This is a genomic window from Streptomyces saintjeani, assembly GCF_055409605.1.
On the sequence record NZ_CP189624.1, the window covers coordinates 4688304 to 4745974 of the forward strand.

50 protein-coding genes and 2 tRNA genes (2 of these 52 cut by a window edge) are annotated in these 57671 nt (G+C 70.0%); 32 read left to right on the forward strand and 20 right to left on the reverse strand.

What is annotated here, in order from left to right; genetic code table 11:
- Positions 1–89, forward strand: the final stretch of a protein-coding gene (locus ACQCO7_RS21280) for an alanine racemase (RefSeq protein WP_338684469.1). 943 nt of this gene lie to the left of the window's left edge; the window shows 89 of its 1032 coding nt (coding positions 944–1032); its start codon lies beyond the left edge, outside the window; the stop codon is at positions 87–89.
- A gap of 97 nt (positions 90–186) precedes the next feature.
- Here the strand turns inward: ACQCO7_RS21280 and ACQCO7_RS21285 are convergent, their stop codons facing one another.
- Positions 187–1668 carry a glycosyltransferase family 87 protein gene (locus ACQCO7_RS21285; RefSeq protein WP_338684471.1) on the reverse strand — a complete coding sequence of 494 codons (1482 nt, stop codon included), beginning with the start codon at positions 1666–1668 and terminating at the stop codon, positions 187–189.
- 174 nt (positions 1669–1842) lie between these two features.
- On the reverse strand, positions 1843–4509 hold the full coding sequence (locus ACQCO7_RS21290) for a transglycosylase domain-containing protein (RefSeq protein ID WP_464073336.1): 2667 nt from the start codon (positions 4507–4509) through the stop codon (positions 1843–1845).
- Between the two features lie 363 nt (positions 4510–4872).
- On the opposite strand from ACQCO7_RS21290, the gene ACQCO7_RS21295 reads away from it, so the two are divergent.
- The 4 genes from ACQCO7_RS21295 to ACQCO7_RS21310 all read left to right on the forward strand — a co-directional run bounded on the left by ACQCO7_RS21295 (position 4873) and on the right by ACQCO7_RS21310 (position 8706).
- Positions 4873–5553 (forward strand): PadR family transcriptional regulator, encoded by a 681-nt coding sequence (locus tag ACQCO7_RS21295; RefSeq protein ID WP_338684474.1) that lies wholly within the window; start codon positions 4873–4875, stop codon positions 5551–5553.
- A gap of 43 nt (positions 5554–5596) precedes the next feature.
- Entirely contained in the window at positions 5597–6679 is a 1083-nt protein-coding gene (locus ACQCO7_RS21300; protein WP_338684476.1) for an inositol-3-phosphate synthase, read from the forward strand.
- A gap of 158 nt (positions 6680–6837) precedes the next feature.
- Positions 6838–8100, forward strand: coding sequence for an MFS transporter (locus ACQCO7_RS21305; protein WP_464073337.1), 1263 nt, complete (start codon positions 6838–6840; stop codon positions 8098–8100).
- 135 nt (positions 8101–8235) lie between these two features.
- Positions 8236–8706, forward strand: a complete 471-nt coding sequence (locus ACQCO7_RS21310) for an LppU/SCO3897 family protein (protein ID WP_464073338.1) — start codon at positions 8236–8238, stop codon at positions 8704–8706.
- Positions 8707–8815: 109 nt separating this feature from the next.
- Here the strand turns inward: ACQCO7_RS21310 and ACQCO7_RS21315 are convergent, their stop codons facing one another.
- Positions 8816–10213: a CCA tRNA nucleotidyltransferase gene (locus tag ACQCO7_RS21315; protein ID WP_464073339.1), complete on the reverse strand. Its 1398-nt coding sequence runs from the start codon at positions 10211–10213 to the stop codon at positions 8816–8818.
- A gap of 281 nt (positions 10214–10494) precedes the next feature.
- Here ACQCO7_RS21315 and ACQCO7_RS21320 point away from each other — a divergent pair, with 281 nt between their 5' ends.
- The 7 genes from ACQCO7_RS21320 (at position 10495) to trxA (ending at position 20103) form a co-directional block, all read left to right on the forward strand.
- Entirely contained in the window at positions 10495–12819 is a 2325-nt protein-coding gene (locus ACQCO7_RS21320; RefSeq protein ID WP_464073340.1) for a DUF6049 family protein, read from the forward strand.
- 44 nt (positions 12820–12863) lie between these two features.
- Positions 12864–15164 (forward strand): murein biosynthesis integral membrane protein MurJ, encoded by a 2301-nt coding sequence (gene murJ, locus ACQCO7_RS21325; RefSeq protein WP_464073341.1) that lies wholly within the window; start codon positions 12864–12866, stop codon positions 15162–15164.
- 137 nt (positions 15165–15301) lie between these two features.
- Positions 15302–17008 carry a protein kinase family protein gene (locus tag ACQCO7_RS21330; protein WP_464073342.1) on the forward strand — a complete coding sequence of 569 codons (1707 nt, stop codon included), beginning with the start codon at positions 15302–15304 and terminating at the stop codon, positions 17006–17008.
- A gap of 26 nt (positions 17009–17034) precedes the next feature.
- On the forward strand, positions 17035–17760 hold the full coding sequence (gene sigM, locus ACQCO7_RS21335) for an RNA polymerase sigma factor SigM (RefSeq protein WP_464073343.1): 726 nt from the start codon (positions 17035–17037) through the stop codon (positions 17758–17760).
- A complete protein-coding gene (locus ACQCO7_RS21340; protein WP_464073344.1) occupies positions 17757–18605 on the forward strand; it encodes an anti-sigma factor in 849 nt (282 codons plus the stop codon). The genes sigM and ACQCO7_RS21340 overlap by 4 nt, the downstream gene beginning before the upstream one ends.
- Positions 18606–18764: 159 nt before the next feature.
- Entirely contained in the window at positions 18765–19730 is a 966-nt protein-coding gene (gene trxB, locus ACQCO7_RS21345) for a thioredoxin-disulfide reductase (RefSeq protein WP_464073345.1), read from the forward strand.
- A gap of 40 nt (positions 19731–19770) precedes the next feature.
- On the forward strand, positions 19771–20103 hold the full coding sequence (gene trxA / locus ACQCO7_RS21350) for a thioredoxin (RefSeq protein ID WP_050372705.1): 333 nt from the start codon (positions 19771–19773) through the stop codon (positions 20101–20103).
- Between the two features lie 104 nt (positions 20104–20207).
- On the opposite strand, the gene ACQCO7_RS21355 is transcribed toward trxA, so the two are convergent.
- From ACQCO7_RS21355 to rpmH, 9 genes are all read right to left on the reverse strand, one after another.
- On the reverse strand, positions 20208–20825 hold the full coding sequence (locus ACQCO7_RS21355) for an N-acetyltransferase family protein (RefSeq protein ID WP_464073346.1): 618 nt from the start codon (positions 20823–20825) through the stop codon (positions 20208–20210).
- 330 nt (positions 20826–21155) lie between these two features.
- Positions 21156–22253, reverse strand: coding sequence for a ParB/RepB/Spo0J family partition protein (locus tag ACQCO7_RS21360; protein WP_464073347.1), 1098 nt, complete (start codon positions 22251–22253; stop codon positions 21156–21158).
- On the reverse strand, positions 22250–23323 hold the full coding sequence (locus tag ACQCO7_RS21365) for a ParA family protein (protein WP_464073348.1): 1074 nt from the start codon (positions 23321–23323) through the stop codon (positions 22250–22252). The genes ACQCO7_RS21360 and ACQCO7_RS21365 overlap by 4 nt, the downstream gene beginning before the upstream one ends.
- A 234-nt stretch (positions 23324–23557) precedes the next feature.
- Positions 23558–24274 carry a 16S rRNA (guanine(527)-N(7))-methyltransferase RsmG gene (gene rsmG / locus ACQCO7_RS21370; RefSeq protein ID WP_010353461.1) on the reverse strand — a complete coding sequence of 239 codons (717 nt, stop codon included), beginning with the start codon at positions 24272–24274 and terminating at the stop codon, positions 23558–23560.
- A 140-nt stretch (positions 24275–24414) separates the two neighbouring features.
- Positions 24415–24927, reverse strand: coding sequence for a Jag family protein (locus ACQCO7_RS21375; protein ID WP_409115683.1), 513 nt, complete (start codon positions 24925–24927; stop codon positions 24415–24417).
- Between the two features lie 15 nt (positions 24928–24942).
- Positions 24943–26226: a membrane protein insertase YidC gene (yidC, locus tag ACQCO7_RS21380; RefSeq protein WP_464073349.1), complete on the reverse strand. Its 1284-nt coding sequence runs from the start codon at positions 26224–26226 to the stop codon at positions 24943–24945.
- A 3-nt stretch (positions 26227–26229) separates the two neighbouring features.
- Positions 26230–26583 carry a membrane protein insertion efficiency factor YidD gene (gene yidD / locus ACQCO7_RS21385; RefSeq protein ID WP_464073350.1) on the reverse strand — a complete coding sequence of 118 codons (354 nt, stop codon included), beginning with the start codon at positions 26581–26583 and terminating at the stop codon, positions 26230–26232.
- A complete protein-coding gene (rnpA, locus tag ACQCO7_RS21390; protein ID WP_010353457.1) occupies positions 26580–26951 on the reverse strand; it encodes a ribonuclease P protein component in 372 nt (123 codons plus the stop codon). The genes yidD and rnpA overlap by 4 nt, the downstream gene beginning before the upstream one ends.
- A gap of 21 nt (positions 26952–26972) precedes the next feature.
- Positions 26973–27110, reverse strand: a complete 138-nt coding sequence (rpmH, locus tag ACQCO7_RS21395; protein ID WP_003975051.1) for a 50S ribosomal protein L34 — start codon at positions 27108–27110, stop codon at positions 26973–26975.
- Between the two features lie 376 nt (positions 27111–27486).
- On the opposite strand from rpmH, the gene dnaA reads away from it, so the two are divergent.
- The 9 genes from dnaA to ACQCO7_RS21440 all read left to right on the forward strand — a co-directional run bounded on the left by dnaA (position 27487) and on the right by ACQCO7_RS21440 (position 40438).
- Entirely contained in the window at positions 27487–29391 is a 1905-nt protein-coding gene (gene dnaA / locus ACQCO7_RS21400; RefSeq protein ID WP_464073351.1) for a chromosomal replication initiator protein DnaA, read from the forward strand.
- Positions 29392–30286: 895 nt separating this feature from the next.
- The gene (gene dnaN / locus ACQCO7_RS21405) at positions 30287–31417 is read left to right on the forward strand and encodes a DNA polymerase III subunit beta (protein WP_010353455.1); all 1131 of its coding nucleotides are present in this window, start codon (positions 30287–30289) and stop codon (positions 31415–31417) included.
- A gap of 133 nt (positions 31418–31550) precedes the next feature.
- Positions 31551–32426, forward strand: a complete 876-nt coding sequence (gene gnd / locus ACQCO7_RS21410) for a phosphogluconate dehydrogenase (NAD(+)-dependent, decarboxylating) (protein WP_464073352.1) — start codon at positions 31551–31553, stop codon at positions 32424–32426.
- 19 nt (positions 32427–32445) lie between these two features.
- Positions 32446–33567 (forward strand): DNA replication/repair protein RecF, encoded by a 1122-nt coding sequence (gene recF / locus ACQCO7_RS21415; RefSeq protein ID WP_464073353.1) that lies wholly within the window; start codon positions 32446–32448, stop codon positions 33565–33567.
- Entirely contained in the window at positions 33564–34139 is a 576-nt protein-coding gene (locus ACQCO7_RS21420) for a DciA family protein (RefSeq protein ID WP_464073354.1), read from the forward strand. The genes recF and ACQCO7_RS21420 overlap by 4 nt, the downstream gene beginning before the upstream one ends.
- A gap of 471 nt (positions 34140–34610) precedes the next feature.
- Positions 34611–36674, forward strand: a complete 2064-nt coding sequence (gyrB, locus tag ACQCO7_RS21425) for a DNA topoisomerase (ATP-hydrolyzing) subunit B (protein ID WP_464073355.1) — start codon at positions 34611–34613, stop codon at positions 36672–36674.
- 42 nt (positions 36675–36716) lie between these two features.
- Positions 36717–39290: a DNA gyrase subunit A gene (gene gyrA, locus ACQCO7_RS21430; RefSeq protein WP_464073356.1), complete on the forward strand. Its 2574-nt coding sequence runs from the start codon at positions 36717–36719 to the stop codon at positions 39288–39290.
- 19 nt (positions 39291–39309) lie between these two features.
- Positions 39310–40254: a DUF3566 domain-containing protein gene (locus tag ACQCO7_RS21435; protein WP_464073357.1), complete on the forward strand. Its 945-nt coding sequence runs from the start codon at positions 39310–39312 to the stop codon at positions 40252–40254.
- 110 nt (positions 40255–40364) lie between these two features.
- Positions 40365–40438 (forward strand) — tRNA-Ile (locus ACQCO7_RS21440).
- 187 nt (positions 40439–40625) lie between these two features.
- Here the strand turns inward: ACQCO7_RS21440 and ACQCO7_RS21445 are convergent.
- From ACQCO7_RS21445 to ACQCO7_RS21455, 3 genes are all read right to left on the reverse strand, one after another.
- A complete protein-coding gene (locus tag ACQCO7_RS21445) occupies positions 40626–40958 on the reverse strand; it encodes a winged helix-turn-helix domain-containing protein (protein WP_464073358.1) in 333 nt (110 codons plus the stop codon).
- Entirely contained in the window at positions 40955–41428 is a 474-nt protein-coding gene (locus tag ACQCO7_RS21450; protein ID WP_464073359.1) for a hypothetical protein, read from the reverse strand. The genes ACQCO7_RS21445 and ACQCO7_RS21450 overlap by 4 nt, the downstream gene beginning before the upstream one ends.
- Positions 41429–41590: 162 nt before the next feature.
- On the reverse strand, positions 41591–41935 hold the full coding sequence (locus ACQCO7_RS21455; protein WP_464073360.1) for a DUF6344 domain-containing protein: 345 nt from the start codon (positions 41933–41935) through the stop codon (positions 41591–41593).
- Between the two features lie 328 nt (positions 41936–42263).
- Between ACQCO7_RS21455 and ACQCO7_RS21460 the strand changes: the two genes are divergently transcribed.
- Complete coding sequence (locus ACQCO7_RS21460; protein WP_003999697.1) at positions 42264–42392, forward strand: DLW-39 family protein; 129 nt, start codon at positions 42264–42266, stop codon at positions 42390–42392.
- Positions 42393–42614: 222 nt separating this feature from the next.
- Positions 42615–44072 carry a hypothetical protein gene (locus tag ACQCO7_RS21465; protein ID WP_464073361.1) on the forward strand — a complete coding sequence of 486 codons (1458 nt, stop codon included), beginning with the start codon at positions 42615–42617 and terminating at the stop codon, positions 44070–44072.
- Here ACQCO7_RS21465 and ACQCO7_RS21470 read toward each other — a convergent pair.
- Both ACQCO7_RS21470 and ACQCO7_RS21475 read right to left on the reverse strand, forming a co-directional pair.
- Positions 44036–45559, reverse strand: coding sequence for a serine/threonine-protein kinase (locus ACQCO7_RS21470; protein ID WP_464073362.1), 1524 nt, complete (start codon positions 45557–45559; stop codon positions 44036–44038). The genes ACQCO7_RS21465 and ACQCO7_RS21470 overlap by 37 nt on opposite strands.
- 265 nt (positions 45560–45824) lie before the next feature.
- Positions 45825–46373, reverse strand: a complete 549-nt coding sequence (locus ACQCO7_RS21475) for a helix-turn-helix domain-containing protein (protein WP_010353434.1) — start codon at positions 46371–46373, stop codon at positions 45825–45827.
- A gap of 176 nt (positions 46374–46549) precedes the next feature.
- Between ACQCO7_RS21475 and ACQCO7_RS21480 the strand changes: the two genes are divergently transcribed.
- Positions 46550–46622, forward strand: a tRNA-Ala gene (locus tag ACQCO7_RS21480).
- A 70-nt stretch (positions 46623–46692) separates the two neighbouring features.
- Positions 46693–47382, forward strand: coding sequence for a DUF6211 family protein (locus ACQCO7_RS21485; RefSeq protein WP_464073363.1), 690 nt, complete (start codon positions 46693–46695; stop codon positions 47380–47382).
- Between the two features lie 141 nt (positions 47383–47523).
- Here ACQCO7_RS21485 and ACQCO7_RS21490 read toward each other — a convergent pair whose 3' ends face one another.
- Together ACQCO7_RS21490 and ACQCO7_RS21495 are read right to left on the reverse strand one after the other, a co-directional pair.
- Positions 47524–48093, reverse strand: a complete 570-nt coding sequence (locus tag ACQCO7_RS21490; protein ID WP_464073364.1) for a DUF4232 domain-containing protein — start codon at positions 48091–48093, stop codon at positions 47524–47526.
- A gap of 979 nt (positions 48094–49072) precedes the next feature.
- Complete coding sequence (locus ACQCO7_RS21495; RefSeq protein ID WP_464073365.1) at positions 49073–50482, reverse strand: glycosyltransferase family 39 protein; 1410 nt, start codon at positions 50480–50482, stop codon at positions 49073–49075.
- 120 nt (positions 50483–50602) lie between these two features.
- On the opposite strand from ACQCO7_RS21495, the gene ACQCO7_RS21500 reads away from it, so the two are divergent.
- The 6 genes from ACQCO7_RS21500 (at position 50603) to ACQCO7_RS21525 (ending at position 56466) form a co-directional block, all read left to right on the forward strand.
- Positions 50603–51283, forward strand: coding sequence for a response regulator transcription factor (locus ACQCO7_RS21500; protein WP_464073366.1), 681 nt, complete (start codon positions 50603–50605; stop codon positions 51281–51283).
- Entirely contained in the window at positions 51270–52781 is a 1512-nt protein-coding gene (locus ACQCO7_RS21505) for a sensor histidine kinase (protein ID WP_464073367.1), read from the forward strand. The genes ACQCO7_RS21500 and ACQCO7_RS21505 overlap by 14 nt, the downstream gene beginning before the upstream one ends.
- A gap of 54 nt (positions 52782–52835) precedes the next feature.
- Entirely contained in the window at positions 52836–53240 is a 405-nt protein-coding gene (locus tag ACQCO7_RS21510) for a hypothetical protein (RefSeq protein WP_464073368.1), read from the forward strand.
- A gap of 177 nt (positions 53241–53417) precedes the next feature.
- The gene (locus ACQCO7_RS21515; RefSeq protein WP_464073369.1) at positions 53418–54131 is read left to right on the forward strand and encodes a hypothetical protein; all 714 of its coding nucleotides are present in this window, start codon (positions 53418–53420) and stop codon (positions 54129–54131) included.
- Between the two features lie 20 nt (positions 54132–54151).
- Positions 54152–55765: a hypothetical protein gene (locus tag ACQCO7_RS21520; protein WP_464073370.1), complete on the forward strand. Its 1614-nt coding sequence runs from the start codon at positions 54152–54154 to the stop codon at positions 55763–55765.
- Positions 55766–55767: 2 nt separating this feature from the next.
- Positions 55768–56466: a TIR domain-containing protein gene (locus tag ACQCO7_RS21525; protein ID WP_464073371.1), complete on the forward strand. Its 699-nt coding sequence runs from the start codon at positions 55768–55770 to the stop codon at positions 56464–56466.
- A 92-nt stretch (positions 56467–56558) separates the two neighbouring features.
- Here ACQCO7_RS21525 and ACQCO7_RS21530 read toward each other — a convergent pair whose 3' ends face one another.
- The gene (locus ACQCO7_RS21530; RefSeq protein WP_464073372.1) at positions 56559–57473 is read right to left on the reverse strand and encodes a macro domain-containing protein; all 915 of its coding nucleotides are present in this window, start codon (positions 57471–57473) and stop codon (positions 56559–56561) included.
- A gap of 83 nt (positions 57474–57556) precedes the next feature.
- Here ACQCO7_RS21530 and ACQCO7_RS21535 point away from each other — a divergent pair, with 83 nt between their 5' ends.
- Positions 57557–57671, forward strand: the start of a protein-coding gene (locus ACQCO7_RS21535; protein WP_464073373.1) for a macro domain-containing protein. The gene runs 1292 nt beyond the window's last position; only the first 115 of its 1407 coding nucleotides appear in the window; it begins with the start codon at positions 57557–57559; the stop codon falls past the right edge of the window.

Sequence of the window (57671 nt, forward strand, 5' to 3'; positions counted from 1 at the left end):
CCGACGCCCCGGAGCCGAAGGTCGGCGACGAGCTGGTGGCCCATCTGCGGCACACCACCACGCAGTTCGACCGCCTCCTCGACCGCTGACGAGCACCCGCGCCGCACGCAGAAGGCCGTACGCGACATCCCACGTACGGCCTTCTGCGTACCCCATCAGGGCCGTTCGCCCAGAGCGAACGGCCCGTCAGGTCTCCTTGCCCCAGCTGACCTGCGGCCCGTCGAGCGGCTCGTCCCTGCGCAGCGCGGCCCCGACGGAGCTGAGGACGAAACGGTCCTCGGCGCCGTCCAGCACCCCGCCGGACGGGTCGTCGTCCCCGCTCTGGCGTACGACGTCCCGCTCGGGCATGAGGATGTCGCGGACGACCATCCCGCAGAAGTAGAGCGTGCCCAGCAGGTGGAAGAGGATGGCCCAGTCGTAGCCGTCCTGGGAGAGGCCCTTGTGGGCGTCTCCGCTGGTCGTGTACGCGAGGTACATCCAGATCCCGAGGAAGTACGCGACCTCGCACGCCTGCCAGACGAGGAAGTCGCGCCACTTGGGCCGGGCGAGCGCCGCGAGCGGCACCAGCCACAGGACGTACTGCGGCGAGTAGACCTTGTTGGTGACGATGAACGCGGCCACCACCAGGAAGGCGAGTTGCGCGAAGCGCGGGCGGCGCGGGGCGGTCAGGGTGAGGATCGCGATGCCGAGGAAGCACAGCAGCACGAGCAGCGTGGCCAGCGTGTTGACGCTGTCGGTGGTGAGCGGGTCGGAGGATTTCTGGGCCATGATCAGCCAGAAGGAGCCGAAGTCGACGCCCCGCTCCTGGCTGAACGTGTAGAACTTCGACCAGCCGTCGAAGGCGAACAGCATCACCGGCAGGTTGACCACGAGCCAGGCGACCGCGGCGCCCCCGAATGCCTTGCCGAAGTCCTTCCACTTGCCCGCCCGCCAGCACAGCAGGAACAGCGGCCCGAGCAGGAAGACGGGGTAGAGCTTGGCGGCCGTGGCGAGCCCCAGGAGGACCCCGAAGGCCAGCGAGCGGCCCCGCGCCCACATCAGCATCGCCGCGGCCGTCAGGGCGCCCGCCAGCAGGTCCCAGTTGATGGTGGCGGTCAGCACGAAGGCGGGCGCCAGGGCGACCAGCAGACCGTCCCAGGGGCGGCGGGCGTGCGTCCGGGAGACGCAGACCGCGATGACCGCGGCGCAGATCATCAGCAGCCCCGCGTTGACCATCCAGTACCACTGTTCCTGGTGCTGGATGGTGCCGCTGTGCGGGGTGAGCCAGCTCGCGACCTGCATGAACACGCCGGTCAGCACCGGGTATTCGAGGTACTGCATATCGCCGGCGAACTGGTCGAAGTACGGCACGAGCCCGTCGGCGAAGCCGCGTCCCTGGTAGAGGTGCGGGATGTCCGAGTAGCAGGCGTGCGTGTACTGCGTGGAGGCGCCGAAGAACCAGCCGCCGTCGTAGCAGGGCGCCTTCTGGATCAGCCCGAGGGCGAACATCCCGATCGCCACGAGGGCGATGACCCGGACGGGGGTCCACCAGGACGTCCCGGTCAGGGCACGCCGTCCGATGGGTCCGCCGATCAGCTCGCTGCCGGCCTCGGCGATCCGGTCTTCCTTGGTGGGCCGTACCGGGGCCGGCTCGTGCTCGGTCGCGGGCGTCGATTCTGCACTGGGCATGGCGCACATCCTGCCGTACCGGCCTGGGAAAAAACTGAGGGCCGCCGCACCTCGTCCGGTGCGACGGCCCTCAAGGGTTCGGGGGGCGCTCCCCGGTGGCCGGGGGACGCTCTTCGTTTCACGTGAAACATCGCGATGTTTCACGTGAAACGCCCGAGTCGGGCAAGTGGCCCGTTATCCGGTGGAGGTGCCTCCTGAGTTCGCTCCCCCGAAGAGGCCGCCCGAGCTGCCTCTGGACGTGTCCCCGGTGTCGTCGCTCGGCGACGGCGACGGACTCGGTCCGGTACCGCCGTTGTCGCCGCCCTCCGTGGTGCCCGCGTCCGTGCCGCCGTTCTCGCACCCGAAGCCGAAGGCGCCGCAGGTGTCGGACGGGCTCGGCGAGGGCGAGGGGCTGTTCTGGCTGGGCGACGGGCTCGGCGACGAACTCGGCTCGTCGCTCTCGGAGGCCGAGGGCGACGGGCTCGGCGACGGCTCGGGGTTGAGGACCTCACCGATCGGCTCCGGCTCCGGGAACGCCTTCACGGGCTGGCCCTTGAGGGCCTCCTCCATGTAGTCGTGCCAGATCTCCGCCGGGAACGAGGCGCCGTGGATCTTCTTCTGGCCACCCGTGCCGAACATCTTCAGGAACTCACGGTTCTTGTTGGTCTCGTCGTCGTCGTACCGGAACATCGTGATCGCGGTCGACAGCTGCGGGGTGTACCCGACGAACCAGGCGGACCGGTTGCCGTCGGTCGTGCCGGTCTTGCCCGCCACGTCACGGCCGGTGAGCTGGGCGGCCGTACCGGTGCCCTTGTCGACGACGGTCTTGAGGATGTCGGTGACGTTGTCGGCGACCTTCTTGGTGAAGGCGTCCTTGGAGACGGTCTCGTGCTTGAAGGCCACACCCTTGCCCGTGGCCTCCTTGACGGAGAACGGCTCGCGCTGCTGGCCGCTGGCCGCGAAGGTGGCGTACGAGGACGCCATGCGGATCGCGCTGGGGTCGGAGATGCCGATGGAGAACGACGGGAAGTTGGTGCCCGTCAGACTGCCCGGTTTCAGACCGGCGCTGACCGCGGCCTCCTTCACCTTGTCCAGGCCGACGTCCATGCCGAGCTGTACGAAGGCGGAGTTCACGGACTCGCGCATCGCCTCGCGCAGGTCGATCTTGAAGTCGGGCGGGTTGCCCAGGGAGACGTCGCCGTCGTTGGTCTGGAGCCACTCCCCGCCCTTGTCGTCCTTCCAGACGTTGCCGTCGTACTCCTTGATCTTGAGCTTGTTCTTGCCGCTGAACATGCTCTTGGGGGAGACGATGGTGCGCTCGTCCTGGGCCTGGGAGGTGCCGAGGTCCGGGTTGCGCACACCCCAGGTCATCGCGGCGGCGAGGACGAAGGGCTTGAAGGTCGAACCGACCTGGGCACCGGTCTGGTCGGCGTTGTTGGTGAAGTGCTGGGTGGAGTCCGTACCGCCGTAGATCGCCTCGATGGCACCCGAGTCCGGGTTGACCGAGGCGCCGCCGAACTGGACGTGTGTGTCCGTCAAGGGACGCTGCTCGGGCTTGATGTTGGCGTCCTGGACCGCCTTGACCGACTTCTCCAGCTCGTCGACCTTCTTCTTGTCGAAGGTCGTGTAGATCGAGAGGCCACCGCGCTGGAGCCGGTCCTGGCTGATCCCGGTCGTCTGCTCGTTCGTCACCAGGTAGGCGTTCGCGAGGTCGACCAGGTAGCCGGTCTGGCCCTTCAGGTTGGTGTTCGAGCGGGGGTTCTGCCACTTGGGGAGCGTCGTGTACTTCGCCCGCTCCGCCGCGTCGAGGTGGCCGTACTCGACCATCTTGTTCAGGGTGTCCTGCATCTGGCGCGTGGCCCGGATGGTGTTCTTCTCGGCCGAGGCGTTCGGGTCGACGGACGGCAGGCCCGCCGGGTCGTAGTACGTCGCGCCCTTCAGCATCGCCGCCAGGAAGGCGCACTCACCGGGGTCGAGTTCCCTGGCCTTCTTGTCGAAGTACGCGTGCGCGGCGGCCTCGATGCCGTAGGCGTTGCGCCCGTAGTAGGCCGAGTTCAGGTACCCGGCCATGATCTCGTCCTTGGAGACGTCGTTGCCGACCTTGATCGACACGAAGATCTCCTTGAGCTTGCGGGAGATCGTCTGCGACTGGTCGGCGAGCATGGCGTTCTTGACGTACTGCTGGGTGATCGTGGAACCACCCTGCGTCTGGCCGCCCCGGGCCATGTTGAAGACGGCGCGGGCGATGCCCTTGGGGTCGATGCCGCTGTCCGTGTAGAAGGACTTGTTCTCCTGCGAGATGACCGCGAACTGCATCGCCTTGGGGATCTCGGGGAGATCGACGATCTGGCGGTTCGTCTCCCCCCCGGTGGCGACCATCTGGGAGCCGTCGCCCCAGTAGTAGACGTTGTTCTGCGACGTGGCGGTCTTGTCTAGCTCCGGGATGCCCACGAAGGCGTACGCGACGCTCGCCGCGGCCATGAGGCTGCCGAAGAAGGCGAGGCACAGCCCGGTGACGAGCTTCCAGGACGGCACCCAGCGCTGCCAGCCGTACTTGTCCTGGCGCGGGTAGTCGATCAGGCGCTTGCGGCCGGAGGGCTGACGGCCCCGGCCGCGTCCGGGACCTGGATCGGGTGCCTTGCGGCGGCCCCCTGCGGAAGGTCTCTGCGCTGCGCGCCGGGCGTCGGCCCGGCCGCCGGACGGCCGTTCCTCGGCTCCCGACTGGTACAGACCGTCGGAAGGGGACCCGGTGTCGCCCCGCGGTGCCGCGCGGCGGCCGGAGGACGAGCCGGACTGGCCGCGCCGGGCCGCGGCACGTCCGCCTCCTTGCGGCTGCGACTGTTTGCGACGGTGCTCGCTCATCGAACGACTACTCCTCGGGCAGGCGCACCCGTGGGCGCCTGGAAACAACGGCGGCTTTTTTCCGGTCCCCCCGATGTACGGACGCGGCCGGTATCGCATTCATCCGTACGGCAGCGGGGGCGGTGGCGCCCTCCGGCGTCACATGGCTCCCGGTGGTCTGCATGGCGCACACACTACGCACCGCCAAAACCCGTCGAGCTCCGAAGTTCACCCCAAATCAGGCAAGTTGATTCGAACGTTTCGGTGATGTGATCCCGTTCACCGATCTCCCCCTTGTCCGCTCCGGAAGGTCGTTCTATCGTCGTGATGTATCGAGTCGATACATCGGAGCGGCATAGACATGTCGGGGACGGAGGAGGAGTGATGAGCCGGCGGTCAGGAATCCTCGAGTTCGCCGTCCTCGGACTGCTCCGCGAGTCCCCGATGCACGGCTATGAGCTGCGCAAACGACTCAACACCTCGCTGGGCGTGTTCCGGGCCTTCAGCTACGGCACGCTCTACCCCTGCCTCAAGACGCTGGTCGCGAACGGCTGGTTGATCGAAGAGGCGGGGAACACCCCCGAGGAAGCCCCGGCCGTCCCGCTCACGGGACGCCGCGCCAAGATCGTCTACAGGTTGACGGCGGAGGGCAAGGAACACTTCGAGGAACTCCTCTCACAGACCGGGCCCGACGCCTACGAGGACGAGCACTTCGCCGCTCGCTTCGCGTTCTTCGGGCAGACCTCCCGTGACGTGCGCATGCGCGTCCTGGAGGGCCGGCGCAGCCGTTTGGAGGAACGGCTGGAGAAGATGCGCGCCTCGCTCGCGCGCACCCGGGAGCGCCTCGACGACTACACGCTCGAACTCCAGCGCCACGGGATGGAGTCCGTGGAGCGCGAAGTGCGCTGGCTGAACGAGCTGATCGAGAGCGAGCGGGCGGGCCGGGATCTCAAGAGCCCCGCCCATGGAGAACCCGCTCGTGACACCACAGAGGGAGCGCCGGGCGTCCTGCCCCGGACCGGGGACACCTCCGGTCCGGATACGCCCGGCGACACCACCACGTGAGGCTCCTGCCAGGGCCTCACTCATACAACAGGGAGCAACCGGAATGGGTTCGGTTCGCGTAGCCGTCGTCGGTGTGGGTAACTGCGCCGCGTCGCTGGTGCAGGGAGTCGAGTACTACAAGGACGCCGACCCGGCGTCCAAGGCACCGGGCTTGATGCATGTGCAGTTCGGCGATTACCACGTCCGTGACATCGAGTTCGTCGCCGCCTTCGACGTGGACGCGAAGAAGGTCGGCCTCGACCTCGCGGACGCGATCGGCGCGTCGGAGAACAACACCATCAAGATCTGCGACGTCCCGCGCACCGGTGTGAAGGTCCGGCGGGGCCACACCCTCGACGGTCTCGGCAAGTACTACCGCGAGACCATCGAGGAGTCCGAGGCCGAACCGGTCGACGTCGTCAAGATCCTCAAGAAGAAGCAGGTCGACGTCCTCGTCTGCTACCTGCCCGTCGGTTCCGAGGCCGCGGCGAAGTTCTACGCCCAGTGCGCCATCGACGCCAAGGTCGCCTTCGTCAACGCCCTCCCGGTCTTCATCGCCGGGACGAAGGAGTGGGCGGACAAGTTCACCGAGGCCGGTGTCCCGATCGTCGGTGACGACATCAAGTCGCAGGTCGGCGCCACGATCACGCACCGCGTCATGGCGAAGCTGTTCGAGGACCGGGGCGTGATCCTGGACCGCACGATGCAGCTGAACGTCGGCGGCAACATGGACTTCAAGAACATGCTGGAGCGCGACCGCCTGGAGTCCAAGAAGATCTCCAAGACGCAGGCCGTCACCTCCCAGATCCGCGACCGTGAACTGGGCGCCGACAACGTCCACATCGGCCCGTCCGACTACGTCGCCTGGCTCGACGACCGCAAGTGGGCGTACGTCCGCCTGGAGGGCCGCGCGTTCGGCGACGTCCCGCTGAACCTGGAGTACAAGCTGGAGGTCTGGGACTCCCCGAACTCCGCCGGTGTCATCATCGACGCCGTGCGCGCCGCGAAGATCGCCAAGGACCGCGGCATCGGCGGCCCGATCCTCTCCGCGTCCTCGTACTTCATGAAGTCCCCGCCGGTCCAGTACTTCGACGACGAGGCCCGCGAGAACGTCGAGAAGTTCATCCGCGGCGACGTCGAGCGCTAAGCACCACCCCGGCGAGCCGTGTTTCACGTGAAACATCGCGTTCCCGTTTCACGTGAAACACAGTCAGCCACCCACCGAAATTCGCTCCTGCCAGGGCTCATCAGAAAGGTCCCCGGGTCGACCGACCCGGGGACCTTTCCCTGTGTGAGGCTGTGCCCATGTCCGTCGTCCGTGATCTGCGCGTCCTGCTGCGCCTGGAGAACTTCCGCCGTCTGCTCGCCGTACGGCTGCTCTCCCAGTGCGCGGACGGCGTCTACCAGGTCGCGCTGGCGACGTACGTCGTCTTCTCCCCGGAGAAGCAGACCTCGCCCGGTGCGATCGCCTCCGCGATGGCGGTCCTGCTGCTGCCGTACTCCCTCGTCGGCCCCTTCGCCGGCGTCCTGCTCGACCGCTGGCGGCGCCGGCAGGTTTTTCTGTACGGCAATCTCCTGCGCGCGAGCCTCGCCTCGGTCACGGCCGTGCTGATCCTGGCCGACGTCCCGGACTGGCTCTTCTACGCCTCCGCGCTGTGCGTCACCGCCGTCAACCGCTTCGTCCTCGCGGGACTGTCCGCCGCGCTGCCCCGGGTGGTCGACGCCGAGCGGCTGGTCGTCGCCAACTCCCTCTCGCCGACGGCCGGAACGCTCGCGGCGACGGCGGGCGGCGGCCTCGCCTTCGGCGTACGGATCCTGGCCGCCGACTCCGACGCGGCGGTGGTCCTGCTGGGGGCGGCGCTGTATCTCTGCTCGGCGCTGGCGTCCCTGCGGCTCGCCGTCGAGCTGCTCGGCCCCGAACTCGGTCCGGTCCGGCCCCGGTTGGCGGACGCCCTGCGCGGTACGGCCCGGGGGCTCGCGGCCGGGGTGCGGCACCTCACCGCGCCGCAACGACGCGCCGCCGCGTGGGCGCTCGGCTCGATGACCCTCATGCGATTCTGCTACGGCGCCCTCACCGTCACGGTGCTGATGCTCTGCCGGTACGCCTGGTCCTCGAACCCCGACGACGGTCTCGCCCTCCTCGGTCTCGCCGTCGGCATCTCCGGCGCGGGCTTCTTCGTGGCCGCGCTGGTGACTCCGTCGGCTGCGGGGCGGCTCGGTCCCGTCCGCTGGATCGTCACCTGCGCAGCGGCTGCCGCGCTCCTGGAACCGGCGCTCGGCCTGACCTTCGCCCAGCTCCCCGTCCTGGTGCTGGCGTTCCTCCTGGGCCTCGTCACGCAGGGCGCGAAGATCGCCACCGACACGATCGTCCAGTCCGCCGTGGACGACGCCTACCGCGGCCGGATCTTTTCGCTCTACGACGTCCTCTTCAACGTCGCGTTCGTCGGCGCGGCGGGCGTCGCGGCGCTCATGCTGCCGCCGGACGGGCGTTCAATCTCGCTGGTGATAACAATCGCCGTTATCTACGCGACAGTAGCTGCTGCTATGCGGCGTTTTGCCCGTTCGTAAGGTTCACGTCAAGGTCACAGATCATTTTTACGTACCGGCGATGTCAGTGGTGGCCGGTATTTTACGTGGGTCTTATCTCGCGCCGGGCGTTCGGACGTCCGGCGCGCGTATCCACGTTCCAGGGGGACCCTCCGCATGACTACTCCGCCGCCTCAGGGCCAGAACCCGTACGCCCAGCAGCCCGCGCCGATGGGCCAGCAGCAGACCCAGCCGTACGGCCAGTACCCGGCCCAGGGTGCACCGTTCCAGGGAGCGCCGGTTCCGCCCGCGCCGCCGAAGCGGAAGAAGAAGCTGGCCCGCGTCCTCGGCGTCGTCGCGGTCGCGGTGGTCGCCATCGTCGTCAAGCTGGGTATCGGCGCGGTGTTCAGCAGCGACACCGAAGCCGAGGGCACCTCGGTCGGCGCCTGCATGCACAACGACGGCACCAACTCCAAGCCCGACCTCACCGAGGTCGACTGCTCGTCGAGCAAGGCCGAGTACAAAGTCGTCCAGAAGTTCGACGACACCAGCGACGACTCGAAATGCGAGGCCGTCAAGGAGGCCACCGTCTCCTACTACCAGATCGGCGCCGGCCACAACGTCGTGCTGTGCCTGAAGGACGTCTGATCGGGCCCTGCTGATCGGGCTCCGCCCGAGAGGTTCTGAGGGGCGATGTTTCACGTGAAACATCGCCCCTCTTCGTGTTCTCACTCGCCGTGTTTCACGTGAAACACACTCACTCCTGCTCCGCCCACCACTCCTTGAGCGCCCCCACCGCCGCGTCGTACTCCATCGGCCCGTTCTCCAGCCGCAGCTCCAGCAGGAACTTGTACGCCTTCCCGATCGCCGGCCCCGGACCGACCCCCAGGATCTCCATGATCTGGTTGCCGTCGAGGTCGGGGCGGATCGCGTCCAGTTCCTCCTGCTTGCCGAGTTCGGCGATCCGCTCCTCCAGCCCGTCGTACGCACGCGAGAGGCTCACGGCCTTGCGGCGGTTGCGGGTCGTGCAGTCGGAGCGGGTCAGCTTGTGGAGGCGGGTGAGCAGCGGACCGGCGTCACGGACATAGCGGCGAACTGCGGAGTCGGTCCACTCGCCGGCGCCGTAGCCGTGGAAGCGCAGGTGGAGTTCGACGAGCCGGGAGACGTCCTTCACCAGCTCGTTGGAGTACTTCAGGGCCGTCATCCGCTTCGCGGTCATCTTCGCGCCGACCACCTCGTGGTGGTGGAAGGAGACGCGGCCGTCGTCCTCGAAGCGCCGGGTGCGCGGCTTGCCGATGTCGTGGAGGAGGGCCGCGAGGCGCAGGACGAGGTCGGGGCCGTCCTCCTCCAGGGCCATCGCCTGCTCCAGGACGATCAGCGTGTGGTCGTACACGTCCTTGTGCCGGTGGTGCTCGTCGCTCTCCAGACGGAGCGCGGGCAGCTCGGGCAGGACGCGGTCGGCGAGGCCGGTGTCGACGAGGAGGGTGAGGCCCTTGCGGGGGTGCGCGGAGAGGATCAGCTTGTTCAGCTCGTCCCGGACACGCTCGGCGGAGACGATCGTGATCCGCTCGGCCATGTCCGTCATCGCGGTGACGACCTCGGGGGCGACCTCGAAGTCGAGCTGGGCGGCGAACCGCGCGGCCCGCATCATCCGCAGGGGGTCGTCCGAGAAGGAGTCCTCCGGGGTGCCGGGGGTCCGCAGGACGCGCGCGGCGAGGTCGTCCAGGCCGCCGTGCGGGTCGATGAAGGTCCGCTCGGGGAGGGCGAGGGCCATCGCGTTGACGGTGAAGTCCCGGCGGACGAGGTCCTCCTCGATGGAGTCGCCGTAGGACACCTCGGGTTTGCGGGAGGTCCGGTCGTACGCCTCGGAGCGGTAGGTGGTGACCTCGATCTGCCAGCCGTCCTTCTGCGCGCCCACCGTCCCGAAGGCGATCCCGACCTCCCACACCGCGTCCGCCCACGGCCGGATGATCTTGAGGACGGCCTCGGGACGGGCGTCGGTCGTGAAGTCGAGGTCGTTGCCGAGCCGGCCCAGCAGCGCGTCCCGGACCGAGCCGCCGACCAGGGCGAGAGAGAACCCGGCCTCCTGGAATCGGCGGGCGAGGTCGTCGGCGACGGGCGCGACGTCGAGGTTGTCTTTGTTGGCGTTCGGCACAACAGAAAAGGGTACGTGGCCCCGGGGGCGCGGGGCTCCCGGATTACGGGCGGCAAACCCCGTGAAGACAGCCCGCCCGATACCTGCACAGAACCCGCGCGCACCCCGTCCAGAGGCGCTCCCCTATATAAGGGCCCCTTTACAAGGACACATTGGGGACGCCTCGCCCGCACTTCCCGATCTTGTGGACCAGTCCGCGGCACTTACCTTCTGCGCGCATCGTTACCATGCGTGGACGCACATTCCGACGACCACTGACGACGACGAGGGACGGCGAACGCGTGGCCGAGGCGGCAGACAACCCGGGGTCGACCCCCTCACCTGCCCGCCGCTGGCTGCGGCGCACCGGAGCACTGCTCGCGGGCGCGCCTCTGCTGGCCGGGCTGCTGCTGCCCGCTGCCACGACGGCGCAGGCGGCGCCCGCAGCACCCAAAGAGGCGTCCGACGCGGGCACGGTGTCCGTCGCCGTCGACGCGCTCACGCCGAGCGTCCCGAAGGACGGCGACACGCTGACCGTGTCCGGCACGGTGACGAACAACGGCAAGCAGGCGGTGACCGACGCGCACGTCGATCTGCGCGTGGGCTCCGTGCTGACGACCCGCTCGGCGATCGCGGGCGCCGCCAAGCGCTCCGACTCCGTGTCCGGCGCGAGCGGCAGCCCGGTGGGCGGGGCGTACACGGCGAAGTTCGCGACGCTCACACCGGGCGTGGCCCAGCCGTTCACGATCGCCGTCCCGGTCGACAAGCTGGAGCTGGACGGCGACGGGATCTACCCGCTGGGCGTCACGCTCTCCGGCGAGACGGCCGCGCAGTCCTGGGACCAGGTGCTGGGCGCGCAGCGGACGTTCCTGCCGTGGCAGTCGGACGAGCCGGACGCGACGACGAGGACGACCGTCCTGTGGCCGCTGATCTCGACGGTGCACGTGACGGCGGAGACGGGCTCGAACCAGCAGCAGACCCCGGTCTTCCTCAACGACGACCTCGCGGCGGAGATCGCGCCCGGCGGCCGTCTCGAACAGCTCGTGGCGCTGGGCAGGACCCTGGACGTCACCTGGGTGATCGACCCGGACCTGCTGGCGTCCGTGGACGCGATGAGCGGCGGCTACCGCGTCCAGGCCGGCGACGACACCACCGTCGCGGGCACCCACTCGGCCGTCGCGAAGCAGTTCCTGGACGACCTCCAGGGCGCCGTGACCGGCAAGGAGGTCGTCGCGCTGCCGTTCGCCGACCCCGACCTGGCCGCCCTCGCGCACAACGGCACGAACGTCACGGGCACGCTGAGCCAGCTCAAGGCCGCCACGGACGTCGCCGCGACCACGGTGGAGACCGTCCTGCACGTCACCCCGTCCACGGACTTCGCGTGGCCGGTGAACGGCGCCGTCGACCCGTCGATCGTCAAGGTCGCGACCTCGGCGGGCGCCGACAAGGTGATCGCCCGCAGCGACAGCCTGGAGGACGACCTGTCGTACGCGCCCTCCGCGGCCCGCCCGATCGGCGGCGGCACCACGGCGGTCGTCGCGGACTACCGGCTGTCGGCGGCGTTCCAGGGCGACCTGACCAGCGCCTCGGCAGCGACGCTCGCCGTACAGAACTTCCTGGCGCAGAGCCTTTCGCTGAACCTCCAGAACGACAAGCAGCGCAGTGTCGTCGTCGCGCCGCAGCGGATGCCGACCGCCGCGCAGGCGCAGGCGCTCGCGAAGGCCGTGACCGCGTTGCAGGGCGGCCCCTGGTCCGAGGCGCAGGGGCTGGCGGCGACCGCGGCGGTCAAGCCCGACCCGGGTGCCACCACGACCGTGCCGGGCAGGTCGTCGTACTCGTCGTCGCTGCGCAAGCAGGAGATGGCGAAGACGGCGTTCCAGGACATCGCGAACACGCAGGACAAGCTCGACAACTTCAAGGTGATCCTGACCGACCAGTCGCGGGTCGTGACCCCCTTCGGGCGGGCCATAAACCGCGAGATGTCGACGTCGTGGCGCGGGCGCGGCACGGCGGCGGGCTCCTACCGGCAGGGCGTCGCGGCGCATCTGACGACGCTCACCGACCAGGTCCGGCTGATCGACAAGTCGGAGATGAAGCTCTCCGGGCGCAGCGCCACGATCCCGGTGACCGTGCAGAACAGCCTGGTGCAGGGCGTCGACCACCTGGTCCTGCGGATCACGTCGACGAACCCGACGCGGCTGGAGATCGCCGGCCACGACTGGGACGAGCAGGACATCGCGGTCTCCGGCGGGCACAGCACGAGCGTGAAGTTCACCACGTCCGCCAACACCAACGGCAAGACGACGGTGATCGCGCAGCTCTACACCCAGGACGGCCAGCCGTACGGCAAGGAAGTCGTCTTCGACGTGAAGGTCACCGAGATCACGGCCACCGTCATGCTGGTCATCGGCGGCGGCTTCCTGCTGCTCGTCCTGGCCGGCTTCCGGATGTACACCCAGCGCAAGCGCGCCACCGCCCGCGCGGCACAGAGCGACGCGGACGAGCCCACCGAGGAGTCCACCGCCCGGCCGGGGGAAGACGACCCGCAGCAGCCGAGTGACGAGTCACCGGACACCGCAGCGGAAAGCACGGACCCGTCCGGCACGGGTGAGAGAGTGGACCGTTGAGGATGTCGTGGCCGGTCGGCCCGGGACGATGAGGTGGGGTAACCATGAACGCGCCGTACGACGGTGACCGCGGCCAGGGCGTGGGCGGCTCGGGCCACCCCGAGGGCCCGCCGCCGCCCGAGCACGGCCAGGTGCCGCAGCAGCCCGTCGACCCGTACCTCCAGGACGCCTTCGCCCAGGACCCCTACCGCGCGCAGGACCTCACCGCGCAGGACCCGGTCACCGAGGCGCTGTACGACCGCGCCGCGCACCCCCCGCCGCCGCCCGGCACCTACCCGGGCCCGCTCTACGGCCAGCCGCAGCAGTCGCCGTACGCCCCCGACCCGCAGGTCTGGGCCCAGCCCCCGGCGCCCGAGCCCGAGGGGCCGACGCAGTACCTGCCGTACGGCGACGACGCGCGCACCACGCAGTTCGTGGGCGTGGACGACCTGGTGACGCACTCCGGCGAGGAGCAGCCGCAGCCGGACGCGTTCGCGCACCTCTTCCGCGACCAGGGACAGGGCGGCGCGCCTCGGCCCCCCCGGACGCCGCGCCCGCAGACCGACCGTCCGCACATGGAGAACCCGCAGGTGCCGGCGCCGCAGTACCCGGTGCCCGCCGACGACCGGACGATGAACCTCACGGCGGCGGTCCCCGAGCCCTCCGAGCCGGTCCCCGCCTCCGCCGCTGCCGCCTCCGGCGCTCCCGCCTCCGCTCCGGCTCCGGCGAAGAAGGGCGGCAAGGCCGCCGGGCTGCTGAAGTCCAGCGCGGTGATGGCGGCCGGCACGATGGTCTCGCGCCTCACCGGCTTCGTCCGCTCCGCGATGATCGTCTCGGCGCTCGGCGTCGGCCTCCTCGGCGACACCTTCCAGGTCGCCTACCAGCTCCCGACGATGATCTACATCCTGACCGTCGGCGGCGGCCTCAACTCCGTCTTCGTGCCGCAGCTCGTGCGCGCGATGAAGGAGGACGACGACGGCGGCGAGGCGTTCGCCAACCGCCTGCTGACCCTCGTCATGGTCGCCCTCGGCGTGCTGACGGCCGCGTCGATCTTCGGCGCGCCGCTGCTGATCCGTCTGCTGTCGGACTCCGTCGCCAGCGACCCGGCCGCCAACAACGTCGGCGTCACCTTCGTCCAGTACTTCCTGCCGTCCATCTTCTTCATGGGCGTACACGTCGTGATGGGCCAGATCCTCAACGCGCGCGGCAAGTTCGGCGCGATGATGTGGACGCCGGTCCTCAACAACATCGTCATCATCGTGACGCTGGGCATGTTCATCTGGGTCTACGGCACCGCCGCCGACTCCGGGATGAAGGTCACCAACATCCCGCCGGAGGGCCAGCGCCTGCTCGGCGTCGGCATCCTGCTCGGGCTCGTCGTCCAGTCGCTCGCGATGATCCCGTACCTGCGGGAGACCGGCTTCCGGATGCGGCTGCGCTTCGACTGGCGCGGCCACGGCCTCGGCAAGGCCGTCACCCTCGCGAAGTGGACGTTCCTGTTCGTCCTCGCCAACCAGGCGGGCGCGCTCGTCGTCTCCCAGCTGTCCACCATGGCCGGCAAGGACTCGCCGGTCGACGGCACCGGCTTCGCCGCCTACGCCAACGCGCAGCTGATCTGGGGCCTGCCGCAGGCCATCATCACCGTCTCGCTGATGGCCGCGCTGCTGCCGCGCCTCGCCCGCTCGGCCGCCGAGCACGACGCGGGAGCGGTCCGCGACGACATCTCGCAGGGCCTGCGCACCACGGCCGTCGCCATCGTCCCGATCGCCTTCGGCTTCCTCGCCCTCGGCATCCCGATGTGCACCCTGATCTTCGGCTCCTCCGGCACCTCGTCGGCCACGAACATGGGCTTCATGCTGATGGCCTTCGGCCTCGGCCTGATCCCCTACTCCGTGCAGTACGTCGTCCTGCGCGCGTTCTACGCGTACGAAGACACCCGCACCCCCTTCTACAACACGGTCATCGTCGCCGCCGTGAACGCGGGCGCCTCGGCGCTGTGTTACTTCGTCCTGCCGGCCCGCTGGGCGGTGATCGGCATGGCCGCCGCGTACGGTCTGGCGTACGCGATCGGCGTCGGGGTCGCCTGGGCGCGGCTGCGTAAGCGGCTCGGCGGCGACCTCGACGGCGCGCGCGTGCTGCGGACGTACGCGCGGCTGTGCATCGCCTCGGTGCCGGCCGCGCTGCTCAGCGGCGCCGCCTGCTACGGCATCGCCCACGCCCTCGGGCAGGGCGTGCTCGGCTCGTTCGCCGCGCTGCTGGCGGGCGGTGTGGTCCTGCTCGGAGTCTTCTTCGTGGCCGCACGGCGGATGCGGATCGAGGAGCTCAACTCGCTCGTCGGTATGGTGCGCGGACGACTCGGTCGCTGACCGGGGGCAAGCGCACAACCATCGTCCGCCGCCGTGTGTCGTGCATAGCGGCGGACTGTGGGCACAATTGGTTCGGTGTCGAACGGCGTGCACGATCGCCGACGACACGCGATGACTAGGGGAGGCAGGGAGCGACGGTGGCGGAACGGAGCACGGCTGCCGTCGACGTGGCAGCGAACGGTGGCGCCGAGCCGCCGACCGCACAGGCGGACGAGTCCACGGCCGACGGCGTGGCCCAGAACCGGGAGCGGGACACGGACAGCGACGAGGTACAGGGGAGTGACGGGACGGAGCGTCCCGGGAAGACCTCGGCACCGGAGCTGCACAGCGGCCACAAACTTGCCAGACGGTACCGGCTCGAAGAGTGCGTCACCCGTCTGGACGGGTTCAGCAGTTGGCGCGCGGTCGACGAGAAACTCCGCCGCGCGGTCGGCGTCCACCTCCTGCCGGCCGACCACGCGCGAGCGCGGTCCGTGCTGGCGGCGGCCCGCTCGGCGGCGCTGCTCGGCGATCCGCGGTTCGTGCAGGTGCTGGACGCCGTCGAGGAGAACGACCTCGTGTACGTCGTCCACGAGTGGCTGCCCGACGCGGTCGAGCTGACCGCGCTGCTGGCCGCAGGGCCCCTGGAGCCGCACGACGCGTACCAGATGGTCAGTCAGCTCGCCGCGGCCATGGCTGCCGCCCACCGCGAGGGCCTGTCCCACCTGCGGCTCACGCCGGGCACCGTGCTGCGGACCTCCACCGGGCAGTGGCGTATCCGCGGGCTCGCGGTGAACGCGGCGCTGCGCGGCATGTCCTCCGACACCCCGCAGCGCACCGACACCGAGGCGATCGGCGCCCTGCTGTACGCGGCGCTCACCCAGCGCTGGCCGTACGAGAACGACGCGCACGGCCTGGCCGGGCTGCCCAAGGGCGTCGGCCTGATCGCCCCCGACCAGGTCCGCGCGCACGTCCACCGCGGCCTGTCCGAGCTGGCGATGCGGGCCCTCGTCAACGACGGCGCGACCGCCTCCCGGCACGAGGCCGCGTGCACGACGCCGGAGGAACTGGTCAAGGCGATCGGCGAGATGCCCCGCATCCGCCCCCCGGAGCCGGTCTTCACCGCGCCCCCGGAGTACCAGCGCACCACCTACCAGCAGGGCACGTACGGCCGTCCGGCCCCCCACGTCACCCAGCCGGTCCCGGCCCCGCCGCCCCCGCTCCAGAGCCGCACCGGCAAGGCCCTGAAGTGGGCGGTCTCCGCCCTGCTCATCGCCGCCCTCGGCCTCGGCAGCTGGCAGCTCGCGGAGGCCCTCATCGGCCAGCGGGACTCCGACACCAACCAGACCCAGACGGACGACGACGGCGACAAGCCGAGCACGGCACCGAAGCCGGTCAAGACGCTGCCGATCGAGGACGCCGCCGAGTACTACCCGGACGGCAAGCCGCAGCACCCGAGCGACGTGGGGCTGACCTACGACAAGAAGGCGTCCACGTACTGGCGGACGTACACGTTCAACGAAGGCCCCGCCCTCGCCCCCTTCAAGCAGGGTCTCGGCATCGTCTACGACCTCGGCTCCGAGCAGGAGCTGTCGGGTGCGTCGATAGAGCTGCTCTACGGCGGTGACCACACGACCGGCGCGCTGTACGCCACCGACTCCCTCTCCTCCTCGGCTCCGCTCAGCTCGATGACGAAGATCGCCGAGAAGGAGACGAAGAGCAGCCAACTCACGTTCTCCGCCAAGTCCGCGGTGAAGACGCGGTACGTTCTCGTATGGCTGACGGCGCTGCCGTACTCGGGCGCGGACCAGTACAACGGCGCCGGCTACAAGCAGGCCATAACGAACGTGAAGTTCACGGGCTGACATCTCACCGGAGGGGGAGGAGGCCGATGGCGGAAGGCGCCGGGTTCGACGGTGTGAGCGATTCCGATCTGCTCGCCCGTCATGTGCAAGGCGACCCCGACGCCTTCGGTGAGATCGTGCGGCGCCACCGTGACCGGCTGTGGGCCGTCGCGCTGCGGACGCTGGGGGACCGGGAGGAGGCCGCCGACGCCGTGCAGGACGCGCTGGTGTCGGCGTACCGGGCCGCCCACACCTTCCGGGGGCAGTCGGCCGTCACGACCTGGCTGCACCGCATCACCGTGAACGCCTGTCTGGACCGGGCCCGCAAGGCCGCCTCGCGCAAGACCTCGCCGGTCGACGACACCGAGCGCCTCGAACAGCTCCTGGAACCCCACGAGTCGGCCTCGGCGCCGGTCGAGCGGGGCGATCTGCACCGGCAGCTCATCGAGGCCCTGGGCACCCTGCCTCCGGACCAGCGCGCCGCCCTCGTCCTCGTCGACATGCAGGGCTATCCCGTCGCCGAGGCGGCCAAGGTGCTCGACGTCCCCACCGGAACCGTGAAGAGCCGCTGCGCCAGAGGGCGCGCGAGACTCCTCCCCCTGCTCACCCATCTCCGGCCGGAGAACAGCGGCGCCGAGAAGGAGCCGGACACCAGACGGAACCAGGGAGCGGGGACATCCGTCCCACCGGCAGCGGATCCCTGCGAAAAGGGTCCGGACGGAGCCGGGACCGGCGATTCAGCTACCGCGAAGGGCGGAGGTGGGCGAGCGTGACATCGACGACGGACACGGCCGGGCACCCGGACGTCGCTGAACTCTCCGACCTCACCGAGGGCCTCCCCACACCGTCCCGGACCACGGAACTGCGCCGGCATCTGGGCGGGTGCGAGGTCTGCGCCGACACGTACGCGTCGCTGGCGGAGATCCGGGAACTCCTCGGGACGCTGTCGGAGCCGGTGGCGATGCCGGAGGATGTCGTCCTGCGGATCGACGCGGCACTGGCGGCGGAGGCGGGAACGTCCGAAGAGACGGCGACCGAAGGTGCCGATGTTTCACGTGAAACATCGGTCGCTGATCGCCCCTCCGGTCATGCCCGTACTGCCACCACCGGCCCCGGCCGCAAGGGCACGAGCAAGGACCGCCCCCGCACCCGCCGCCGCAAAGCAGCCGTCCTCGGCGTCTTCACGGCCGCAGCCCTGGGACTGGGCTCCGTCCTGCTCTCCTCCCTCATGAGCGAGGGAGACGGCGGGAGCCGTGCCACAGCGGCGGACACCTTCTCCCAAGGCACCCTCCAGGACTCCGTGGGCACCGCCCTCCAGACCGACCGGTCGTCGTCCCGCTCCCCGAAGGGCGAGGTCGGTATCCAGGGCACGGTCGAGAGCCCTCAGGTGTTCAGCGCGCCGAACGTCCCGTCCTGCGTCCTGAAGGGCACGGCCCGCACGGACCCGGCGCTCGCCTCGAAGCCAGGCGTCTACGAGGGCAAGGACGTCCTCCTCGTCGTCTTCCGCAACGCCTCCGACCGCACCCACGTCGACGCCTACCTCGTCGACCGCGCCTGCGAACAGCACCCCGCCACCCGCGCCGACGTGCTGCTCAAGCGCTCCTACGCCCACCCGTAACCCCCAGCGCCCCGTCCACCGCGTCGACCGCCGCGCCCGCGTCCCCGTGTGCCCGGACACACCGGGAATGCACGCCCCTTAATATCCGTTGGGTGGGGTGAGAGCGCAGTGATACTCCCCCCGGTCGAACGACGCAGACCAGAGACGAGGAACCTAGCCGTGAGCGACGTCCGTAACGTGATCATCATCGGCTCCGGGCCCGCCGGCTACACGGCGGCCCTCTACACCGCGCGCGCGTCGCTGAAGCCGCTGGTGTTCGAAGGCGCCGTCACGGCAGGCGGCGCCCTGATGAACACCACCGAGGTGGAGAACTTCCCGGGCTTCCGCGACGGCATCATGGGCCCCGACCTGATGGACAACATGCGCGCCCAGGCGGAGCGCTTCGGCGCCGAGCTGATCCCGGACGACATCGTGTCCGTCGACCTCACCGGCGAGATCAAGACCGTCACGGACACCGCCGGCACGGTCCACCGGGCGAAGGCCGTCATCGTCACGACCGGCTCCCAGCACCGCAAGCTCGGGCTGCCGAACGAGGACGTACTCTCCGGGCGCGGTGTCTCGTGGTGCGCCACCTGTGACGGCTTCTTCTTCAAGGACCAGGACATCGCCGTGATCGGCGGCGGCGACACCGCGATGGAGGAGGCGACGTTCCTCTCGCGCTTCGCCCGGTCCGTGACGATCGTCCACCGCCGGGACTCCCTGCGCGCCTCCAAGGCGATGCAGGAGCGTGCCTTCGCCGACCCGAAGATCAAGTTCGTCTGGGACAGCGAGGTCGCCGAGATCCAGGGCGAGCAGAAGCTCGCGGGGCTGAAGCTGCGCAACCTCAAGACCGGTGAGCTGTCCGACCTCCCGGTGACCGGCCTGTTCATCGCGATCGGCCACGACCCGCGCACCGAGCTCTTCAAGGGCCAGCTCGGCCTGGACGGCGAGGGCTACCTGAAGGTCGAGGCGCCGTCGACCCGGACCAACCTGACCGGTGTCTTCGCGGCGGGTGACGTCGTGGACCACACCTACCGCCAGGCGATCACCGCCGCCGGTACCGGCTGCTCCTCCGCGCTCGACGCCGAGCGTTTCCTCGCGGCCCTCGCGGACGAGGAGCAGGCCGCCGAGAAGACCACCGTCTGACCCCCTCTTCCCCCCTGCACAGAAGATCTAAGGAGCCCCTGTGGCCGGCACCCTCAAGCATGTGACCGACGCCGACTTCGAAGAGGTCGTCCTCAAGAGCGACAAGCCCGTCCTGGTGGACTTCTGGGCCGAGTGGTGCGGCCCGTGCCGCCAGATCGCGCCCTCCCTCGAAGCGATCGCCGCCGAGTACGGCGAGAAGATCGAGATCGTCAAGCTGAACATCGACGAGAACCAGGAGACGGCGCTCAAGTACGGCGTCATGTCGATCCCGACCCTGAACGTCTACCAGGGCGGCGAGGTCGCCAAGACGATCGTCGGCGCCAAGCCGAAGGCCGCGATCCTGCGCGACCTGGACGAGTTCATCGCCGAGTAAGGCTCAGCACCGAGTAAGACTCAGCGCCGAGTGAGGCGATGTTTCACGTGAAACATCGAAGGGCCGACCCGTGAGGGCCGGCCCTTTCTCGTGCCCCGAAGGCGTCACAGCGGTCTCAGCACCGGCTCCTTCTGTACCGCCCCCAGCAACCGGTCCAGCGCCAGCTCCACATCTTCCTTCCAGGAGAGCGTCGTCCGCAGCTCCAGCCGCAGCCGAGGGTGCACGGGATGCGGCCGGACCGTCTTGAAGCCGACCGCCAGCAGATGGTCAGCGGGCAGCACACAGGACGGCTCGTCCCACCGCGCGTCCCCGAACGCCTCGACCGCCCTGAACCCCCGCCTCAGCAGATCCTTGGCGACCGTCTGGACCATCATCCGCCCGAGCCCCTGCCCCTGATACCCCGGCAGGATGAACCCGGTCATCAGCTGCACGGCATCCGGCGAGACCGGACTCGTGGGGAACGCCGTGGAGCGCGGCACATAGGCGGGCGGCGCGTACAGCACGAACCCGACGGGTGCCTCGTCGACATAGGCGACCCGCCCGCAGGACCCCCAGTCGAGCAGGACGGCGGAGATCCACGCCTCTTTCTCCAGCGCCGGAGTCCCCGCCTTCACCGCTGCTTCGCCGCTGACGGGGTCGAGTTCCCAGAAGACACACGAGCGGCAACGTTGAGGAAGGTCCTGGAGGTTGTCCAGCGTGAGCGGTACGAGCCGACGCCCCATGAAGCCTGTTCCTCGCTTCTCTCGCCCGCGGCGTCGCGAGCGGCTGTCAGGGCGCTGCGTTCTCTGAGCAGACTGCCGACGAACCCGCCGACCGCGCCCAGCCCGAGGCCCGCGCTCACCAGTCCGGTCCGGCTCATCGTTCGCATGGCCTCCGCCCTCCCCCTCAGAGGTGCTGCCCGGTGGATGCGCCATACCCGTCCGCATCGTATCCAGGGAAGCGATGGCCTCGATACGCCGGAAAGGCAAAGAGCGGGCCGTGTTCCGGCACCCACCGGACACGACCCGCCCACCCTCCCGACAGGCCGTCAGACTCCCCTGCCGGCCGGAGACCTACGCCTCCTCTTCCTCACCGCCGCCGCCCTCAAGGAGCCCCTTCTGCAAGGCCGGCCCCTCACCGGGTGCGAGGGAGTCGAGGATGCGCTCCAGATCCTCCATCGACGCGAACTCGACGGTGATCTTCCCCTTCTTCTGCCCCAGGTCGACCTTCACCCGCGTCTCGAAGCGGTCCGAGAGCCGGGTCGCGAGGTCCGACAGCGCCGGGGAGACCCGGGCACCGGCACGCGGCCCCTTGGCCCGCTGCGGCGTCTGCGGCCGGGACCCCATGAGGGTCACGATCTCCTCGACCGCCCGCACCGAGAGCCCCTCGGCGACGATGCGGTGGGCCAGCCGGTCCTGTTCCTCCGAGTCGTCCACGGAGAGCAGCGCGCGGGCGTGCCCGGCGGAGAGCACCCCGGCGGCGACCCGGCGCTGGACGGAGGGGGAGAGCTTCAGCAGCCGCAGGGTGTTGGAGACCTGAGGGCGGGACCGGCCGATACGGTCCGCCAACTGGTCGTGCGTGCAGTTGAAGTCCCTCAGCAACTGGTCGTAGGCCGCGGCCTCCTCCAGCGGGTTGAGCTGGGCCCGGTGGAGGTTCTCCAGGAGCGCGTCCAGGAGAAGCTTCTCGTCGTCCGTGGCCCGCACGATCGCCGGAATGGCCTCCAGCCCCGCCTCGCGGCAGGCCCGCCAGCGCCGCTCGCCCATGATGAGCTCGTAGCGCGAGGGCCCCGTCTGCCGGACGACGACCGGCTGGAGGAGACCGACCTCCTGGATGGAGGTGACCAGCTCGTGCAGCGCGTCCTCGTCGAAGACGTCACGGGGCTGACGCGGGTTGGGGGTGATGTCGTCGAGGGGGATCTCGGCGAAGTGGGCGCCGATGGGCGGCGCCGGCAGCTCCGGGTCGTTCGGCTGCTCTGTTTCACGTGAAACAGGCGCCGGAAGCGTGGCCACCTTCGCCGCGGCCACCCCGCGGTCACCGGTCAGTAGCGGGACCGACGCGGGGGACGTGGAGCCGCCTCCCAGCGCGGCCTGGGCCGGTGTCTTCTCGGTCGGGGCGGCTGGGATCAGTGCGCCCAGGCCGCGGCCCAGGCCGATCTTCCGTCGGTCACTCACTGGATCCCCTCCACCATGTTCGGGTTGTTCTGAGCGCCGATATGGGCGTGGGGAGCCTCATAGCTGAGACCGACGCCCTTCAGCGCGAGCTCGCGTGCCGCCTCAAGATAGGAGAGGGCGCCGCTCGATCCGGGATCGTAGGTCAGCACCGTCTGCCCGTAGCTCGGCGCCTCGGAGATACGGACCGAGCGGGGAATGCTCGTCCGCAGCACCTCCTCGCCGAAGTGGGTGCGCACCTCTTCCGCGACCTGCGACGCGAGGCGCGTCCGGCCGTCGTACATGGTGAGCAGGATGGTCGACACATGCAGCGTGGGGTTGAGGTGCCCCCGTACCAGGTCGACGTTGCGCAGGAGTTGGCCCAGGCCCTCCAGGGCGTAGTACTCGCACTGGATCGGGATGAGGACCTCCGCGCCGGCCACCAGCGCGTTGACCGTCAGGAGGCCCAGCGAGGGCGGGCAGTCGATGAGGACGTAGTCCAGCGGCTGCTCGTACGCCTGGATCGCGCGCTGGAGCCGGCTCTCGCGGGCCACCAGGGAGACCAGCTCGATCTCCGCGCCGGCGAGGTCGATCGTGGCCGGGGCGCAGAAGAGGCCCTCGACGTCCGGGACGGGCTGGACGACCTCGGACAGCGGGCGGCTGTCGACCAGCACGTCGTAGATGGACGGCACTTCGGCGTGGTGGTCGATCCCGAGGGCCGTCGAGGCGTTGCCCTGCGGGTCGAGGTCGACCACCAGGACCCGGCCGCCGTGCAGAGCCAGGGACGCGGCCAGGTTGACGGTCGTCGTCGTCTTGCCCACGCCGCCCTTCTGGTTGGCGACCACGATGATGCGGGTCTGCTCGGGTCGTGGCAGACCCTCACCGGCACGACCCAGCGCCTCTACCGCCACTTGGGCAGCACGACCGATCGGGGTGTCATCCATCGGGGGCGGTGTTTCACGTGAAACATCGTCCCCCAACGGTTCGGTACGGGGACCGGGGACCGGATCGGTCATCGGTCCCGCGATGTTGGCGTCGGACCGCAAGGATTCACTCTCCTCGACATCAGGCTCGCTATGCACAGAGCCTCCCATGCCTCCGGGGTCATGAACCAGCGAGGTCTGGTCTTCTGTGGAGAAATCCACCTCTGTGGACAACTCCGTTCCCTCATCGAGTGAACCGAGAGGCTTACGGTCGCGGGGTTCGGCCGCGGCGCGGCCACGGCTGATGATGCCGTGCAGCAGGGAGCGACGTTTCACGTGAAACACGATGCCCAGCGCCGACCGCCGAACGGCCGCGACACTCCGTCAGATATCTGCCCAAACGCCTTACCTACGGCGTCGGACCCGTCCCGTCCGCGCCGCCTTGGCCCGCTTCGCCGCGAACCGCACCCCGCCGGGGCTCTCGCCGACCTCGACCCGGACGACCGTGGAGAGCGGGTCCACGATGCCCTCGCCGACGTGGAGGATCGACGTCTCGACCGCGCCGAGCTTCGTCAGGGCGGTCGCCGCGCTCTTGAGTTCGTCCTCGGCGGCGTCCCCCTTGAGCGCGAGCATCTCGCCGTAGGGACGGAGCAGGGGGATGCCCCAGGTGGCGAGGCGGTCGAGGGGGGCCACGGCGCGGGCGGTCACGACGTGGACGGGCTGGAGCTTGCCCATGACCTCCTCGGCACGGCCCCGGACGACGGTGACGTGGTCGAGGCCGAGCAGCTCGACGACCTCGTTGAGGAAGTTGGTGCGGCGCAGCAGCGGCTCCAGCAGGGTGATCTTGAGGTCGTCCCGGACCAGCGCGAGCGGGATGCCGGGCAGCCCGGCGCCCGAGCCGACGTCGCACACGGTCACGTCGTCGGGCACCGCCTCGGAGAGCACCGCGCAGTTGAGGATGTGCCGCTCCCAGAGCCGGGGCACCTCGCGGGGGCCGATGAGACCGCGCTGCACGCCCGTCTCGGCCAGCAGCTCGGCGTACCGGACCGCGTCCGCGTAGCGATCGCCGAATACCTCACGAGCCTGCTCGGGCGCGGGGGGGAGTTCCGCTGCCTCCGTCACGGGGACCGTCCTTCCGTACCGCACCGGCGCACCGAGCGCCGGCCGAAACCACAGGGGCTGACAAAAGACCGGCCCCGTCTGCACGACTGGACAGACGGGGCCGGGAAAAACGCGTTGCCTGAACCGGCGTTCTACCGGATTCAGCTGGGGAGCACGACGACGAAGCGCTGGGGCTCCTCGCCCTCGGACTCGCTGCTCAGGCCCGCCGCCTTGACCGCGTCGTGCACGACCTTGCGCTCGAACGGCGTCATGGGCTTGAGGCGGACCGGCTCGCCGGAGTTCTTCGCGTCGGCCGCGGCCTTGGCGCCCAGCTCGGAGAGCTCGGTGCGCTTCTGGGCGCGGTAGCCCGCGATGTCCAGCATCAGCCGGCTGCGGTCACCGGTCTCCCGGTGCACGGCGAGCCGCGTCAGCTCCTGGAGCGCCTCCAGCACCTCGCCGTCGCGGCCGACCAGCTTCTGGAGATCGCGGCCGTGTGCGTCGCTGATGATCGACACAGAGGCACGATCGGCTTCGACGTCCATGTCGATGTCGCCGTCGAGATCGGCGATGTCCAGCAGACCCTCAAGGTAGTCCGCGGCGATCTCGCCCTCCTGCTCCAGGCGGGTCAGGGTGTCTGCACCCTCGGCGGCAGCGGAGGTGGTGCCTTCCGTCACGGGATGAGCTCCTTCTTACTTCTTGGAGGGGGACTTGGGGCGCTGCGGGCCACCCTTGCGCTGCCCGGACTGGGCTTTGCTGCGGCCACTGCCGGTACCCGGCTTGGGCGCGGCCGGCTTGGCGGCAGCGGGCGGAGTGTCCTGCGGCTCGTCGGACTTGGTGAGCGACGTAGTCGGGGCGGACTCACCGGCCGGCTTGGCGGCGGCGGGGCCGGACTGCCGCTGGGACTTCGACTGACGCTTGGGCTGCTGGCGCTTGGGAGCGCCGGCCGGCGTCGTCGTACCGTCCTCGTTCTCGACGACCTCGACCTCGCTCTTGGTGACGCTGCCGTCGGCCTGGGCGGCGAGGCCCAGCTTGGTCAGGCCGTTGATGAACTTGCGCTCGGCCTCGTTGCGGTCGCGCCCCTTGGCGACGATCGCCTTGACGATGACCTTCTCACCGCGCCGGCTGATCTTGCCGTGGTGCGTGACGTGCTTGGTGAGCCGCTCCAGGTACGCGGCCTGCGCCTTCGAGCCCGGCGTCGGGTTGTTGCGGATGACGAACATCTGCTGGCCCATGGTCCACACGTTGGTGGTCAGCCAGTAGACGAGGACACCGACGGGGAAGTTGATGCCGAAGAAGGCGAACATGACCGGGAAGATGTACATGAGCATCTTCTGCTGCTGCATGTACGGCGTCTTGACCGTGGTGTCGACGTTCTTCGTCATCAGCTGGCGCTGCGTGAAGAACTGCGAGGCCGACATCAGGACGATCATGATCGCGGTGACGACACGGACGTCCATGAGGGAGGCGCCGAGCTTCTGGACCGTCGCCTCGCTGTCCATGAACTTCACGGCCAGCGGGGCGCCGAAGATGTGCGCCTGACGCGCGCTCGCCAGGAGGTCGCTGTTGATGACCCCGATCGTCTTGCCCGAGGCGATACCGCTGAGGACGTGGTACAGGGCGAAGAAGAACGGCGACTGCGCGAGGATCGGAAGGCACGAGGACAGCGGGTTGGTACCCGTGTCCTTGTACAGCTTCATCATTTCCTCGGACTGGCGCTGCCGGTCGTTCTTGTAGCGCTCCTGGATCTTCTTCATCTCGGGCTGGAGCGTCTGCATGGCGCGGGTCGCCTTGATCTGCTTCACGAAGAGCGGGATCAGGCAGATCCGGATGAGGATCACCAGAGACACGATCGACAGGCCCCAGGCCCACCCGGTGTCGGGGCCGAAGATGGCCCCGTACACCTTGTGGAACTGGACGATGACCCAGGACACAGGTGTCGTGATGAAGCTGAACAGGCTGGCAATCGTGTCCACTAATCATGCTCCTTGGGCATGGGACGGGGGCTCTGCTGCCGACCCCGGAGGAATGGTGCCTTCGGTGGCCGGTTCGGCGGCGGAGGTCCCGCCCGTGCGCGCACGCCAGGCGTCGCGCAGCATCTCGTGCCACCGCGGTCGTTTCCGCGGGGGCACGTGGTCCACACCGCCCAGGGACCACGGATTGCACCGCAGGATGCGCCAGGCGGTGAGCGCCGTTCCCTTGACCGCGCCGTGCCGGTCGATGGCCGTATATCCGTAGTGGGAGCACGACGGGTAGTACTTGCACACCGGCCCGAGCAGCGGACTGATCGTCCACTGGTACAGCTTGATCAGGGCCAGCAGCGGGTACTTCATCGCGTGCCCCCTCCCAACAGCCGTCGCAGGGCGGCATCGAGGTCCTGGGCCAGTTGTGCATGGCCGGCGTCGCCCGATCCGGGCAGCGCTCGTACTACTACCAGGCTACCGGGGGGCAGCGAGGCGATCCGCTCGCGCATCAGGTGCCGCAGCCGGCGCTTCACCGTGTTGCGTACCACGGCGTTCCCGACGGCCTTGCTCACGACGAAACCCGCACGCGTCGGGGGAGCGCTCTCCCCAGGCGCGTGCGGGTCCGTTGCATCGCTGCGAAGGTGGACGACGAGAGTCGGGCGTCCGGCCCGACGGCCTCGCCGTACCGCGGTCGCGAAGTCCTCGCGCCGCCTCAGCCGGTTCTCGGTGGGCAGCACGACGGCATGACCTGACCGGGATCAGGCGGACAGACGGGCGCGACCCTTGCTGCGGCGGGTCGCCAGGATCGCGCGACCGGCACGGGTACGCATCCGCAGGCGGAAGCCGTGGGTCTTGGCACGACGGCGGTTGTTCGGCTGGAAGGTGCGCTTGCTCACTCGGGGGCTCCAGAAATCAAATCGGGGGCGGCGGGTGCCGTCCTGGCTGTCACCGTGCGCCCACGAGTAGCTCTCGCTTACGCCCGAGTGCACCGCTTCCCGATCACCTGACGCGATCTGTGCCCATCGGAGGCAGGCGGCAGCAGCCATCGACAACTCGACCTGGTTACGGTACGCGGGGCTGCGCCATCCGGTCAAACCAGAGGCTCGCGGGAGACACTGTCCACAGCCTGGGGACAACAACTTGAACCGTACCCCGCGCGCTGACTACCGTGACTGGACTCCGATTCGTTCCCATGTCCACCGCCCCACCCGATTTACATCCCGCACCGTCCCGAGATCACACGATCGTGGGACCTTCGAGAGAGCGTGCCCTGTGGCTGACGTACCTGCCGATCTTGCCGCAGTGTGGCCGCGAGTACTGGAGCAGCTCCTCGGCGAGGGCCGCGGCCAGGGGGTGGAGGTCAAGGACGAACGGTGGCTGCGGCGCACCCAGCCGCTCGCGCTGGTCGCGGACACGGCCCTGCTCGCCGTACCGAACGAGTTCGCGAAGAACGTCCTGGAGGGGCGGCTCGCGCCGATCGTCAGCGAGAGCCTGAGCCGCGAGTGCGGGCGGCCGATCCGGATCGCGATCACCGTCGACGAGTCCGCGGGCGAGCCCCCGGGCCCGCCGTCCACGCCGCAGCCCCGGTACGACGAACCCGAGCCGCCTCCGCAGTCGTACGAGAAGCCGCCGTACGACGCTCCGTCCCGGGGCGACTACGAGCAGCAGTACGACGATCCCTACGACGGCGGCTACGGCCGGCACCGGCCCGAGCCCTCCGGCGAGCGGCCCCTGCCGACCGTCCGCCCCGCCTACCCCGGCGAGTACCAGCGGCCCGAGCCCGGCGCGTGGCCGCGCTCGGAGCGGTCCGAGCGGGGGGAACGCCCCGAGCGGGGCGAGCGGTCCGACGACTACGGCGGGTGGCAGCAGCAGCGGCTCGGCTTCCCCGAGCGGGATCCGTACGCGGGCGCGCCGCAGGAGTCGTACGGGCAGCAGGAGCCGTACCCCTCCGCGCCCGAGCGGCGTCCCGGGGGGTACCGGCCGGCGCCCGCCGAGCGGGGGGCCTACGAGCCGCCCTCCCGGCCCGACTACGACCAGCGCGATCCCGTACGGCGTGAGCTGCCCGAGCCCTCGCACCGGCCCGGGGGGGCGCCCGCGCCGGTGTCCTCCGCGGGGGGCGCCGGGGCCAAGGGGCCGGGGGAGCCGACCGCCCGGCTCAATCCCAAGTACCTCTTCGACACCTTCGTCATCGGCGCGTCCAACCGGTTCGCGCACGCCGCGGCCGTCGCCGTCGCCGAGGCGCCCGCCAAGGCGTACAACCCGCTGTTCATCTACGGCGAGTCCGGGCTCGGGAAGACGCACCTCCTGCACGCCATCGGGCACTACGCGCGCAGCCTGTACCCCGGTACGCGCGTGCGGTACGTGTCCTCCGAGGAGTTCACCAACGAGTTCATCAACTCCATCCGGGACGGCAAGGGGGACAGCTTCCGCAAGCGGTACCGGGAGATGGACATCCTGCTCGTCGACGACATCCAGTTCCTCGCGGACAAGGAGTCGACGCAGGAGGAGTTCTTCCACACGTTCAACACGCTGCACAACGCCAACAAGCAGATCGTGCTGTCCTCCGACCGGCCGCCCAAGCAGCTCGTCACCCTTGAGGACCGGCTGCGGAACCGTTTCGAGTGGGGGCTCATCACCGACGTGCAGCCGCCCGAGCTGGAGACGCGGATCGCGATCCTCCGCAAGAAGGCCGTCCAGGAGCAGCTGAACGCGCCGCCGGAGGTCCTGGAGTTCATCGCCTCCCGGATCTCCCGCAACATCCGGGAGCTGGAGGGCGCGCTGATCCGGGTCACCGCGTTCGCGTCCCTCAACCGGCAGCCGGTGGACCTCGGCCTGACCGAGATCGTCCTCAAGGACCTCATCCCCGGGGGCGAGGACTCGGCCCCCGAGATCACCTCCACGGCGATCATGAGCGCCACGGCGGCGTACTTCGGCCTGACGGTCGAGGATCTGTGCGGGACCTCGCGGGGGCGGGCGCTGGTCACGGCCCGGCAGATCGCCATGTACCTGTGCCGCGAGCTGACGGACCTCTCGCTGCCCAAGATCGGTGCCCTGTTCGGCGGCCGGGACCACACGACGGTCATGCACGCGGACCGCAAGATCCGCAACCTCATGGCCGAACGCCGGTCGATCTACAACCAGGTGACGGAGCTGACGAACCGCATCAAGAACGGCTGAGACGGTACGAGGCTGAGGGCGCTCCCGGTGGTTCGGGGGCGCCCTTCGCCGTTGCCGGGGCAGTGGATGGGGCCGTTGCCGGGCCAGTGCCGGGGCCGTGGGTGGCCGTGGGCGTTCGAATTTCCGTGGAGGTTACGGGTGTTGTCCACAGATTGCTCGGGTTTCTGGCCTCCACAGGGTGTGGACTGCGAAGTTGTCCAGACTGTGTCCACAGGCTGGGGGTGTGCGAGATCATCTGGGCAGGTCAGGTGCCTGTGGATTCGTGGATAAAGGTTATCCACAGGCTGTGGACGGACTCGGGGTCCACAGGGTGGGGAAAAAGTTTTCCACCGGGTTTCCCCAGGTTGGAGGGCGTTTTCCCCAGGGTGGAGGGGGTTCTCCACAGCGTTGTCCACTGTTCGGCAACACGACGCGCCTCCTCACCGGGTCGAGTGAAAGGCGTCACACGAAGGTGCCGGGTTGGCCTGTGGGAAACGTGGGTAAACCTGGGGACGCAGCTGGGGACAACCGGCCCTGATCTGTGGACGGGGTGTGCAGAACTTTTCGTTCTCCACAGACGAGGTGGGTTATCCACCGGTGCCATCCACAGGGTCGGTGGATAAAATTTGGGCTCTGAGCTGGGAAAACGGGGTTATCCACCGTATCCACAGGCCCTACTACTAAGACCAACTAGAGAGAGCCTGGGAATCGGTTCGAAGCGGGGCCTGTGCACAACTCGCTCCGCCGCCTCCGGCTGCCCGTGGTCACGACTTGACCCCGAGGGGCACCAGGTGTCAGTGGGGTGCGTCAGACTGGTCCCCGGATGTCCTTCCCCTCGCCGAGGGCCGTGACACCCAGACAGACGACCAAGGCGAAGCAGGCCGAGAAGCGCCGGCAACAGCAGGAGGCGGCAAGAGTGAAGATCCGGGTGGAACGCGACGTACTCGCGGAGGCCGTGGCCTGGGCGGCGCGCAGCCTCCCGGCCCGCCCGCCGGCGCCTGTCCTCGCCGGGCTCCTGCTGAAGGCCGAGGAAGGCCAGCTGAGCCTGTCGAGCTTCGACTACGAGGTCTCCGCGCGGGTCGGCGTCGAGGCCGAGGTCGACGAGGAGGGCACGGTGCTCGTCTCCGGCCGCCTGCTCGCGGACATCTGCCGGGCGCTGCCGAACCGGCCGGTGGAGATTTCCACAGACGGTGTACGGGCCACGGTGGTGTGCGGCTCCTCGCGGTTCACGCTGCACACACTGCCTGTGGAGGAGTACCCGGCGCTGCCGCAGATGCCGAACGCGACGGGCACCGTGCCGGGCGAGGTCTTCGCCTCCGCCGCCGCCCAGGTCGCCATCGCCGCCGGTCGTGACGACACGCTGCCGGTGCTGACGGGTGTGCGGATCGAGATCGAGGGCGACACGGTGACGCTCGCGTCGACGGACCGGTACCGGTTCGCCGTCCGCGAGTTCCTGTGGAAGCCGGAGAACCCCGAGACGTCCGCCGTGGCCCTGGTGCCCGCGAAGACGCTGCTCGACACGGCCAAGGCGCTGACCAGCGGCGACAGCGTCACCCTGGCGCTCTCCGGGTCGGGGTCCGGCGAGGGTCTGATCGGCTTCGAGGGCGCCGGGCGGCGGACGACCACACGCCTCCTGGAGGGCGACCTCCCGAAATACCGGACGCTCTTCCCGACCGAGTTCAACTCCGTCGCCGTGATCGAGACCGCGCCGTTCGTCGAGGCGGTCAAGCGCGTGGCCCTCGTCGCCGAGCGGAACACGCCGGTGCGGCTCAGCTTCGAGCAGGGTGTGCTCATCCTGGAGGCCGGGTCCAGCGACGACGCACAGGCTGTGGAGCGGGTCGACGCGAACCTCGACGGCGACGACATCTCGATCGCCTTCAACCCGGGGTTCCTGCTGGAGGGCCTGAGCGCGATCGGCTCGCCGGTGGCGCAGCTGTCGTTCACGACGTCCACGAAGCCGGCCCTGCTGAGCGGCAAGCCCGCGCTGGATGCCGAGGCGGACGAGGCGTACAAGTACCTGATCATGCCGGTGCGTCTGAGCGGCTGAGCCGTGGCGGGGCGCCAGAGCCTCAGCAGGTGAGCGCTCAGGCCCACAACTGTGCGCTGACCTCCGGGTCTAGGCTCGGGGCGGGGAGTCGATCCCCGCCCCTCCCGCCCCACCGCAACCTAAGGAACCACTGATGGAGCTCGGTCTCGTCGGACTCGGCAAGATGGGTGGCAACATGCGCGAGCGGATTCGCCGCGCGGGCCACACTGTCGTCGGGTACGACCGCAACCCGGACCTCGCGGACGTCCACAGCCTCAAGGAGCTGGTGGACACGCTCCAGGCGCCGCGCGTGGTGTGGGTGATGGTTCCGGCGGGGGCGCCGACCCAGGCGACCGTCGACGAGCTGGCCGAGCTGCTGGAGCCCGGGGACGTCGTCGTGGACGGCGGGAACTCCCGCTGGACGGACGACGAGAAGCACGCCGAGGAACTCGCCGCCCAGGGCATCGGGTTCGTCGACTGCGGTGTCTCCGGCGGCGTCTGGGGTCTCACCAACGGGTACGCGCTCATGTACGGCGGCGCCGCCGAGGACATCGCCAAGGTCCGGCCCGTCTTCGACGCCCTGAAGCCCGAGGGCGACTTCGGCGCCGTCCACGCGGGCAAGGTCGGCGCCGGGCACTTCGCGAAGATGGTCCACAACGGCATCGAGTACGCCATGATGCAGGCGTACGCCGAGGGCTGGGAGCTGCTGGAGAAGGTCGACTCCGTCACCGACGTGCGCGAGGTCTTCCGGTCCTGGCAGGAGGGGACGGTCATCCGCTCCTGGCTGCTCGACCTCGCGGTGAACGCCCTCGACGAGGACGAGCACCTGGACACGCTGCGCGGCTACGCGCAGGACTCCGGCGAGGGGCGCTGGACGGTCGAGGCCGCCATCGACCACGCCGTACCGCTCCCGGCGATCACCGCCTCGCTGTTCGCGCGGTTCTCGTCCCGGCAGGACGACTCGCCGCAGATGAAGATGATCTCGGCGCTGCGCAACCAGTTCGGCGGGCACGCCGTCGAGTCCAAGTAACACCCCGGAGAGGTCGGCCATGCACGTCACGCATCTGTCGCTGGCCGACTTCCGTTCGTACGCCCGGGCCGAGGTCCCGCTCGACCCGGGCGTCACCGCGTTCGTGGGCCCCAACGGGCAGGGCAAGACGAACCTCGTCGAGGCCGTCGGCTATCTCGCGACCCTCGGCAGCCACCGCGTCGCCTCGGACGCGCCCCTCGTCCGGATGGGCGCCGACCGCGCGATCATCCGCGCGCAGGTGCGGCAGGGCGAGCGGCAGCAACTGGTCGAGCTGGAGCTGAACCCCGGCCGGTCGAACCGCGCCCGGATCAACCGGTCGAGTCAGGTCCGCCCCCGGGACGTGCTCGGCATCCTGCGCACGGTGCTGTTCGCGCCGGAGGACCTCGCGCTCGTCAAGGGCGACCCCGGCGAGCGCCGCCGCTTCCTGGACGAGCTGGTCACGGCCCGCTCCCCGAGGATGGCCGGGGTCCGCTCCGACTACGAGCGCGTCCTGAAGCAGCGCAACACGCTCCTCAAGTCGGCCGCCCTGGCGCGCAGGCACGGCGGCCGGACCATGGACCTCTCCACCCTGGACGTCTGGGACCAGCACCTCGCCCGCGTGGGCGCCGAACTCCTCGCGCAGCGCCTCGACCTGGTCGCCACCCTCCAGCCGCTCACGGACAAGGCGTACGAGCAACTCGCCCCCGGCGGCGGCCCGGTCGCCCTGGAGTACAAGCCGTCCGCGCCCGGCGAGGCGCACACCCGCGAGGAGCTGTACGAGCAGCTGACGGCCGCCCTCGCGGAGGCCCGCAAGCAGGAGATCGAACGGGGCGTCACCCTCGTCGGCCCCCACCGCGACGACCTCCTCCTCAAGCTCGGCCAGCTCCCCGCGAAGGGGTACGCCTCGCACGGCGAGTCCTGGTCGTACGCCCTCGCCCTGCGCCTCGCCTCCTACGACCTGCTGCGCGCCGAGGGCAACGAGCCGGTGCTCGTCCTCGACGACGTCTTCGCCGAACTGGACGCCCGCCGCCGTGAACGCCTCGCCGAGCTGGTGGCCCCCGGCGAGCAGGTGCTGGTGACGGCCGCGGTGGACGACGACGTGCCGGGCGTACTGGTCGGGACGCGGTTCTCGGTGTCGGACGGTCAGGTGGAGCGGGTATGAGTTCCGACGAACGGGACGCGAGGGAAGTTCCCGGCATTTCGCAACCCGGCACCTCCGCGCCCCTCGCGAAAGAGCCGTCCGGCGTCGACCTCGCCCGCGTCGCCCTCAAGGCCGCCCGTGAACAGGCCCGCGCGCGCGGCGACGCGGTCCAGCAGAAGAAGCAGGCCCGCCGGGGCGGCGGCCTGCGCTCCGGCGCGCGTGCGGACGGCCGCGACCCCATGGCGCTCGGCGCCGCGATCAACCGCCTGCTGAACGAACGCGGCTGGGAGGCCCCGGCCGCGGTCGGCGGGGTGATGAACCGCTGGCCGGAGATCGTCGGCGAGGACATCGGCAAGCACTGCGTGCCCGAGCGGTACGACGAGGACGCGCGCGAACTGGTCGTGCGCTGCGACTCGACGGCCTGGGCGACGAACCTGCGGCTGCTGGCGCCGACCCTGGTGGCCCGCCTCAACCAGGACCTGGGGCACGGCACCGTACGGCACATCAAGGTGCTGGGTCCCGGCGGCCCCGTACGCCGTTACGGGCCCCTGCGCGCCCCCGGGAGCACCGGCCCCGGCGACACTTACGGGTGACTTACATCACGCACCTCTCCCGTCGCGCCGGGTGGTGCGGCGCCGGTGTGTCCCCCGCGCACGCGCGCGCGGGTTCGTCATGACGACGCGCGCGGGATCGGCGTACTCCTGCGGCGCCTGCTCCGACGTACCCAAAACGCTTGTCCCGCAAGGCTGTAGACGGCGTATGCGGTGGTGAATCCCGACCTGACTCGCCGGTAGCCAAGGGTTGACAGCCGGAAGCGCTGAGTGCCGCTGTGAGCCTCTTGGAGCCCCCGTCCGTATATCGGGAGTCGTGAGAGGCGGGTTGAGGGCGGCACATGCGGACTCAGGTACCGGCAAACCCCCATCACTGTCGGTGCTACCGGTAGACTGGAAGCCAATCCCGCCCCCAGCGTGGGGACCGCCCGGGACCCGCTGAGCAACGCTGATCAAGGCTTACCAACGCAACACGCCGCAGCCGCTCCGGCAACCTGCCGAGGAGTCTGGCTCGTGCTGTGCCAGAAAGGGCGCTTCGTGGCCGATTCCGGCAACCCCAACGAGAACATCCCGTCCACCGGCACGGGCCTGAACGGCGAGGTCACCGCCTCGTACGACGCCAGTGCCATCACCGTCCTCGAAGGGCTGGACGCGGTCCGCAAGCGGCCCGGTATGTACATCGGCTCGACCGGTGAGCGGGGTCTGCACCACCTCGTGTACGAGGTCGTGGACAACTCCGTCGACGAGGCCCTGGCCGGTCACGCGGACACCATCGACGTCACGATCCTGCCGGACGGCGGGGTCCGGGTCGTCGACAACGGCCGCGGCATCCCGGTCGGCATCGTGCCGTCCGAGGGCAAGCCGGCCGTCGAGGTCGTGCTGACGGTGCTGCACGCGGGCGGCAAGTTCGGAGGCGGCGGCTACGCGGTCTCCGGCGGTCTGCACGGCGTCGGCGTCTCGGTCGTGAACGCCCTGTCGTCGAAGGTCGCCGTCGAGATCCGCACCGACGGCCACCGCTGGACGCAGGACTACAAGCTCGGCGCCCCGACGGCCCCGCTGGCACAGCACGAGGCCGTCACGGAGACGGGCACCTCGGTCACGTTCTGGGCGGACCCGGACATCTTCGAGACGACCGTCTACTCCTTCGAGACGCTCTCGCGGCGCTTCCAGGAGATGGCGTTCCTCAACAAGGGCCTGACCATCAAGCTCACCGACGAGCGCGAGTCGGCGAAGGCGACGGCCGGGGCGGACGAGGCGGGTGCGGACGAGAAGGACGAGGTCAAGACCGTCACGTACCACTACGAGGGCGGCATCGTCGACTTCGTGAAGTACCTCAACTCCCGCAAGGGCGACGTGGTGCACCCCACGGTCATCGACCTGGAGGCGGAGGACAAGGACAAGAGCCTCTCCCTCGAAGTCGCCATGCAGTGGAACAGCGGCTACAGCGAGGGCGTCTACTCCTTCGCCAACATCATCCACACGCACGAGGGCGGCACTCACGAAGAGGGCTTCCGCTCGGCGCTCACCAACCTGATCAACAAGTACGCGCGCGACAAGAAGCTGCTGCGCGAGAAGGACGACAACCTCACGGGCGACGACATCCGCGAGGGTCTGACGGCGATCATCTCGGTGAAGCTGAGCGAGCCGCAGTTCGAGGGCCAGACCAAGACCAAGCTGGGCAACACGGAGGCCAAGACCTTCGTGCAGAAGGCGGTCTACGAGCACCTCAACGACTGGCTGGACCGCAACCCGGTGGAGGCCGCGGACATCGTCCGCAAGGGCATCCAGGCGGCCACCGCGCGCGTCGCCGCCCGCAAGGCGCGCGACCTGACGCGCCGTAAGGGCCTGCTGGAGTCGGCGTCGCTGCCGGGCAAGCTGTCCGACTGCCAGTCGAACGACCCCACCAAGTGCGAGATCTTCATCGTCGAGGGTGACTCCGCCGGCGGTTCGGCCAAGTCGGGCCGCAACCCGCAGTACCAGGCGATCCTCCCGATCCGCGGCAAGATCCTGAACGTCGAGAAGGCGAGGATCGACAAGATCCTCCAGAACCAGGAGATCCAGGCGCTGATCTCCGCGTTCGGCACCGGCGTGCACGAGGACTTCGACATCGAGAAGCTCCGCTATCACAAGATCATCCTGATGGCGGACGCCGACGTCGACGGCCAGCACATCAACACCCTGCTGCTGACCTTCCTGTTCCGCTTCATGCGGCCCCTGGTCGAGGCCGGGCACGTCTTCCTGTCCCGCCCCCCGCTGTACAAGATCAAGTGGGGCCGCGAGGACATCGAGTACGCCTACTCCGACCGCGAGCGCGACGCCCTCCTGGAGATGGGCCGCCAGCGCGGCAAGCGCGTGCGCGAGGACTCGATCCAGCGCTTCAAGGGTCTCGGCGAGATGAACGCCGAGGAGCTGCGCGTCACGACCATGGACCAGGACCTGCGCGTCCTCGGCCAGGTCACCCTCGACGACGCCGCCCAGGCCGACGACCTGTTCTCGGTCCTCATGGGCGAGGACGTCGAGGCCCGCCGCGCGTTCATCCAGCGCAACGCCAAGGACGTCCGCTTCCTCGACATCTGAGTCGGTCTCAGCTGACCGCCACAGAAGGGATCTTCACCAGCAATGACCGACGAGAACACCCCTCAGACGCCTGAGGACAGCACCGTCCGCATCGAGCCCGTCGGGCTGGAGACGGAGATGCAGCGCTCGTACCTGGACTACGCGATGTCCGTCATCGTGTCCCGCGCGCTGCCCGACGTCCGTGACGGCCTCAAGCCCGTGCACCGCCGCGTCCTGTACGCGATGTACGACGGCGGCTACCGGCCCGAGAAGGGCTTCTACAAGTGCGCCCGCGTCGTCGGCGACGTCATGGGCAACTACCACCCGCACGGCGACTCCTCGATCTACGACGCGCTGGTGCGCCTCGCGCAGCCGTGGTCGATGCGGATGCCGCTGGTCGACTCCAACGGCAACTTCGGTTCCCCGGGCAACGACCCGGCCGCCGCCATGCGGTACACCGAGTGCAAGATGATGCCGCTGTCCATGGAGATGGTCCGCGACATCGACGAGGAGACCGTCGACTTCACGGACAACTACGACGGCCGCTCCCAGGAGCCCACCGTCCTCCCGGCCCGCTTCCCGAACCTGCTGATCAACGGCTCGGCGGGCATCGCGGTCGGCATGGCCACCAACATCCCCTCGCACAACCTGCGCGAGGTCGCGGCCGGCGCCCAGTGGGCTCTGGAGCACCCGGACGCCTCGCACGAGGAGCTGCTGGACGCGCTGATCGAGCGCATCAAGGGCCCCGACTTCCCGACCGGCGCCCTCGTCGTCGGCCGCAAGGGCATCGAGGAGGCGTACCGCACCGGGCGCGGCTCCATCACGATGCGCGCGGTCGTCGAGGTCGAGGAGATCCAGAACCGCCAGTGCCTGGTGGTCACCGAGCTGCCGTACCAGGTCAACCCGGACAACCTCGCGCAGAAGATCGCCGACCTGGTGAAGGACGGCAAGGTCGGCGGCATCGCGGACGTCCGCGACGAGACCTCGTCCCGTACCGGTCAGCGCCTCGTCATCGTCCTGAAGCGGGACGCGGTCGCCAAGGTCGTCCTGAACAACCTCTACAAGCACACCGACCTCCAGACGAACTTCGGCGCCAACATGCTGGCGCTGGTGGACGGCGTGCCGCGCACCCTGTCGCTCGACGCGTTCATCCGGCACTGGGTGGCGCACCAGATCGAGGTCGTCGTCCGCCGTACGCGCTTCAGGCTGCGCAAGGCCGAGGAGCGGGCGCACATCCTGCGTGGCCTCCTGAAGGCCCTGGACGCCATCGACGAGGTCATCGCGCTGATCCGGCGCAGCGACACCGTCGACATCGCGCGCACGGGCCTGATGGACCTCCTGGAGATCGACGAGATCCAGGCGAACGCCATCCTGGAGATGCAGCTCCGCCGCCTCGCGGCCCTGGAGCGGCAGAAGATCATCCAGGAGCACGACGAGCTCCAGGCGAAGATCACCGAGTACAACGCGATCCTCGCCTCCCCCGTGCGCCAGCGCGGGATCGTCAGCGAGGAACTGGCCGCGATCGTCGAGAAGTACGGCGACGACCGCAAGACCATGCTGGTGCCCTACGACGGTGACATGTCCATCGAGGACCTGATCGCCGAGGAGGACATCGTCGTCACCGTCACGCGCGGCGGCTACGTCAAGCGCACCAAGGCGGACGACTACCGGGCGCAGAAGCGCGGCGGCAAGGGGGTGCGCGGAGCGAAGCTGAAGGAGGACGACATCGTCGACCACTTCTTCGTCTCCACCACCCACCACTGGCTGCTGTTCTTCACGAACAAGGGCCGCGTGTACCGCGCCAAGGCGTACGAGCTTCCCGACGCCGGCCGGGACGCGCGCGGGCAGCACGTCGCGAACCTCCTCGCCTTCCAGCCGGACGAGGCGATCGCCGAGATCCTCGCCATCCGCGACTACGAGGCGGCGCCCCACCTGGTGCTCGCCACGAAGGCGGGTCTGGTCAAGAAGACGCCTCTGAAGGATTACGATTCGCCGCGCTCCGGCGGGGTCATCGCGATCAACCTGCGGGAGCGGGAGGACGGTTCGGACGACGAACTGATCGGCGCGGAACTCGTCTCCTCGGACGACGATCTGCTCCTGATCAGCAAGAAGGCGCAGTCGATCCGGTTCACCGCCACCGACGACACCCTGCGTCCCATGGGCCGCGCGACCTCGGGTGTGAAGGGCATGAGCTTCCGCGAGGGCGACGAACTGCTCTCGATGAATGTGGTGCGACCCGGTACGTTCGTGTTCACCGCCACCGATGGTGGGTATGCGAAGCGAACCAATGTCGACGAATATCGCGTCCAAGGGCGTGGGGGCCTCGGAATCAAGGCCGCCAAGATCGTCGAGGACCGGGGTTCGCTCGTCGGTGCGCTGGTGGTCGAGGAGACCGACGAGATCCTCGCCATCACGCTCGGCGGCGGTGTGATTCGTACGCGAGTCAACGAGGTCAGGGAGACGGGCCGTGACACCATGGGCGTCCAACTGATCAACCTGGGCAAGCGCGATGCCGTCGTCGGCATCGCCCGTAACGCCGAGGCGGGGCGCGAGGCGGAGGAGGTCGAGGGCGACCTCGACGCCGAGCCCGCCGCAGCGGCCGGCACGGACGAGGGCGACGCGCCCTCGGCCGAGTAGCACCGAGGAGAGAGTCATCGTGAGTGGAGCCACGGGCGCCGGTACGTCTACCGGATCTGCCGGTACTTCCGGTACTTCCGGGTCTTCCAGTTCTTCTGGGTCTTCCGGGTCGGAGAAGGACGGCGGCGGTCGTGGCTCCGTCGCGGGCTCCCCCACGGCGGGGGGTGCGGTGGAGGGCGTCGAGCAGCGTGACGCGCACACGACGCAGTTGAAGGCGATCAAGCCGGATACGGAGGCGCCGGGGGCCGGGGCTCCGGGTGGAGGTGCGGTGTCCGGGATCGCGGGGTCCGCCAAGGGTGGTCGCGGCAAGGGCGCTCAGCGCGGTTCTGGCGGCTCCGGGGGCAACGGGCGGGGTGCGCAAGGGAGTTCGGGGTCCGCGGGGGCTCAGCAGGGCGCCGGTGTCCAGCAGGGCGCGCGTGGTGGGGCCGGTGCGCAGGTCGGGCATCAGCAGACCTCCTCGCCGCTTCCCGGTGAGCGGCGGCAGGACCAGCAGGGTTCCGTGCCGTACCACCCGCCGCAGGCGTACGCCGCCGAGGAGGCGGCGCCCGACGGTGCCGTCCGGCGGCCCCGTACCGGTGCGCGGACCGCGCCCCGTGTGCGCAAGGCGCGGCTGCGGGTCGCCAAGGCCGATCCCTGGTCCGTGATGAAGGTCAGCTTCCTGCTGTCCATCGCGCTCGGGGTGTGCACGATCGTCGCCTCGGCCGTGCTGTGGATGGTCATGGACGCGATGGGGGTCTTCTCCTCCGTCGGCTCCACGATCTCCGAGGCGACCGGGTCCAACGAGTCCAACGGGTTCGACCTCCAGTCCTTCCTGTCCCTCCCCCACGTCCTGATGTTCTCGACGATCATCGCGGTCATCGACGTCGTCCTCGCGACGGCGCTGGCGACGCTCGCGGCGTTCATCTACAACCTGTCCGCCGGGTTCGTCGGCGGGGTCGAGCTGACGCTCGCCGAGGACGAGTGACCTGCGGAGAAACCCTTCGGGGCGGGGTGGTCCCAACCGATTTTGGGACTGCCCCGGTCGTGCGCTAACCTTCAGGGGTCAGCGCGCGGGACACACACCGCAAGCGCGGCGGGGCTATAGCTCAGTTGGTTAGAGCGCATCCCTGATAAGGATGAGGCCACAGGTTCAAATCCTGTTAGCCCCACATCGTCGAGAAGGCGTCTCCCTCCGGGAGGCGCCTTTTTCGTGTTCGGTGCTTTTTCGGGCAACGAAAAGACCCGGTCGCTGGCGACGGGGGATGCACCAGCGACCGGGCTATGGCCAAGGCTAACAAGGGTGTTGGGGGCGGTGGGGGGTGACTGCGCGGACGGAGTGGGGATATGTGAGCGGGATCACTCCGGGGGTGTCAAGTCCGCACCCCGTGCGCGGGCTTGGGCGGCGATCGTCCGGAGCGCTTCGAGGTGGGCTTCCAGGCGGGTACGGCCCTGGGGGGTGAGGGAGAGCCAGGTGCGGGGGCGTTTGCCGACGAAGCCCTTGCGGGCCTTCACGTAGTCGGCCGCCTCCAGTGCCGAGACCGTCTTGCTCAGCGCCGAGTCCGAGAGGTCCAGGGCGTCCCGGGTGGTCCTGAAGTCCGCCTCCAGGCAGCCGGAGAGGAACGCGGCCAGGGCGAGGCGGGTGGGGTGCTGGACGGTGGGGTCCAGGCGTGGGGGCTCGCCGGCGCTCATGCCGTCGGCCTCGTGCGTGCGCGGTCCGTCTGCTTCGTGCGCGCACGGTGCAGCTGGGACCACGTCAGGGCGCCCTGGGTGACGCCGAACACGGCCAGGGCGGCCGGGGGGTTGACGGCGAGGGCCGCCACGACGGCCGCGGCGACGGAGAACAGGACCGGGGCGTGGCGCGACCACCGCTCGCGCGTGGTTCCGCTGGGCCGCAGGAGGACGCCGCCCGCCCGCGCGGTGACGACGAACAGGGCGAGGAAGCCGAGGAGGCACGCCACGGACGCCAGCATCAGGGCGACGCTCGGGTGGTCCTGGGTCGTGAGGAGCGCGAGGCCCGTGAAGCCCGCCGCGTAGAGCAGGCCCGAGGCCGGGGGGTGCCAGGCGGGGACCCTGTGGGCGTCGACGGCCGCCGTGCGCGCGCTGCGGGCGGCGGCGAGGGCGGCTTCCGCTGCCGCTGGGGTGGGGTGGTCCGTCGTCATGTGATCAGCGTGGCAAGTACTTTCCTGCTTGGCAAGTACTTTCACTCGATCGGGCAAGGCGAAGGCCCGGGGCTCGTGGGAGCCGCCGGGCCTGGCGTGTGGGGCGTACGCAAGTTCGCCGTTACGTCGTGAGGGTGCGCGCGGTCGTCGGCGCGGGGCGGGTCAGGTCTGGAGGGGCGCTTCCGTGTCCGCCGTGGGGCCGTCCGGGGCGGTCTCGGTGAGGGGCTCCGCGTCCGTGCGCGGGAGGTGGCGGCAGTTCGGGGACTTGCCGTGGGCCTCGGCCCGGATGCGCTGCTTCATCGTCGGGGGGAGGGAGCGGGTGGGGGACCAGTCACCGAGGAGGGTCGGTGCGGGTTCCGTCGTCACGGTCGCCGTCGCGTTGCGCGTCGGCTCCTGGTGGGCTACCGCCGCCGTGGCCGTCGTCGTGATCAGGCCGAGGGCCGTGAAGAGGGACAGGAGGGCGGTGACGATCGTGGTCCAGAGCTTCGTGACCTGCGTGCGGGCCATGGCCCCTCACTTTCGGGTTGAGCGGATTTGCGTACTTTCCTCATGATGTGTATGTCGGGCGGGGAATCACGGACCGACGCACGTGGCGTGGCGATGTTCAGATGAACACCACCCGGATGGGCGCATGAAGGAGGGAAGGGGTGAAAAGTCACGGTCCGTGGAGGTGTGATCACCCTCCGATCGGACCGGTGGCGGGCTCCCGCGCGGGGCGTCTACTCGGCGGTACCGAGCGGTAGTTGGGCGCCCGGGGAGGTCACCGATCGGTCTCGGCCGGTGTGTATAGTCGGGCGCCAGAGGTCCCCTACGTCAAGAAAGACGAGGTCGCGCGGTGAAGAAGCTTCTCCTGGTCGCACTGGCCGCCATCGGCGGGCTCCTCGTGTACCGCCAGATCCAGGCGGATCGCGCCGAGCAGGATCTGTGGACGGAGGCGACCGACTCCGTGCCCACGGGTTCGTGACTGCCGATTCCCAGAACTCCAACAGGCCCCGATCGCCGATGCGGTCGGGGTCTTGCGTTGTCCGGTGACCGGACCTGAAAGTTTCGACGTCCGCGCGATGCCGGAGAAACGGTCACGTCACGGACGTAGAAGCGATCGAAAACGGTCAAGGGGTGGCAGGAACGGGGCCGCGTGGGTTAGGACGGACAGCGGCTTCGGTGCGGTGAGCGAGGGGGCGGGTGCATGGGACCGGCGGGTTCGGTGGCGCGGCGGTGGGCCGTGCCGCTGTGTGTCGTGGGCGTGATGGCGGTCGCCGCGCCGGGGGCGGTGGCCCGGGCGGCCGAGGCACCGGCGTACGCGTACGACACCGAGGCGCGCGCCGTCAACGCGGCGAGCGCCACCAGTGACGCCGTACGGCTGGAAGCGGGGGGTGTGTACCGGAGCGGGCTCGTGGGGTGGGGGAAGGCGTACTTCAAGGTCGAGCTGGACGCGCGGACGACGACGTACGTGTCCGTGACCGCCGTGCCGGGGGGTGACGAGGAGCTGTCCTTCAACGACGGGGTGAAGGTCTCGCTCCAGGACTCCAACGGGCTCAACTGCTCCAGTGACACCGCGACGTTCGGGTCCGTCGTGGGGGCCCGGCCGGTCACCGCGTGGGCTGTGCGGGAGGTTCGGGCGGGGCGGTCGGTCTGTCAGGACGCGGGGACGTATTACGTCGTGGTGGAGCGGGCCGGGGAAGAGGCTCGGGGGTCCGCGAGCCCTTCGGGTGATGGGGAGGGGGGTTCGGGTGACGCGTTCGGGACGCCCTCCGGTTCTTCGGGGGACCCTTCGCCGAGTTCCTCCTCGCCGGGGTCCGGCGGTCCCTGGGGGCTGGAGGTGGCTGTTGTCGGGGAGCCGCCGCTGGCGAAGGGCGGGGCCACCGTGGCGCCCAAGGGGTGGAGTTCCGCCACGCCCTCTCCCATGGAGGGGGATGCGCGGCGGCTGCCCGGTGGGGACGGGTTCGCCACCGCCACCGACCTGGGGCAAGGGGCCTGGCGGGACGACATCCTGCCGGGGCAGACGCTGTTCTACGCCGTTCCCGTCGAGTGGGGGCAGCAGGTGTACGTCGCCGCCGAGCTGGGGAGTGGCGGCGACGGGTCCGGGTACGTCGCCTCCGCGCTCGACGTCACCCTCTACAACCCCGTCCGCGCCAAGGTCGACGATCTGCGGTTCGGGTACGACGGGGAACAGAAGGCGGGTTCCCTGCGGCCCCTCGCGCCGGTCGAGTACGCGAACCGGTATTCCGCGAACGAGGCCGTCAGCGGGATGCGGTTCGCCGGGGGGTACTTCCTCGCCGTCCATCTCTCCGCGCAGGTCGGGGAGAAGTTCGGGGACTCGGCGTACGGGGTGACGCTGCGGGTGCGGGTGAAGGGGGCTGTGCGGGCGGGGCCCGGGTATCGGGGGGAGTCCGTGCCGGGTGGGTTGTTCGGGACCGGGAGTGGGGGCGGGGGTGCGAGTGGGGGTGCTTCCGCGCATTCCGGGGAGACCGACGCCGCCGGGGTCGAGGAGGGGGCGGGGGGTGGTGGCGTGGCCATGGTCGCCGTCGCCGCCGGCGGGTTCGGGGTGGGGACCCTCGTACTCGTCGTCCTCGGGGTGTGGACCGTCGTCGGGCGGCGGCGGGCCGGTCAGATGCGGGTCAGGGCCCAGAAGCCGATCGCGTAGCAGGTCAGGGCCAGGAGGAGGAGGGGGATCGCGATGGCGGGGGGTGGGCCGGGGCGGGGCGCCGCGCGGCTGTGGCGGCGGGCTGTGGGGGGTGCGGTCTGTGGCGGCGCGGTCTGTGGGGGGCGGGTCGTGTAGGTCGCGGTGGAGGCGGTGTCGGGGGTGCGGGGGAGGGCGTAGGTGGTGGGGTCGTAGGGGGGTGGTGGGGTGGTGTGGACGGGGGTGAAGGCTGGGGCGGGGGTGGGGGTTTGTTCGTGGGGGGTCAGTGGGGGTGGGAGGTGGAAGCTGCCTGTGTCCGACATCGTGGGGGTCGGTGTCGGTGTGGGGGGTGTTGCCGCGGCTGGGCCCCAGCCGGCTTGGGTCGAGGTGGTGGGGGTGGGGGTGGGGGTGGGCCAGGCGGGGTGCGGGGGTGTGCCGGGCCAGGTCGACGTGGGTGGGGTGTCGGGGGGTGGGGGTGCGGTCGGCCTCGGGGGGATGGGGTGGGGGGTGCTTGCCGGAGTGCGGGGGGCGTCTTCGGCCTCGTACCCGTCGTAGCCCTCGTACCGGGGTTCGCCGTACGACTGGCCGGTGTACGACGGGCCCGTGCCCGTCGCTGTCACGTTCAGGGACGTCGACGTGGGGCCCTCGGGGGTGAAGCCCTTGGGGAGGGGGCCCAGTTGGTCGAAGATCTCGATGGACTCGTCGTCCGGGGTGGGGGTGAGGAGTTCCGTGGCCGTCAGGAGGGCCTTGCGGGCGCCTGTGGCGGTGCGGAAGCGGGACGTGGGGTCCGGCTGGAGGAGCGAGGCTATGACCTGCCAGAGGGGCTCGGGTATGCCCTGGGGGGCGCCCGGGGTGCCGTGTTCGGCGAAGTGCTGGATCAGGGCCTTGGCGTCCGGCTTCCTGCCCTCCAGGAGGTACAGCGCGACCAGCCCTACGGCGAACAGGTCGGCCGGGAAGTCCGGGTCGGCGCCCAGGAGTTGCTCGGGGGCGATGTAGCCCGGGGTGCCGACGACGAGGTTCGTGTCGGTGAGGCGCGGCTCGCCCAGGCGCATCGAGATGCCGAAGTCGGACAGGCGCAGGCGCGGGCGTGCCGTACCCGTCGCCTCCAGGAGGATGTTCGCCGGTTTGATGTCGCGGTGGACGACGCCCTCGGCGTGGACGGCGGCGAGGCCGGCCAGCAGCTGGTCGACCAGGACGCAGACGAACGGCGGCGGGAGGGGGCCGTAGTCGCCGATCAGGTGGACCAGCGAGCCGCCCGCGACCAGGTCCATCGTGAAGAGGACCTTGTCGTCGTCGGCGGCCCAGCTCGCCGGGGCGAGGACGTGCGGGTGGTCGATGCGCAGGGCCTGTTCGCGGACGAACCTCAGCAGGGAGTGGGCGTCGCTCTGCTGGAGGACCTTGGCGGCGACGTACCGTCTGCGGCGGTGGTCCCAGGCGCGCCAGACCGCGCCGACTCCGCCGCGGCCGATCGGGTCGACGAGTTCGTAGCGTCCGGCGAAGACCTCACCCATGCCGTGTACCCATGCTGTGTGGCGCTCCTCCCCCTGCGGTCACCCCTGGGCGGGGCGGTGTCGCGCTGTGCCGTTGTGCGGTCACTCCTTTTTACTTCGCGTCCGCGCCTCGCTCAGGGTTTCGCCCGGGGATTTCTCCGGGTTGTGTCCTGCGGTGGTGCGGGGCCCCCGTGATTTGCTGCTGTTCGCCCTCGAAGAGGGTGGTTTCCCCCGTGGACCCGACCGGGCCCGTTCGCCGAACCCCCTTCGGCGCCCGGGCCTTCGGTCAGTTCTGGTGGGACTGGTAGTGCGTCACCGCGTCCGACGTGCGGCCCGCGCCGTAGACCCGGAGGAACTCGGCGAGTTCCGGGTGGGTCGGGGCGAGGGTGTCCGCCGCGTCGATGATGTCGCCGGCGGCGGCGACCGAGCGCAGCAGGGACTGGATCTCCCGGACCACGCGCTTGACGGTGGGAGCACCTGAACTGCTCGTCGTCTGCGTGGTGTTGCTGAGCACGGAGCCTCCCTGCGAACGCTTGATCTCGTCCATCCGCTGGGTCGCCTCGGCGGCGCTGACGCTGCCGTCCGCGACCTGGGCGGCGAGGTCTTGCAGCAGTTGCACGCGCTGCACGACCGCCGGGTTGCCGATCTTCGCGCGCTGTCCGCTCATGAGTTGGGACAGCATCGGGGCGGAGAGCCCCAACACCCCTGCGAGACGAGCCTGGTTGAGACCAAGATCGTCGATGAGCTTGCGGAAGAGCGCCCCCAGCGGCTCTCCGTACCAGTTCCGCTGAAGCTCCCGCGCTCTCGCGGTCGCTTCCTGTTGTGCGGCGTCCATTCGCGTCTCCCCATCGCTTCCCCAGAAAACCGCGGTTCGCTGTAGCGAACCACGTCCGAGCATCTTACGGAGAGTGGTCGGTCGCGGGGACCCCCAATCTTTTTGCGGGATCAGGGGGGTGACCCGGTAGTCTGGTCTCCGACGTCCCTCGGAGCGGTGTTCCTTGTGGGTGTGCTGGGGCCTTAGCTCAGTTGGTAGAGCGCCGTCTTTGCATGGCGGATGTCAGGAGTTCGACTCTCCTAGGCTCCACTTGTTTGGACCCTCTCTGACCTGCGGAAACGTGGGGCGGAGGGGGTCTTTTGGCGGTCCTGATGGGTACATGCCTGGCGACCTCTCCCAGATCAAGAGGGGTAACAGCATCAGCGCCGATGACACCGGCAGCTTCGTCGTCGAGGACTTCCCGCCGACCGGCCGCACGCTCTACTCGCGAGCCGGTCTGCGCAAGGTCCACGACATCAGCGAGTCGACGCTTCAGAACCTTTGGACCGACCGGGAGGACAACGGGCATCCGCCCGGCGGGGTGACTCTCGGCGGCGTCATGCACTGGGACGGCGACAGTTGGGCGAAGTGGCACCACGAGCTTCAGCGCCGGCGGGCCGCCGCGAGTACGACGAATCCGCCGAAGCTCGACGGTGACCCTGGAGAACTGGTGGGCCCCGCCGAAGCGGCGAAGATCTGTGGGTTCGCCGACTCCGCCACTGTCTCCCACTACGCCGAGAACCCCCGGAGGGCTGGCCGGACCCCGACGACTGGGACGTCCTCCCGACCCGTCGGCGGCCGAAGTGGAAGCGGTGGAGGCTCTGGCAGTACCTCGCGGACCGCGAAGGTCGCGGGCGGACAGCCTAAGGGACGCCGACCCCTACCAGGGGGCGAGCGGCTTGCTCTCGCCCGGCGGGTGCTCGCGGAGAACGCTGAGTTGATCGGGCAGTCGCAGGGGCTGTCGGAGAAGGAGTCCTTCCGGACCGTCTGGCATCTGATCCTCAGGTCGGCTCGCGAGAATCCGGAGTGAGCGGGGAGAAGCCCGCCAACGTCGGTTGGCGGGCTTCACTGGCCCGTACCCTTGGCGCTTATGTGCAGTGCCTCATGAACGTGCAGGTCAGAGCGTTGTGATCGTCGTGCAGGCTGCTCGATTTGTGAGGATGACGGGGGGTCAGGAAGGCTTGACCGCCGAGACCGGGGTGGCGGTCACCTTGTTGTCGCACTCGGCCCACACCCCGTCGTTCAGGGCGACCTGGTGCTTCCCGGAGCGCGGCAGGCCGATGACCATCGTCGGAAACGCCGACGGCTTCTTGCCCGACACGCAGTAGCCGTCGCCCTCTCCCTGGACCTGGACGAAGGTCAGCTTCACCCACGCCTTGCCGCGCGGCCGGAGCGTCACGGTGGACGCCTTGCCGGTGGCGGTGACCTTGAGCGGGGTGTTGCGGGAGGGGGAGCCGTTGCCGGCGCCCGCGACCGTCGGATGGCCCTTCAGGACGCACGTCTTCTTGGAGACGTTGGTGAACTGCACGACCGCCGCCCCGGTCCCGGTCCCGACGGGCGGGTGGGCGGCCTGCCGGGCGCTGACCTGGAGGGCGGAGGCCGCGCAGGCGGGCGGCGGGGCGGAGGTGGTGGCGCTCGCTGCCATGGCGGTGCCGGGCAGGATGCCGGTCACCGCCGCCGCGAGGGCCGTGACCGCCGTCGTCGCCATAGCCGCCCTGCGCATGCCGTTGCTGTGCCGCATGTTGTCGTCCCCCTGAGTCGTATCGTCCGCGGGTTTCGGTCGGTTGTCGCCCCGCGGTACGTGAGTGCAGACAGGGTGGGAGAGCGGCAGGGTTCCGGGTGGCGACTGCTTGTGACGAAACGGTGACGGCAGGCCGCGCCCGTGCGGATGGCCGTCAGGGCAGACAGGAGCACCTCCAGCGCGCCACGGGTTTCACCACGCCCCCGGCGCGCATCGAAGGTGCGCTGAGTCGCTGATCAGAACCCGGACGGGACCCCGCATTGCCCCGACGCGGGTGAGGCGCCGCAAGAACCGGAACCGCAGGGCGCGGATGAGGACGGGACCCCCGCACTGCCCGAGCCGGATGGGTTCAGCCCGGACGTACCCTGCTCCGATCAGCTGAGACGAGAAGGGCCGCTCCACCTACTCGAAGCCGATCGTTGAGAACCCCGACGGAACCAAGACGTACCCCGACCTAAGTAACCGGCTGGAGGGCGTCTGAAAAGCCTGCCAGCGGGCTGATCTTGCGAGGCGGCGCACGAGGCGTTGGAGCAACACCTCGATTTGGAGGCGGACCATCCCCGCGTGTGCGGAGACCACTGCGTGAGCTGGGGCTTTATATGGGCGGTAGGCCGTTTTTTGTTACTTCTGAAGAAATGGGCATTGTGGATAATTGGTGAAAATCGCCCCAAGCGAGGTCAAGGGGTGCTCGTGTCAGTTGTGCGGCATCGTGCGTCGAGTTTCGGGACGTTTGTTGATCAAGGGTGTATCGATCTTCTGGCGTCGGGACTCTCTGAACTGTCTCCCCAGTCTGCGTGGACGGGGTTTTCTAGAGCTTTCAGTGTCCGTGGCGTCCATCGGCAAGGTACTTGCGTCTCAATTTCTGCTGCCAGGTTATGGAAATGGGTGCGCGCCGGTGTCGGGGTCGGCTCTCCTGGGCTCCGCATCGATAGATCCTCTCTGATCTGTGGGAACGCGGGACGGAGGGGGTCTTCGTCCGTCACGCCCCGGGCGTCGGGACCCTGGTGTAGACGGTGATGCGTGCCCCGTTGACCTGGGTTGATCCGTGTCGGCGGAAGTGGTCGCGCAGGGTGGTCGTCTTGGCCTCGTCCTGGGGGGTGGCCGGGCTGTCGTTGCCTCTTGTGTGGATCACGATGAGGCGGTCGAAGGTCAGCATGCGGGCGGCTATGTCCTGGGCGGGGAGCTCGATGCCCGTGAGGGTGTTCGAGGCCGTGGGGGTCTGGGCTAGGGCCAGGTCCATGGGGAGGGGGGTGGTCAGGGTGCGGGTCTGGGCGGGGAGGTAGAGGAGGCCGTCGCCCGGGTGGGCCGTCTCGTGGACGGCGGTGGTGACGGCTGTGGCGTTGTTCGTGCGGCTCTCGGGCGTGCGGAGGGCGAGGCTCGCCGGGGTGAGGGCCGTCAGGGCGGTGAGTGTCGCCACGCCGGTGACGAGCGGGGTTCTGCGCAGGGCGTGGTCCAGGCACGCGCCCAGGAGCAGGGCGGTTCCGGCGCTGCTGAAGAGGACGTACCGGTCCACGAACAGCGGCTTGACCAGGGAGGCGAGGAGCAGGAGGAGGGTGGGGAGCACGGCCAGGGGGACGGCCAGCGCGGTGAGGTGTACGGGGCCCCGGGACCGCAGCGGCGTCAGCGCGCAGGCCAGTGCCGGCGCCGTCGTGAGCAGGACCCCGGGGAGGCGTACCGGGCTCTCGATCCACGCCAGTTGGGCCGACTGGCCCGCGCTGCGGATCGCCAGCGGGAGGAGGCCGGCGACGACGACTCCGGCCGTCGCCGCCCACGCCCTCAGCGCCCGGCTCCGGGAGACGAGCAGCGTGACGCCGTGGGCCGCCAGGGCGAGGGCCGCGAACTCGTGGAGCAGGCAGGCCAGCAGCATGGTGGAGCCGTACACCGGCCAGCGCCACCGGGCGGTGGTCACCAGGGCGCAGGTCGCCCATGTGATCAGCGCGCAGACCAGCGCGTACGAGCGGCCCTCCTGCGCGTACTTCTGGACCTGCGGGAGGACGGCGAACGCCAGCCCGGCCAGCAGCCCGGCGCGCGGGCCCGCCAGGCGCAGGCCCAGGACCGTGACCCCGGCCGCCGCCGCGGACATCGCCAGGGCCGAGGGGAGCCGTAGCGTCAGCAGGTCGCCGCCGAGGACGGTGAAGACGGCGTGCATCACGGCGTAGTACAGGGCGTGGACCAGGTCGATGTGCTGGGCCGTGGCCCAGATCTGGGACAGGTCGCGGTGGGCCAGGTCGTACGTGACCGCCTCGTCGCCCCACATCGTGTTCTGGCGGCGGATGCCCCACAGGCCCAGGGCGAGGGCCAGGGCGGCGGGGGCCAGGGCGATGGGCCAGGCGGGCGGACTCGGGCGTACGGGGGTGGAGACCGGCTCGGCCGGAGCGAGAACGGACATCGGTGGCAGGGCCCTTCCGGAGGCGGGCCGACAGCGTGCCCGGACCCCGTTGACCCGTTGCTGATCCAAGCTGACCGGACGGTCAGGGAAGGGCTCCGGCGCTGTGCGAGGCTGCACCGCATGCGGATCCTGGTGGTCGAAGACGAGGTGGACCTTGCGCGGACCCTGCACACCGGACTGACCGCCGAGGGCTACAGCGTCGACCTCGCGCACGACGGACGGCAGGGCCTGTGGATGGCCCGGACCGGCGAATACGCCCTGGTCGTCCTGGACTTGATGCTCCCCGGCCTCAACGGCTACAAGGTCTGCGCCCAGCTCCGCCGGGAGGGCAACGCGACGCCCATCCTGGTGCTCACCGCGAAGGACGGGGAGTGGGACCAGGCCGAGGCGCTCGACACGGGCGCCGACGACTACCTCGCCAAGCCGTTCTCGTACCTGGTGCTCGTCGCGCGGCTGCGGGCGCTGGTCCGGCGGGCGGTGGCGGTCGCGCCGCCCGTGCTCGCCGTGGGGGACCTGTCGCTGGACGTCGCCGGGCGGGTGTGCCGGCGGGCCGGGGTGCGGGTCGATCTGACGCCCCGGGAGTTCGCCGTACTGGAGCTGCTGGCGCGGCGGGCCGGGCAGGCGGTGTCCAAGGCGGATCTGCTGTATCACGCGTGGCCCGACGAGGCCCTCGATCCCAACCTGGTGGAGGCGCGAGTGAGCGCGTTGCGCAAGAAGGTCGACGCCGCGTTCGAGCGGCGGTCGCTGGAGACCGTGCGCGGGGCGGGGTACCGGCTGGTGGACGACCGTGAACGCGGGTGAGCGGCGGTGGTGGTGGCCGCGGTCGGTGCGGGCCGTCGCGGCGGTGACCGCCGCGGTGACCGCCGCCGTCATCCTGCTGGGGATCGGCTGGTGGGTGCGTCACGAGGTCGACCGTGAGAGCGCGCGGATCGCCGAGGAGCAGGCCCGTAAGCAACTCTTCGCCCTCGCCGCCCAGTTGACCGAGGGGGCGGTGCCCAGCCGGACGAGCGCCGTGCCGTACGAGGTCGTCGCGACCGGCAGGCGTACCGCTGTCGCCTCCGGCGGGGGCATGGACTTCTTCGATCCCGGCAGAGGCCATGTGCTGCCCGCCCCGGCCGGGCCTCCCGAACACTCGTGGGACGACGGCCCGGAGTGGGGCTACACGGTCCGCCCCCTGCCCATACCGGTGCGCCGCGACTACGACCCGCCCGCGAACGCGTACGACCTGGCCGGCGGGACCTACCCGGTCCTGTACGTCGACATCTGGGCCGGTGCCCTCGGCCGCGACAAGGCCGCCGCCCTCGGCGTCGCCGCCGACGCCACGCTGCGGGCCTACGTGGTGGCGCTCCCGGACACGGCCGAGGCGATCACCGGCACCCTCGACGACCTGCTGCTGCGGGCCGCCCTCGTCGGCGTCGTCCTCCTCGCCGCCGCGACCTACTTCGCCGTACGGATCGCGCTGCGCCCCGTCGAGGCGATCCGGGTCCTCACCGCTTCCGTCACTCCGGGCAACCCCCGCGAACGCGTCACCGTCCCCGCCTCGGGGCACGAGGTCGCCGCGCTCGCCACCACCATCAACACCACCCTCCAGCACCTCGACAACGCCGCCGCCCAGCAACGCCGGTTCGTCGCGGACGCCGCGCACGAGCTGCGCAGTCCGCTGACGACGCTGCTGGCCAGCCTGGAGGTCGCGCTCGCCTACCCGGAGCGCACCGACTGGCCCGCCACCGCCACCACCGCCGCGCGGCAGACACGGCGGCTCCAGTCGCTCACCGAGGACCTGTTGCTCCTCGCGCGGATGGACACGGGTACGTCCGCTGCCGTCGGCGTCGTCGATCTGGCCGACCTCGCCGCCCACGTGATCGAGCAGTACCCCAGCGGCGCACCGGCGTTGGCCCTCACCTGCGAGGGCGAGGCCCTGGTCCACGGCGATCCCGGCGGGTACGAGCGCCTCCTGCGCAACCTCCTCGACAACGCCGTCCGGCATGCCGCGCACCGCGTCCAGATCACCGTCCGCGGTATGGACGCCGGGGTCGTCCTCACGGTCCACGACGACGGGCCCGGCATACCCCCCGAGGACGCCGAGCGCGTCTTCGAGCGCTTCGTACGGCTCGACGACGCCCGCTCCCGCGACCAGGGCGGCGCCGGGCTCGGCCTGGCGATCGCCCGCGACCTGGCGCACCGAGGCGGAGGGACCCTCACGCTCGCGCCCCGGACGCTCGGTGCGTGTTTCGAGCTACGCCTTCCGCCGGCCGGAGGGAGTCCAACTGCTCGCATAGTTGGATCGAACGGGAGGTAATCACCCGCCGGATGGGGGACGTTGGGGGGAAACCCGAGTGGCTGGAGGAACGGCGTGAACAAGAAGCAGCGGCGGCAGGTCATGGCCGAGGTGTACGCGGAGCGGGAGCGGCTGCTGCCGCTCCGGGGGCAGGCGTCGCGGACCACCATCGAGATGGTGCGGTCCAGCGCGGCGGGTGCGCAGGAGCCGGAGATGGTGCCCTACCTCAACCTCGCGTACCTGCTCGGCGTGAAGCGGGGGCTGGGGGAGGACGCGCTGATGGCGTTCGGGCTGTCGCTGGCGAACTGGGCGGTCGCGGCGGTTGCCGAGGTCGCGCGGTGCACGGGCCGGACGGTGGAGCAGGTGGTCGACGAGTACGAGACGGCGATCATGGCGGCGGGGGCGGAGCTGCCGGAGGAGGAGAAGGTGCCGCTGGACGAGAAGACGGTGCGGGCGAGGTTCCTGGACGACGAGGACTGAGACGGGGGGACTGAGGCAGGGGGAGCGGGCGGAAGCGCATCGGAAGCGGATCGGCTCTGGTGGCGGAAGCGGGCGTACTGGTCGTATCGGCGGTGTCCATCAGCCGTTCCGCGCGCTCCTTGCCGTCGGCTCGCTGCCGACTCGTGCGTCTCACGGGTCGTGAATGTTGGAGTACCCATGAACGACCCAGGACCGCCACCGTCCCCGAAGACCCACGGGGACGGCTTCCCCGCCGCGCCGGCCGCCTACCACGGGGTGGGGCTCGTCCCCCCGGCCGGGCCCGCCCGCACCTGGGGGCTCGCCGTCGTCGGCGTACCGCTGGTGCTCGTGCTGATCCTGACGCTGGCCGGGAATCTGTCGGGCGGCGGCAGTGACAACTCCGGCCGGTCCGGCAGTGATTGGAGCGGCTCGTCGGGCTGGCCGGGTACGTCGGAGACGACGCCCCCGGCCGACACCTCCGTCGGCTCGTGGGGCTGGCCGGGCGCCTCGGAGACGGCCACCGCTCCCGTCTACCCGGAGAGCGTCACGCCGTCCGCTTCCGCCTACGCGGAGAGCGCCACCCCGACGCCGACGCCGACGCCGACCCCGTCCCCGACCGGCACCGGCGGCCCCGAAGCCGTCGTCGCCGCCTACTTCGCGGCCATCAACAACGGTGACTACTCGACCGCCTGGTCCCTCGGCGGCAAGAACCTCGACAGCGACTACGACGCGTTCGTCACGGGCTTCGCCACCACCCAGTCGGACACCATCACCATCACCTCCGTGCAGGGCGACGACGTCCGTCTGACGCTCGTCGCCCGCCAGACGGACGGCACGACGAAGACGTACGACAAGGTCTACACCGTCAGCGGTGGAGAGATCGTCAAGTCCTCGGGTAACCAGATCAGTTGACCATCCGGCAGGAGTCCGTCGTGACCACCCAGGTGATCCATCCCCGGCCGCCAGACCCGGGGCACCAACCACCGCAGGTCCCCCGCGCGTACGCGCGCACCAAGGCCACCCGCCTGCTGTCCGTGGGCACTTACCTCGACGCCGGCTACCGCCGCGCGGTCATCCGGGAGCTGCTGCGGTACTACCCCCGGGTCGTGGCGCCGTCGTACGGCTACGACGCCGTGTCGGTGCTCGCCCACGCGCTCGCCGCCCGCCGGCTGCACCGCCTCCAGTGGGCGGTGTGCCTCGGTTCGGTCCTCGTGATCTGGCTGCTGCTGGGCCAGGGCACGCTGAGCGTCCCCCTGGCCGCGCTGTTCCTGGTGTGGGTGGTGTGGGGCGCGGCCTATCTGCGGCGCATCGTGACCCTGCACATCCTGATGACCCGGCTGAAGGAGACCCGCCCCGACGGCGGTTTCGACGGCGCCTACCCCGCCAACCGGGCCCTCACCGACGCCGTCGTCCACAAGATCGACCACGAGCAGTCCAGCGGCAGCGGCCTCGTCTTCTACGGCGGCTTCCGGCCGTTCGTCGGTGCCGGTGAACTCATGCGCGAGTGGTCCAACGCCCAACTCCTTCTCGGTGCGCGGAAGAAGAAGATCGACGCCAGGTCGGCGGCCGACGGCGGCGGCGCCACCCTGGACCTGGAGGCGCGCGAGACCCCGGTCCCGTTCACCGTCCACGAGATCACCGACTACGTGGCCGCCCGGATGCGGGCGCAGCTGCGCGACGAGGCACGCGGGGACGAGCGCATCGAGGGCCTGACCGTCGAGCAGCGCCGCTTCACCACCGCGATCCGCACCAACGACCGTACCCGTGGCCCCGGTTGGTCCCGGCTGCCCGGCATGGACGACCTGCCCGGCATCCACTGGCGGGAGGACTACGACTCCGCCCGCGAATACCTGTGCGTGCGGGTCGGTTCGTGGAACGAGGAGCTGGTGACCTCGATCTTCGTCGGGTTCGACCTCAAGGGCGACACCCTGCACACCGAGTTCTACACCTACGTACTCGGGCCGCTGGTAGGGGATTTCCACCTCGCCGACCGGCTGCCCGACGCCTTCGACGGCCGGCTGGCCGTACGGGTCGCGTGGGACATGGTCAAGGCCGTACCGATGCGTGCCCTGGTGCTGCCGCTGTGGCCGCTGTACCTGGTCCCGCAGCGGTTCCTGCCCGCTTCGGTACGGCGGCTGCTGCGCCCCGGACGCAGCCGCGCCACCGTCGCCGGCGCCGAGGTGAAGACCGTCTCGGTCGACAACAGCGAGTTCCGGCTGGGCCGTTACGTGACCAAGGCGGTCGACTGCGGGGCGCTGACCAGCGTCCGGGAGATGGCCACCAGCGACATCTACCACCACTTCTTCCAGAAGACCGACGCCATCAAGTACATGCAGATCGTGCAGCGCCGCACGCTCCAGAACATCGGGGCGTTCCTGGCGGAGAAGAAGATCGACCTCGCCGAGCACGACCGCGCGCAGACCAACATCCTGATGGGGGACAAGGGGCAGGTGGTCACGGGCGACAACGCCCACGGCTTCGGCTACAACTACAACGCGTCCGGCGGCGATTCATCCGGTTCGTCCGGCGATCGAGGGGGACAGTGACCATGAGCGGCAACTACACGTTCGGCGACAACACCCAGTTCGTCCCCGGCGACAACGCCCACGGCTTCGGCTACAACTACAACGAAGCACCGGCGGCCCCGGCGGCACCGGCGGTCGAGAAGCCGTCGGAGCCGGGAACACCCACGTTTCCCTCCGACGACGTCCGCGCCCGCAGCGTCTTCGTCGTGCACGGACGTGACGAGGAGGTGCGCTCGGCGATGTTCGGGCTGCTGCGCCGGCTGGACCTGAAGCCCCTGGAATGGGAGCAGTTGGTGCGCGCCACCGGCAAGGCGTCGCCCTTCCTCGGCGAGGTCGTCGCGCACGCGCCGTCCCAGGCGCAGGCGGCGCTGGTGCTGCTCACGCCGGACGACACCGCCAAGCTCCACCCGCAGTTGCTGGGCGACCGCGAACCCGACTACGAGATCCGGCTCACCGGACAGCCGCGGCAGAACGTGCTGATCGAGCTGGGCATGGTGCTGATGGCCTACCCCGAGCGGACGGTGATCGTCGAGGTCGGCCAACTGCGGCCGGCCGCCGACACCGTGGGCCGCAACGTCATCCGCTTCGACGGTTCGCAGGAGTCCCTCAGGAAGATCGTCGCGCGGCTGAAGGTGGCCGAGTGCCAGCTCGACGACTCCCGGGGCGACTGGCTCGACACCTCGCACTTCGAGAACCTGTCGGCCTATCGGCGGCTCGCCTGAACGGCCGTCGGCGTGAGGTGAGTCGAGTACGGCGGTGAGGGCGGGCGCGGTGGGGGCGGGCGCGGTGGGGACGCCCGCCCCCACCGTCGTCCTCACGTCGCGGCGGGCCCCGACGCGAGGTTGCGCAGGAAGGCGCCCAGCTCCCGCATGTCGATCCGCTCCAGGTCCGACGGCCGTACCAGCACCCGCAGTTCGCGGCAGATCGCGCCCTCCCGGGACCGGGCGACGAAGGACATCAGCAGCAGCCGCAACAGGCTGTCCTGGTCGAGATGGCCGAGCCGTGCCAGCCCCGAGCCCACCAACGGCATGGCCACACACTCCAGTTGGGCGTGGTCGCGCAGCGCGTCCCACAGCCGGATCAGCCCGGCCGAGAGGTCCTCGACGCTGGAGGCGGCCACGTAGTCGTTGCCGATCCGGCTGTACGCGACGGCGAACACCAGCCGGGGCCGGGCGCCGAGCACCGCGACCGTCCCGATCGGGTACCGGTCCAGTTTGCCGAGCGGCTTGCGGGCCCGCTCCTCGCGCGCGACCGGAGTGAAGGGGGCGAGCGCCGTGGCCAGTTCCGCGTCCAGCCGCCGTACGTCGCCGTCGTAGCACCGGGCCAGCAACTGGGCCTGCACGCTGGCGCCGTTGATGACGACGGACGCCTCCGGCTCGGTGTCGAAGGTGTCGCAGAACCCGACGACCAGGTGCGCGCTCTGGTCGAAGACGTCGCCCGCCTCGACCACCACCGTCATGTCCGGCCGCCGGAACTCCTGCCGCACCCGCCGCACCGGCCGGGCCGCGCCGAGCCCCCACACCAGGCAGGCGCCCACCGACACCACGCTGACGACGCCGGGGTCGGGCAGGCTGCCGGGGAAGAACTGGCCGGCGAACTGGAGCACCGCGGACATCCCGCCGAACGCGACGGCCGCGTTCCGGACGAAGACCTGCCGGGCGCGGCGGGTTCCGTACAGCCGCCGTAGCAGCCGTGGCGTACCGAGTCCACCGGAATCACCCGAACACATCGCTCCTCCAGGGCATCGTGATAATCTGCCAGTCACTTGATAGTTACGCAGAGTGGCGCGCAGATGCGGCGGGGGCGACGCGGGTGGCCGATGCACAGACGCACATCCAAGTGAAGGTGCTGGGCCCGGTCCGGCTCGAAGTCGACGGCGTCGCGGTGCGGTTGACACCGCTGACCACCCGGCTGCTGGTCCGCCTGG

Coding starts and splice junctions, on each gene's coding strand:
- ACQCO7_RS21285 (WP_338684471.1), bottom strand. CDS start 1,668: ATGCCCAGTGCAGAATCGACGCCCGCGACCGAGCACGAGCCGGCCCCG.
- ACQCO7_RS21290 (WP_464073336.1), bottom strand. CDS start 4,509: ATGAGCGAGCACCGTCGCAAACAGTCGCAGCCGCAAGGAGGCGGACGT.
- ACQCO7_RS21295 (WP_338684474.1), top strand. CDS start 4,873: ATGAGCCGGCGGTCAGGAATCCTCGAGTTCGCCGTCCTCGGACTGCTC.
- ACQCO7_RS21300 (WP_338684476.1), top strand. CDS start 5,597: ATGGGTTCGGTTCGCGTAGCCGTCGTCGGTGTGGGTAACTGCGCCGCG.
- ACQCO7_RS21305 (WP_464073337.1), top strand. CDS start 6,838: ATGTCCGTCGTCCGTGATCTGCGCGTCCTGCTGCGCCTGGAGAACTTC.
- ACQCO7_RS21310 (WP_464073338.1), top strand. CDS start 8,236: ATGACTACTCCGCCGCCTCAGGGCCAGAACCCGTACGCCCAGCAGCCC.
- murJ (WP_464073341.1), top strand. CDS start 12,864: ATGAACGCGCCGTACGACGGTGACCGCGGCCAGGGCGTGGGCGGCTCG.
- sigM (WP_464073343.1), top strand. CDS start 17,035: ATGGCGGAAGGCGCCGGGTTCGACGGTGTGAGCGATTCCGATCTGCTC.
- ACQCO7_RS21355 (WP_464073346.1), bottom strand. CDS start 20,825: ATGGGGCGTCGGCTCGTACCGCTCACGCTGGACAACCTCCAGGACCTT.
- ACQCO7_RS21365 (WP_464073348.1), bottom strand. CDS start 23,323: ATGGGAGGCTCTGTGCATAGCGAGCCTGATGTCGAGGAGAGTGAATCC.
- yidD (WP_464073350.1), bottom strand. CDS start 26,583: ATGAAGTACCCGCTGCTGGCCCTGATCAAGCTGTACCAGTGGACGATC.
- gnd (WP_464073352.1), top strand. CDS start 31,551: ATGGAGCTCGGTCTCGTCGGACTCGGCAAGATGGGTGGCAACATGCGC.
- recF (WP_464073353.1), top strand. CDS start 32,446: ATGCACGTCACGCATCTGTCGCTGGCCGACTTCCGTTCGTACGCCCGG.
- ACQCO7_RS21420 (WP_464073354.1), top strand. CDS start 33,564: ATGAGTTCCGACGAACGGGACGCGAGGGAAGTTCCCGGCATTTCGCAA.
- gyrA (WP_464073356.1), top strand. CDS start 36,717: ATGACCGACGAGAACACCCCTCAGACGCCTGAGGACAGCACCGTCCGC.
- ACQCO7_RS21445 (WP_464073358.1), bottom strand. CDS start 40,958: ATGAGCGCCGGCGAGCCCCCACGCCTGGACCCCACCGTCCAGCACCCC.
- ACQCO7_RS21450 (WP_464073359.1), bottom strand. CDS start 41,428: ATGACGACGGACCACCCCACCCCAGCGGCAGCGGAAGCCGCCCTCGCC.
- ACQCO7_RS21455 (WP_464073360.1), bottom strand. CDS start 41,935: ATGGCCCGCACGCAGGTCACGAAGCTCTGGACCACGATCGTCACCGCC.
- ACQCO7_RS21465 (WP_464073361.1), top strand. CDS start 42,615: ATGGGACCGGCGGGTTCGGTGGCGCGGCGGTGGGCCGTGCCGCTGTGT.
- ACQCO7_RS21470 (WP_464073362.1), bottom strand. CDS start 45,559: ATGGGTGAGGTCTTCGCCGGACGCTACGAACTCGTCGACCCGATCGGC.
- ACQCO7_RS21475 (WP_010353434.1), bottom strand. CDS start 46,373: ATGGACGCCGCACAACAGGAAGCGACCGCGAGAGCGCGGGAGCTTCAG.
- ACQCO7_RS21485 (WP_464073363.1), top strand. CDS start 46,693: ATGCCTGGCGACCTCTCCCAGATCAAGAGGGGTAACAGCATCAGCGCC.
- ACQCO7_RS21490 (WP_464073364.1), bottom strand. CDS start 48,093: ATGCGGCACAGCAACGGCATGCGCAGGGCGGCTATGGCGACGACGGCG.
- ACQCO7_RS21495 (WP_464073365.1), bottom strand. CDS start 50,482: ATGTCCGTTCTCGCTCCGGCCGAGCCGGTCTCCACCCCCGTACGCCCG.
- ACQCO7_RS21500 (WP_464073366.1), top strand. CDS start 50,603: ATGCGGATCCTGGTGGTCGAAGACGAGGTGGACCTTGCGCGGACCCTG.
- ACQCO7_RS21515 (WP_464073369.1), top strand. CDS start 53,418: ATGAACGACCCAGGACCGCCACCGTCCCCGAAGACCCACGGGGACGGC.
- ACQCO7_RS21525 (WP_464073371.1), top strand. CDS start 55,768: ATGAGCGGCAACTACACGTTCGGCGACAACACCCAGTTCGTCCCCGGC.
- ACQCO7_RS21530 (WP_464073372.1), bottom strand. CDS start 57,473: ATGTGTTCGGGTGATTCCGGTGGACTCGGTACGCCACGGCTGCTACGG.